At 38.7% G+C, this 45,360-nt stretch carries 38 protein-coding genes and 3 pseudogenes; 17 read left to right on the top strand and 24 right to left on the bottom strand.

Features of this window, described 5'->3' with window-relative positions:
• Positions 1-296 precede the first annotated feature (296 nt).
• The 5 genes and pseudogenes from AC1D7X_RS24870 to AC1D7X_RS24850 all read right to left on the bottom strand — a co-directional run bounded on the left by AC1D7X_RS24870 (position 297) and on the right by AC1D7X_RS24850 (position 5,180).
• Positions 297-719, bottom strand: a complete 423-nt coding sequence (locus AC1D7X_RS24870; protein WP_495458791.1) for a hypothetical protein — start codon at positions 717-719, stop codon at positions 297-299.
• Between the two features lie 183 nt (positions 720-902).
• The gene (locus AC1D7X_RS24865; protein WP_495458792.1) at positions 903-1,256 is read right to left on the bottom strand and encodes a DUF7674 family protein; all 354 of its coding nucleotides are present in this window, start codon (positions 1,254-1,256) and stop codon (positions 903-905) included.
• 139 nt (positions 1,257-1,395) lie between these two features.
• Positions 1,396-1,695, bottom strand: a complete 300-nt coding sequence (locus tag AC1D7X_RS24860; RefSeq protein ID WP_495476358.1) for a hypothetical protein — start codon at positions 1,693-1,695, stop codon at positions 1,396-1,398.
• A 639-nt stretch (positions 1,696-2,334) separates the two neighbouring features.
• Entirely contained in the window at positions 2,335-3,432 is a 1,098-nt protein-coding gene (locus AC1D7X_RS24855) for an FtsW/RodA/SpoVE family cell cycle protein (protein WP_495476359.1), read from the bottom strand.
• A 399-nt stretch (positions 3,433-3,831) separates the two neighbouring features.
• Positions 3,832-5,180 (bottom strand): annotated as a pseudogene (locus AC1D7X_RS24850) (IS3 family transposase).
• Between the two features lie 535 nt (positions 5,181-5,715).
• Here AC1D7X_RS24850 and AC1D7X_RS24845 point away from each other — a divergent pair.
• The 4 genes from AC1D7X_RS24845 (at position 5,716) to AC1D7X_RS24830 (ending at position 9,900) form a co-directional block, all read left to right on the top strand.
• Positions 5,716-6,228 (top strand): hypothetical protein, encoded by a 513-nt coding sequence (locus tag AC1D7X_RS24845; protein WP_495476357.1) that lies wholly within the window; start codon positions 5,716-5,718, stop codon positions 6,226-6,228.
• 192 nt (positions 6,229-6,420) lie between these two features.
• Positions 6,421-6,603, top strand: a complete 183-nt coding sequence (locus AC1D7X_RS24840; protein ID WP_495454682.1) for a hypothetical protein — start codon at positions 6,421-6,423, stop codon at positions 6,601-6,603.
• Between the two features lie 746 nt (positions 6,604-7,349).
• Positions 7,350-7,778, top strand: a complete 429-nt coding sequence (locus AC1D7X_RS24835) for a VOC family protein (RefSeq protein ID WP_495476356.1) — start codon at positions 7,350-7,352, stop codon at positions 7,776-7,778.
• Positions 7,779-8,034: 256 nt separating this feature from the next.
• The gene (locus AC1D7X_RS24830) at positions 8,035-9,900 is read left to right on the top strand and encodes an LTA synthase family protein (protein ID WP_495454680.1); all 1,866 of its coding nucleotides are present in this window, start codon (positions 8,035-8,037) and stop codon (positions 9,898-9,900) included.
• A 127-nt stretch (positions 9,901-10,027) separates the two neighbouring features.
• Here AC1D7X_RS24830 and fabF read toward each other — a convergent pair whose 3' ends face one another.
• From fabF to AC1D7X_RS24800, 6 genes and pseudogenes are all read right to left on the bottom strand, one after another.
• Positions 10,028-11,263, bottom strand: a complete 1,236-nt coding sequence (gene fabF / locus AC1D7X_RS24825; protein ID WP_495454679.1) for a beta-ketoacyl-ACP synthase II — start codon at positions 11,261-11,263, stop codon at positions 10,028-10,030.
• 26 nt (positions 11,264-11,289) lie between these two features.
• Complete coding sequence (locus AC1D7X_RS24820; protein ID WP_495476355.1) at positions 11,290-12,309, bottom strand: ketoacyl-ACP synthase III; 1,020 nt, start codon at positions 12,307-12,309, stop codon at positions 11,290-11,292.
• A 216-nt stretch (positions 12,310-12,525) separates the two neighbouring features.
• Positions 12,526-13,512, bottom strand: a complete 987-nt coding sequence (locus tag AC1D7X_RS24815; protein ID WP_495476354.1) for a phosphotransferase enzyme family protein — start codon at positions 13,510-13,512, stop codon at positions 12,526-12,528.
• Positions 13,513-13,723: 211 nt separating this feature from the next.
• Positions 13,724-14,276: pseudogene (locus AC1D7X_RS24810) on the bottom strand (formylglycine-generating enzyme family protein); the annotation flags it as partial.
• A gap of 110 nt (positions 14,277-14,386) precedes the next feature.
• The gene (locus AC1D7X_RS24805) at positions 14,387-15,277 is read right to left on the bottom strand and encodes a TauD/TfdA dioxygenase family protein (RefSeq protein WP_495476353.1); all 891 of its coding nucleotides are present in this window, start codon (positions 15,275-15,277) and stop codon (positions 14,387-14,389) included.
• 29 nt (positions 15,278-15,306) lie between these two features.
• On the bottom strand, positions 15,307-16,191 hold the full coding sequence (locus AC1D7X_RS24800) for a TauD/TfdA dioxygenase family protein (RefSeq protein WP_495476352.1): 885 nt from the start codon (positions 16,189-16,191) through the stop codon (positions 15,307-15,309).
• 424 nt (positions 16,192-16,615) lie between these two features.
• Between AC1D7X_RS24800 and AC1D7X_RS24795 the strand changes: the two are divergent.
• Positions 16,616-17,384 (top strand): annotated as a pseudogene (locus tag AC1D7X_RS24795) (ABC transporter ATP-binding protein).
• Positions 17,385-17,423: 39 nt separating this feature from the next.
• Positions 17,424-18,248 (top strand): ABC transporter permease, encoded by an 825-nt coding sequence (locus tag AC1D7X_RS24790; protein ID WP_495476351.1) that lies wholly within the window; start codon positions 17,424-17,426, stop codon positions 18,246-18,248.
• A 322-nt stretch (positions 18,249-18,570) separates the two neighbouring features.
• On the opposite strand, the gene AC1D7X_RS24785 is transcribed toward AC1D7X_RS24790, so the two are convergent.
• The 4 genes from AC1D7X_RS24785 to AC1D7X_RS24770 all read right to left on the bottom strand — a co-directional run bounded on the left by AC1D7X_RS24785 (position 18,571) and on the right by AC1D7X_RS24770 (position 24,180).
• On the bottom strand, positions 18,571-20,232 hold the full coding sequence (locus AC1D7X_RS24785) for a M56 family metallopeptidase (RefSeq protein WP_495476350.1): 1,662 nt from the start codon (positions 20,230-20,232) through the stop codon (positions 18,571-18,573).
• Positions 20,229-20,588, bottom strand: coding sequence for a BlaI/MecI/CopY family transcriptional regulator (locus AC1D7X_RS24780; protein ID WP_495454670.1), 360 nt, complete (start codon positions 20,586-20,588; stop codon positions 20,229-20,231). Before AC1D7X_RS24780 ends, AC1D7X_RS24785 begins: the two co-directional genes overlap by 4 nt.
• 1,865 nt (positions 20,589-22,453) lie before the next feature.
• The gene (locus AC1D7X_RS24775; RefSeq protein ID WP_495476349.1) at positions 22,454-23,188 is read right to left on the bottom strand and encodes an AAA family ATPase; all 735 of its coding nucleotides are present in this window, start codon (positions 23,186-23,188) and stop codon (positions 22,454-22,456) included.
• Positions 23,189-23,463: 275 nt separating this feature from the next.
• Positions 23,464-24,180, bottom strand: a complete 717-nt coding sequence (locus AC1D7X_RS24770; protein WP_495454668.1) for a stalk domain-containing protein — start codon at positions 24,178-24,180, stop codon at positions 23,464-23,466.
• Between the two features lie 152 nt (positions 24,181-24,332).
• On the opposite strand from AC1D7X_RS24770, the gene AC1D7X_RS24765 reads away from it, so the two are divergent.
• Positions 24,333-24,827 carry a hypothetical protein gene (locus tag AC1D7X_RS24765; RefSeq protein ID WP_495454667.1) on the top strand — a complete coding sequence of 165 codons (495 nt, stop codon included), beginning with the start codon at positions 24,333-24,335 and terminating at the stop codon, positions 24,825-24,827.
• A gap of 454 nt (positions 24,828-25,281) precedes the next feature.
• On the opposite strand, the gene AC1D7X_RS24760 is transcribed toward AC1D7X_RS24765, so the two are convergent.
• Complete coding sequence (locus tag AC1D7X_RS24760) at positions 25,282-26,772, bottom strand: transposase (RefSeq protein ID WP_495476348.1); 1,491 nt, start codon at positions 26,770-26,772, stop codon at positions 25,282-25,284.
• A 356-nt stretch (positions 26,773-27,128) separates the two neighbouring features.
• Here AC1D7X_RS24760 and AC1D7X_RS24755 point away from each other — a divergent pair, with 356 nt between their 5' ends.
• The 3 genes from AC1D7X_RS24755 to AC1D7X_RS24745 all read left to right on the top strand — a co-directional run bounded on the left by AC1D7X_RS24755 (position 27,129) and on the right by AC1D7X_RS24745 (position 29,467).
• The gene (locus AC1D7X_RS24755; RefSeq protein WP_495476347.1) at positions 27,129-27,479 is read left to right on the top strand and encodes a hypothetical protein; all 351 of its coding nucleotides are present in this window, start codon (positions 27,129-27,131) and stop codon (positions 27,477-27,479) included.
• A gap of 241 nt (positions 27,480-27,720) precedes the next feature.
• Complete coding sequence (locus AC1D7X_RS24750) at positions 27,721-28,368, top strand: hypothetical protein (RefSeq protein WP_495454663.1); 648 nt, start codon at positions 27,721-27,723, stop codon at positions 28,366-28,368.
• Between the two features lie 331 nt (positions 28,369-28,699).
• A complete protein-coding gene (locus AC1D7X_RS24745) occupies positions 28,700-29,467 on the top strand; it encodes a hypothetical protein (RefSeq protein WP_495476346.1) in 768 nt (255 codons plus the stop codon).
• A gap of 130 nt (positions 29,468-29,597) precedes the next feature.
• Here AC1D7X_RS24745 and AC1D7X_RS24740 read toward each other — a convergent pair whose 3' ends face one another.
• Positions 29,598-30,734 (bottom strand): SGNH/GDSL hydrolase family protein, encoded by a 1,137-nt coding sequence (locus AC1D7X_RS24740; RefSeq protein ID WP_495476345.1) that lies wholly within the window; start codon positions 30,732-30,734, stop codon positions 29,598-29,600.
• A 160-nt stretch (positions 30,735-30,894) separates the two neighbouring features.
• Positions 30,895-31,230: an MOSC domain-containing protein gene (locus AC1D7X_RS24735; RefSeq protein WP_495476344.1), complete on the bottom strand. Its 336-nt coding sequence runs from the start codon at positions 31,228-31,230 to the stop codon at positions 30,895-30,897.
• Between the two features lie 196 nt (positions 31,231-31,426).
• Between AC1D7X_RS24735 and AC1D7X_RS24730 the strand changes: the two genes are divergently transcribed.
• Both AC1D7X_RS24730 and AC1D7X_RS24725 read left to right on the top strand, forming a co-directional pair.
• Entirely contained in the window at positions 31,427-32,893 is a 1,467-nt protein-coding gene (locus tag AC1D7X_RS24730) for an ATP-binding protein (RefSeq protein WP_495476343.1), read from the top strand.
• A 581-nt stretch (positions 32,894-33,474) separates the two neighbouring features.
• Positions 33,475-33,834 carry a putative zinc-binding protein gene (locus AC1D7X_RS24725; protein ID WP_495454658.1) on the top strand — a complete coding sequence of 120 codons (360 nt, stop codon included), beginning with the start codon at positions 33,475-33,477 and terminating at the stop codon, positions 33,832-33,834.
• A 142-nt stretch (positions 33,835-33,976) separates the two neighbouring features.
• Here the strand turns inward: AC1D7X_RS24725 and AC1D7X_RS24720 are convergent, their stop codons facing one another.
• Positions 33,977-34,564 carry a TetR/AcrR family transcriptional regulator gene (locus AC1D7X_RS24720; protein WP_495454657.1) on the bottom strand — a complete coding sequence of 196 codons (588 nt, stop codon included), beginning with the start codon at positions 34,562-34,564 and terminating at the stop codon, positions 33,977-33,979.
• Positions 34,565-34,692: 128 nt separating this feature from the next.
• Between AC1D7X_RS24720 and AC1D7X_RS24715 the strand changes: the two genes are divergently transcribed.
• Together AC1D7X_RS24715 and AC1D7X_RS24710 are read left to right on the top strand one after the other, a co-directional pair.
• Entirely contained in the window at positions 34,693-35,079 is a 387-nt protein-coding gene (locus AC1D7X_RS24715; protein ID WP_495476342.1) for an MFS transporter permease, read from the top strand.
• A gap of 307 nt (positions 35,080-35,386) precedes the next feature.
• Complete coding sequence (locus tag AC1D7X_RS24710; RefSeq protein ID WP_495476341.1) at positions 35,387-35,674, top strand: DDE-type integrase/transposase/recombinase; 288 nt, start codon at positions 35,387-35,389, stop codon at positions 35,672-35,674.
• 128 nt (positions 35,675-35,802) lie between these two features.
• On the opposite strand, the gene AC1D7X_RS24705 is transcribed toward AC1D7X_RS24710, so the two are convergent.
• The 5 genes from AC1D7X_RS24705 to AC1D7X_RS24685 form a co-directional block, all read right to left on the bottom strand.
• Positions 35,803-36,855: a DUF871 domain-containing protein gene (locus AC1D7X_RS24705; protein WP_495476340.1), complete on the bottom strand. Its 1,053-nt coding sequence runs from the start codon at positions 36,853-36,855 to the stop codon at positions 35,803-35,805.
• Between the two features lie 27 nt (positions 36,856-36,882).
• Entirely contained in the window at positions 36,883-38,301 is a 1,419-nt protein-coding gene (locus tag AC1D7X_RS24700; RefSeq protein WP_495476339.1) for a PTS transporter subunit EIIC, read from the bottom strand.
• 26 nt (positions 38,302-38,327) lie between these two features.
• Positions 38,328-39,215, bottom strand: coding sequence for an N-acetylmuramic acid 6-phosphate etherase (gene murQ, locus AC1D7X_RS24695; protein ID WP_495476338.1), 888 nt, complete (start codon positions 39,213-39,215; stop codon positions 38,328-38,330).
• 702 nt (positions 39,216-39,917) lie between these two features.
• On the bottom strand, positions 39,918-40,457 hold the full coding sequence (locus tag AC1D7X_RS24690) for a YkvA family protein (protein WP_495454653.1): 540 nt from the start codon (positions 40,455-40,457) through the stop codon (positions 39,918-39,920).
• Between the two features lie 102 nt (positions 40,458-40,559).
• Positions 40,560-42,569 (bottom strand): methyl-accepting chemotaxis protein, encoded by a 2,010-nt coding sequence (locus AC1D7X_RS24685; protein ID WP_495454652.1) that lies wholly within the window; start codon positions 42,567-42,569, stop codon positions 40,560-40,562.
• A gap of 870 nt (positions 42,570-43,439) precedes the next feature.
• Between AC1D7X_RS24685 and AC1D7X_RS24680 the strand changes: the two genes are divergently transcribed.
• Genes AC1D7X_RS24680 through AC1D7X_RS24670 form a run of 3 tightly spaced genes read left to right on the top strand, consistent with a single transcriptional unit; the run spans position 43,440 to position 44,815 of the window.
• Positions 43,440-43,766: a PadR family transcriptional regulator gene (locus tag AC1D7X_RS24680; protein WP_044876632.1), complete on the top strand. Its 327-nt coding sequence runs from the start codon at positions 43,440-43,442 to the stop codon at positions 43,764-43,766.
• A complete protein-coding gene (locus AC1D7X_RS24675) occupies positions 43,766-44,170 on the top strand; it encodes a permease prefix domain 1-containing protein (RefSeq protein WP_495454651.1) in 405 nt (134 codons plus the stop codon). Before AC1D7X_RS24680 ends, AC1D7X_RS24675 begins: the two co-directional genes overlap by 1 nt.
• 15 nt (positions 44,171-44,185) lie before the next feature.
• The gene (locus AC1D7X_RS24670) at positions 44,186-44,815 is read left to right on the top strand and encodes a hypothetical protein (RefSeq protein WP_495476337.1); all 630 of its coding nucleotides are present in this window, start codon (positions 44,186-44,188) and stop codon (positions 44,813-44,815) included.
• Positions 44,816-45,360 lie beyond the last annotated feature (545 nt).

Below are 45,360 nucleotides of genomic sequence, written 5' to 3'. Positions count from 1 at the left end.
GGATGGTTTCAGGATACATGGTTCCGTCATTCCCATCCTCGGTTGTAAAGTTAGATTTCATTTCATGAAATCTCTGTTTTTTCGCGCTGTAAAGCGCTTATACAGAACTTGTCATACTGTCCCGTTAGTTCAATCAATTATCTTCCAAAATGCTATCTACTCAGCTTTAAAGGTGATTTCCTTACTCATTAACTTTTACAAACGCCAACATTTCATTAACGTACTCTCGTGCTTAAGCGAGTATAGAAAGTCCTAGATAGAGTAACAACAAACTTACAGCTGTCGATTTCAACTGGTTACCCTTCCAATTCTTCGCGTTTCTTTTCCACAAGTTCGTTCACATCAAACATCTCTATTGGACCAAGACCCCTTTCGTTCAACTGTTTCTGAATATCAATGTTTGAATCAAGTTTTTCAATGGTTCCCTTTTCTGTATCCAGAAGTCCATACTCCGTTTTACTATCATAATCGACTCTTTTGTAAAGCACATAGACAGCATTCCATCCGACTTTTTCTACACTAGGTTCAACCACTTGTGGGGAACCATCAGGTTTTTTTTGGATAAAATTAAGCCCAGGGTTGCCCCCATATAAACGATACTCGTTGGGCAAAATGAGAATTTCTGGCTGACCATCCCTATAATCATAGACTGCTGATTGAATACATCCTGATAAGGTTAAAATTATTATGGGCAACATAAACATAAAAAACTTTCGCATTTATTAGTCCTCCTACCAAAACGAAGAATTTAAAATAACTCATTGGAATTAGCGATTTGAATGAGCAACAACGGTTTATGCCACATACCATTAACTTGAGTTGTCTTTCAAAACTGCTTCATGTGTAGAGCAATTACCTTGAATTTAAGTTCGTGATGTTATTGAGCAATCCTGCCCGTTAGCTTAATCAAGGAATCCATAAGCATTCTCTGATTTTTCACAAAGTTTCTTCGTTATTTCTCCCATATTAGCTTTCAATTTCTCAATTAGTCCTCTTTCAATTATTAATGATTCAAGAACAGATACTACTAACACTTCCTGAACCCTTTCATTACTTAAAGCCATTTCTTCAAGAAAATTAAAAATACTTTTTCCAACAATTCCCTCATAATGAGTCTTTATTATGAACGGAGTAACCACAATACCAAATATCACGTGTGGTAAATCTTCCTGAAGCCATTCAATTTCCTCTTCATAGTACGGCTTTATTTGTGGTACTTCAGCTAATAATCGTTTAGTTAAGTCTTCATACTCCAAATTAATTCACCCCAAATAGTCCTTAAAAATGCTATTGTTTCAAGTATAGCTTAAGATGAGTTTCCGTACTAACCTGCCCGTTAGCGTAACGAAGGGCTGCTGTTTGGCTGCCCTCATAAAATTAAACTATCGTTACCTGTTAGCTTAATAAGGGGGTAATTAAAATCAACAAAAATGAAGCACCAGTCAGTATAAGAGTTGACGTCTTGGATAATTTCTTTATTCTCTTCCCAATATACCATCCTGAATACTGTAACTTATTGCTATAAAGAACAAAAAATAAGTTTATTACTGCAATCCATGTTAACCAGCCATACTCAATGTTCTTTAAGTTAAAACCAAGCGTTGAATAAGCATAGCCCAACAAAGCACCAAACAACCCACCAAAGATTGATAATAATATAATGATACGTAAAACTTCCAAAAAATGAAACTTCATTTAATTCCCCCTCACTGATAAGGTACTCATCACACATATGTCCTAATCTGAAATGGTCATTGATTTAGTAATCACCTTTAAATTGGAATAACTTGAGTTTTACTCTAAAATTCGTTATTGAGTTAGGAATACCTCTATCTGCTAAAGATAACTGCCCGTTAGCGTAATGGAGCGTTACCAGGTAAGGACGATAAAGTGATTCGAGTATACTCTGATGGTCGTAAAATGGAAGTCATTAGAGACGGAAATGGAAACCAGGAAGAGATCAAATTGGATGACCCCGAAAAATGAAGTAAATCGAAGAAAAACCGTGTTTGGCATGTTGGCCAAAACTCGGTTTTTTTCATTGTTCCACGGAACGCTAATCGGCTGTCACAGTCCAATTCGGCTGAATTTGGAGATCCGGAAGCCAGACATATTCACAAAACTAGTAATTTTGGACATATGTCTTATGAAGCTTGCGATAAGTGGATATCTATGTAAGACAATTATAAGACCACAAAATGAGGTTCAATGAGGTAATTTATGTGATATCGGTGGTTGAGGAATTTAAGGTAATAAGATGGGGCATTAAGGACTGTTTTGAACTGTGTCCCGATGGATTTGGTGTTTTCATGCCTTATGATAAGAGGGAAGATCTTAAGAACTTACCTTATAATTTCGCAATTGAATGTTAATCACGAAACCTAAACTAACCATATTAATTAGTAAAGAGCTTCCTCCAAAACTAATAAAGGGTAATGTAATTCCGGTTAAGGGCATTAAACCTATAAACATACCTATATTTTCAAAAATTTGATAAAGAAACATAGAGATCATTCCAATTATTATTATTGATCCTTCACGTCTTTTGCACTCTAATGCAATGATGATCAATCGATAAATGAGGAAAAAATAGAGTAACAGAATTACCGATACGCCGATAAACCCAAATTCTTCTGCTGCTACAATAATGATAGAATCTGAATAGGTATACGGCACAAATCCAGATTGAACGGAAGTACCCTTCATGTACCCTTCCCCGAACATTCCCCCAGATGCAATTGCTATCTTAGCATTTTGGGTATGATAATTTGCATCTTTGCTAGCTTGATCAGGTAAAAGCCATGGATCTAATCGATTTAAATAGTGTTGTTTATTCGTACTACTTAGATATGATGAAATCTGATCGTGAAACGCAATGTATGATTTAATTCCTATAAAGAGACAGGCTGATATAAGAATCAATATAATGATGGTATGTGTGTATTTTATATTGCCTATCCACAGAACTCCTAGCAGTATGATCAAATAACAAAGGGCATTTCCCATATCGTTTTGCTTTATAACTATCCCAAAAGGTATGAATGTTAGTAATGAGAGAGGTATAATATTCTTCCAAAAGGAAAGTTCCATATTATCTTTCTGAGTTAGTAATGCAGAAAGAGAGATGATAAGAACAAGTTTAAATAATTCAGCTGGCTGAATATTAAGGCCAATTACCGGGATTTTAATCCATCCTTGTGCCCCATTCATTGAATCTCCAATAAATAAGGTTAAGACAAGAATTAATATACCTCCAGTGAATAGAAACCAATGGTACTTAAGAATGATTTGATAATTTATAAAAGATACTCCAAAGAAACATATAAATCCCAAAATATAATAAAATATCATTCGTTTATCTGATCCTTCAAATTTAGGCCATGCTGAGATTCCACTACGAATTAGGACTATACTAACCATCATAAATAACAATAAAATTACAACAATATACCAATCAGCATTTTTCCATTTACTAAATATCCAAATCTCCTCCAAAGTTACTATAAGAGAATTCAACTTTAAGTATTAATTACCGTTACATTTACTAGAGTTCACATCCTTCAGTTCACAATATTTAACGGTATCAGTATTAATAACGCTAAATATATAAAAAGGTTATAAATATTCTAGTTTTTCTCAATTTATACTCTTAAAAGTTGCAATGAATGGTCAGGGTACCTATCGACGCGAGCTTCTTACAAAGCAAACCCGATTTCGGGCAAATTTCGTCCCCAGCTCCGACTTCCTCTTTCGGATCGGACGCAAAAAAACGTCCTCTGTTCGCATACTGAACTGTGACCGTATTTGTGGAAAGTTTGAAAAAGAAGACCTTTAAGAGGCAGTTAATAGGTGACTCCTAAATTCATCGGGAGTCATTTTTTTTAATGCCCATTGATATCGTTCGGAGTTATAGTAGGCGATATAATCACCAACCCTTGTTCGCAACTCAATGAGGGTCATACATGACTTGTACTCCAAATCATCCTTCATATGGCCAAAAAAACTCTCCATGGAGGCATTATCCCAGCAGTTTCCTTTCCGTGACATGGACTGGATAAACCCAGCTTTGTGTACGAGAAGTCGGAATTTAGGATGAGTATAGTGCATTCCTTGATCCGAGTGCAAAAGCGCCTCTGGATGAATATTACCGTCCAGTCGCTCGAGTAGTTTCTCCAGTGTTCGTTTTACAATTGGCATTGCCAATGATGAAGAGAGGTGGTGGGCTAGAATTTGTCTCGTAGCTCCGTCTTTCACCACGGATAAATAAGCACATTGTCCATTTCCATAATGTAAATAGGTAATATCCGTCAGTAGGACTTTCTCAGGCTCTCCTTGGTCGAATTGACGCTTCAATAGGTTAGGACAGGTTAAATGTTCTTGTGTGGCTTTCGCCATCTTACGGTAGGGATTCGCTTGTCTAATCGTGGCAACAAGCCTATATTTCTGCATTAATCTTCGGATCTTTTTGTGGTTCATGATGATCCCATTATTTCGTTCAAGCCACATCTTAACGACCAACGCCCCAGCCTTACCATCTAAAGCGTCAAATTGTTTCTTAATAAGCCAAACGTCACGCTCATCTGCCTCCTAACGTAGTTGCCTGGATTCTTCAGCCGAAAGCCAGCGGTAATATCCACTTAAACTCACACGGGCTAACCTGCACAGGTAACGTGTCATTCGTTGTAGGCCATGCTTACGAAGGGTATGGTTGATGATTTGAAAGCGCTCGGAGGACGTTAACGTTTCCTCTGCATTTTCTGCTTTTCGAGCGCCTCCAGCTTTTTTAAAAAGTCGTTCTCCATCTCTAGTGACTTGATTCGTGCTTCCGCACGTTTAAGCTTTTCCACCGTAGAAAGTTCTCCTGCCACTTTTCTGCCGGTAGATCCTTTTCCTCGTTGCTCCACAAGTAATCCGGCTTCTCCATGGGTATTGTATGAATTACGCCAACGACTTAGACAATGCTTGGGCTTATTACGGCCGATAACATCCAAGTCAAATCCCGCTTCAAGAGAAACTTCCATTGGGGTTTGACCTTCCTTGTAGGCTTTAAGCGCAGCTAGCTTAAATGTAGACGAATACGTAATACTCTTCTCCGTCACATTCTCCACATTTGGATTCATCTCTAGCTGTCTGATCTCATTTTCGTTGAATATCTTTGAAGTGCCTCGCGTTTTGTTCATAGCTTTTCCCCCGCTTTTTTATCCATTAGTTCGATTAAAACACAAATGACCCGCAAGAGGGTCACTTTTTTCAAAGTTTCTATCTTACGGGTCACAGTTCATACCTGAACAGAGGACGTTCTTCATTTATCGTAGAATTGCTTTAAATGACTATGGTGATTTGTGCTGAAGATGGTCAGACATGTTCACAAAACTAGTATTTTTTGTACATATGTCTATTCTTTTTGGAAAAAAACTTGTTCCTAATAGTATGGGGGGTGGTTATTGTATTATCCGTATAGAAAGGTGGGACATAGAAATAACTTTTTTATGTACTCATCTCAGGCATTGGAATACAACCTCATCTGTCCACTCTCCTAAACCGTGAAATATTGTTCTCATATATCATCAATGATACTATAATATAAATTAGAAATATTATATATTTTATATAATGTTTTCTAAATATGACTTTTTCGAATCTTTTAACTTTTTAGAATGCGAGGATTGAAAATAGGAAATAATTATTGGTATAGAAAAGAAAGGTGGAAAAAACATGTTTAAAAAGCTAGTTTTAGCAACTTCTGCAATAATGTTTATTTCAGGAGTAACCCTAACTGCGAATTTATTAGCGGATCCTAGTAATAATGGTATTTCCTCGAGTTCAAAATTAAGTGCTCCAGTAGAGTCATTAGCGAGCCCTAATGGTACTGATATTCGCTTAGGTCCAGAATTAAGTGCCTCAGAAGAGTCAGAAATAGATCCAGATCTGAATGTAGATCCCAAAACGGTTAGCATAGGATCGAAACCAAGTGTTACAGAAAAGGTAACAAATTCTACTGATAGTTTGGGTTCAGAACTAAGTACTGCTGAAGAGACTAGAGGTGTGCCTCTCTCAGATCTTAGAGACATAGATGAAATTGTTACGCACTATGGTAATTTTGTCCGAACAAACGAGCAAACTATCTTCGATGAATCTCAAATTGCACGAGAACATAAGAACATTGGTCCAGAGACAATGCAAATAATTCTTGATTACGGAATCTTTTTACGAAAAGAAGAATCTTAAATTTTATAAAGAAGGAGCAGTTGTCATCGACAACTGCTCCTTCTTTATTTTTTTAGTTACTCTACATATCCATTTCCAGATATAGGACCTGTACCGATATTGAACTTCGATGGCATAAGTACCCGCTGGGACCTGATTCCAAATTACTGTAGCATTAGCCCAATTTTATATTTCATTACTTCTTAAGTTCCTGTGGAATCAAAGGAACTCGATGCAGCAACGAAGGCTTCTAAAGAGGTTAAAGTAGCTGTTGAACAAGTGGCAACTGCTGCTTTGATGGAGGTTCCTAAAGACACGATCGATGTGCTTCCTCTAACAGCTATCATTATTCCTGAAGTGTTTTTAAATTCGGATCCAAACACTCTCAAAACATAAATCGTTATTGATTTGTAAAACAATACGGACAACTAGATGAGCCCATTTGGGTAAATAAAGAATCATTAGAGTTGATCGATGGATATAGAAGATATTTGGTTGCTAAGCAACTAGAAATGCCGAGTGTACCTTTTGCCTATCGCTAACTATGCTTCATTTTTAGTTTGGCTGAAAATAAAAGTTAGATTCTTTAAACCTACCGTCACTAACGTTCCGGTTCCGAGCAGCTCACAGACGAGAATGACCTCTTTCATCTCATCGATTTATTACTCTTCATGAAGGTTGTGGACAACTTAGGAGACGTGCCAAATGATCCACAAATTCGTTAAACTAAGGGTACCTTGCTACGCAAGCTTTTAGATCGAAAGCAGTCTCCCCACGCCCACCCCTACTTTAAGGTGAACTGGAATTTTGTGTTGACAACTACAACCCAGGATGGTAAAGCCTTGCGAGTTGGACACAGTTCACCTTATCCCGACCAGTGTATCAATTCTGGACTTTAGATGACACCGATTGATTGATTGATTGGCTGCCATCTAATTGGGAAAAGGTGCGTATGGATATGATCCTGCCGTCATGCATCGGGGAACGGCTCCCGGTATTGTATCCTACAATACGCCTACTAAAAGTTAATTTATGTATTCAGAATCTATGGATATATTGGTTTTTCTACTAGTAAATGATATAATCATAAATGTAAAAACAGGAAAGTATTAACAGCAAAAATCAACCAAGGAGTGAAGGAAATGGCCATTGATGTGTACATTAATTTTAATGGGAATTGTCGTGAAGCCGTTACATTTTACGCAGAAGTATTTGGAGCAGAACAACCACATATCATGTCCTTTGGAGATACACCACCAGATCCAGCATTCCCTCTACCAGAAGAAGCCAAGGATTTAGTTATGCATGCAAGATTAATTATTAATGGAAGCACTGTTATGTTCTCAGATGTATTCCCTGGTATGCCTTTTATTGTAGGAAACAACATTAGTCTCTCTATTGTCAGTAAAGACATCGATGAGGTTAAATCTTTATTTGATAAGTTAAAAGAAGGCGGCAAGGTCGGGATGGAATTACAACAAACATTCTGGAGCCAATGTTACGGTAGTGTCATCGATCAATTTGGGATTGAATGGCAATTCAACTACGACAGTGGAGAAACAGTTATGTAAATAATGAATAATAACTTTCCAACAATACACAAAGGATATGGAACTCCCCTATGGGATATAATTCCATGTCTTTTCGTTTAATAATTCCCGCATCTATTTAATTAATCCATCTGAGATATCGCTAACATTACCAATCTTTTCTATATCCCCATTACATAATTCCAGAATTCTATCATTTCACATGACAGTCTAGTTGATTTCCATTGCTTCTAGTAATAGAATGAAATAATCTTAATGAAAAGGATGCGCGAAAGCAATGTCGTTTACTGTCCCACGCAAGCTTAGTATAAGGTCATTACTCTTTTTCACTATAATCATGCTAGCAAAAACTTATTTTGCCTGGTATTTTCTATTTGAAGATGGCCCCTCTTGGAATACATGTCTTAAAGAAGTCCCCTTTATTCTGCTCGTATTTTGTTTAATCGAATGGTTTGCTACGAAACGAAAACTCGCTGTTTATATGACGGTTAATCTACTGATTACCATTTTGTTCTTTTCTTTAATTATATATCATAGTCATTTTGGTATTATTGCTACCTTCCAAGTGTTTGAACAAGTCAAACAAGTTGGAGCAGTTAAGAAGAGCATTTTTTCAGTTATTCATCCACAATATATACTTATCTTTTTGGATATTATTATTATTGGTTATGTCATGTTCAGACGTCAAAAAGCACTTGTATGGAAGAAAGCTATGTCACATCAAGCGAACCATAAAGTGCTTGTCTCGTTATTCTGTATTTCCATTGTATTATGTTCATGGAGTATTTTCCCTAACCGTGCAAGTATGAACGAAACGGTAAAAGCTGAACAAATGGGTCTTCTTAATTATGAAGCCTACTCTCTGCTGGCTCACCAAGAAGAAGAACCGATTGTTTCTTCTAACATTACACAACATGTAATTAATGAGACCAAAGGAATTACAGCCTCCGTTAAACCTGTCTTATTTGGAGCTGCCAAAGGAAAAAATCTTATTATTATTCAAATGGAGTCTTTTCAGAACTTCTTAATAAACCTATCCATTGATGGACAAGAAATAACACCTAACATGAATAAGCTCGCGGGAAGCAGTTACTATTTCCCACGTTTCTACCAGCAAGTTGGACAAGGGAACACTTCTGATGCCGAATTTATCGTGAACACTTCGTTTTATGTTCCACCAGATGGTCCTGCAACACAGCGATACGTAGATCGGGAGCTTCCAAGTTTACCGAAACTACTTCAAGAGCATGGTTATGACACTGCTACGTTCCATACAAATGATGTTGAATTTTGGAACCGTGGTGAGCTTTACAGTGCATTAGGATTTAATCGTTACTATGACAAGAGCTTCTTCGGTGAAGAGGATTCGGTATTCTATGGATCTTCTGATGAAACGCTATATGAGAAGACGGCTGCCCAGCTAGCCATCATGGATCAGAAAAACCAACCTTTCTATTCACACGTGATCTCTATGTCATCACATAATCCATTCTCGATTCCAGAAGAGAAATATAAAATGACTCTCCCAGAGCGATTCGAAGGTTCTTTTTTTGGTGATTATATCCGTGCTGAGAATTATGCTGATTATGCACTTGGTCTTTTCATTGATCAGCTCAAGGAAAACGGAGTTTGGGATAATAGTGTAATCGTCGTATACGGAGATCATCGTGGTCTTCCTATCTTCTCTCTAAAAGACGAAGATACAACGTTATTACAGGAAATCCTTGGTCATGAATATTCTGAACGTGAATTGATCAATATTCCATTGATTATTTCATCTACTGGCATTACAAAACCGAGTGTTATGGAACAGTTAGGCGGTCAAGTTGATATATTGCCAACGGTTTCGAATTTGTTAGGCATATCCCTTGATGATCATATACATTTCGGACAAGATATCCTGAATCAAACAAGTTATAACCTTCTACCTCAACGCTATTATTTACCTACTGGCTCATTTGTAAACAATGAAGAACTATTCTTGTCAGGTAGCGGATTTGAGGACGGACAGCATTATACATTAGCAGGTGATGGTGTTAAATCGCTTAAAGCAACTGAAAGTGAATTTGAACGTGCTCTTGATCTCCTTCACTTGTCAGATAGCTACGTGACACAATTGCCTGAAAGAGATGTAGAGAAATAACGTCTATTATCCACATATCAAACATCAAACAAATCCCCTATAAGGTCTCTCTTTACGACTTGAGAAACCTTATAGGGGATTTTTATATTGAAATTCTGCAAAATAGCGTACTGCAATATGTCCTCACTTATACTTTTCGAAATACAACAACCGCATTGTTCCCACCGAACCCGAATCCATTGGATAACACGGTCTGAATCTTACACTCTCTTACCTCATTCGGTACATAATCCAAGTCGCATTCTGGATCGGGCGTCTCATAATTAATGGTTGGTGGAAGAACTCCCTCCATTAAGGCTTTGACGGATATCACAGCTTCCAATCCTCCGGCTGCACCAAATAGATGACCCGTAGATGCTTTGGTTGCACTTACCTTCAACTTATACGCATGACTGCCAAATACTTTCTTGATCGCCTGTGTCTCTGCCTTATCTCCGAGTGGTGTTCCTGTTGCATGGGCATTTATATAGTCCACTTCTTCTGGTAATATTCCGGCATCCTGTAATGCAGCATTCATGGCTCGAACAGCTCCCATTCCGTTGGGGTCTGGAGCTGTTATATGATAAGCATCTGCCGACTGACCGTATCCAATCACCTCAGCTAATATAGTGGCACCTCTACGCTGTGCATGTTCCCATTCCTCCAGGACCAATACCCCTGCACCCTCCGACATGACAAATCCATCCCGATTCATCTCAAATGGACGACTGGCTTGTTGTGGATGATCGTTAAACGTAGACATCGCCTTCATGTTGCAGAATCCTCCGAAAGCTAGCTCATTAATCGGAGCTTCCGCTCCTCCAGTAATCATCACGTCAGCCATCCCATTCCTAATCAGATGGAAAGAGTCTCCGATCGCATTATTCCCCGAAGCACAAGCATTAACAGGTGTGTTGTTCGGTCCTTTTGCTCCTAAATGAATAGATAACTGAGCGGAGCCCATATTGGCAATCATCATTGGAATCAGAAATGGACTGATGCGTTTCGGACTTTTTTCGAGCATTGTTTGATGATTATCCAATGTCGTCTGAATGCCACCTATCCCTGTCCCAATACTAACGCCGACACGATGTGCATTGGATTCGGTTATCGTTAAATTTGCATAATCTACAGCCATTTTACCTGCAGCGACAGCAAATTGAACGAAACGATCCATATGCCGTAATTCCCTTTTATCAAAAAATGATTCAGGATTAAAATCAGCTGCCATCCCAGCGACCTGAGTAGTGAAACCTGATGGATCAAAGCTTTCTATGCGTGATATCCCCGACTCCCCTCGAATAAGTCGATCCCAAAAGGGGTCAATCTGTGATCCAAGTGGCGAAATGACACTGATTCCGGTAACTGCAACACGTTTTTGCATATATGAACACTCTCCTTTAATTTCAATTATAAATCGGTCTCTGGTTCATGAACCTGTGGGTGTAGATACCAGTTAAGCAATAAACCTGCTTGTGTAAGTCCTGCGCCAAATCCGTAGATTAGGATACGCTCCCCATCTTGGATCTTACCTTCACGAATACCCAAATCTATAGCCAGTGGAATGGTAGCCGCTGATGTATTACCGAAATTCACTAAACTGTAAATCGTTCGTTCAAGCGGAATCTCCGTCCGCTCGCAGATCGGTTCAATAATACGTAAATTGGCACTGTGAGGAATAAACCAATCCACATCATTTATGGTTAGAGCGCTTTTCTCTAGAAGAGCTTTGATCCCCTCAGGTACATTTCTAACAGCCCAACGAAATACTTCCTTCCCGTTCTGTACAAGTGCTCCAGTATTACTAAGATCCACTCCATTCAACTTCTCAGCTGTACCATTTAAATATACATGAGCACCACCGATCCCTTCGGTCTCATGATGGTACGCGACAAAACTTGTATGTTCTGGGTCAGCTTCCACAAGTACAACGCCAGCACCGTCACCGAATAAGATACAGGTTGAACGATCCGTATAATCGGTAATTTTGGACATGGCATCCGCACCAAACACGAGAACTTTACGATGTAATCCGGATGCCACCATGCCGTCAGCTACGTGAAGTGCATATGCAAATCCTGCGCAAGCGGCACTGAGATCAATAGCTCCAACGGAACGAGAAATTCCAAGTTTGTCTTGAAGCAAAGCTGCTACGCTGGGAAAAACAAAATCTGGTGTAGAAGTCGCTACAAGAATGAGATCTACATCTTTCAGAGATTTATCGTATCTTCGCATTAAGTCTTGCGTAGCAGATACGCACAAATCACTTGTATATTGATCTGGTTCACTGATGCGGCGCTCTCGAATGCCCGTACGTTGTACAATCCATTCATCATTTGTATCTACTAACTTTTCTAAATCGAAATTGGTCATTCTTTTGACGGGTACATAGGAACCAATGGCAGTGATACGTGCTTTCGATTGCTCCATTATCTCACGCTCCTAGTTGTTATCTGGTATTAGTACCTGATACTATTTTTTATAATAACACATAATCATCCATTTTAATACTGTTTCCAATCGGGATAGATACTACTATCGAAACTAATGGACATAAGCAAAAAACTCAGCATGTGAGGTGCTGAGTTTTCGACGAGATGATTATTTTTTACAAACATACCGTTCAATTTTCATGTATCTTCGGAATTACCAAGGCTCCCGAAAGCCCTGTCTCCTGTTCTCAATTACGCTATTGAATTTAATCTTTAGACCCTCATACCAAGATGGAGCATCCTCAATTACGGTATCGCTATTCTCTAAGGACCATAACAATCTCGAGAACCCATACAGATTAGCGAACCTTTTAAATTTAGGCAAAAGGCTTAACTCTTCGTCATCTACCGTCATGATTGAACGATATCCTTTTAAGAAATCCTGTATACATTGTGCCGAATGTGAATCATGATTGTCATACAGATCAGCGAGCGTTGTGATAATATCCATGGCATACCAGTGGTACATCATATCATCGAAATCTATGACTTCGAACCCTTGTTTACTCTCATCAAAGAATACGTTGTCCAATTGAAAATCATAGTGAATTAATCCAAAGCTTTCTTCCGATGTGGGTAACGATTGGAGCCATTGTGTCAATCTCTTCAGTTCTTCCATTGCATCATGCTCTTGTGGATGTTTACGCAACACATTCTCAATATCTTGTAATATATCCTGCCAACTCTTTCTTCTGACATGTGCCGGTTTATATAATTTAGATAGAGTATGAAGGGTTGCTAGAGATCTTCCCCAATTTTCACTTTGTATTCCCGTTAAGTTATCATCCAAGGGTATTCCTTTAGCTGCGCTAAAAACAACGGCATAATACGACCCTTCCGCAGTTGTTACTGACTCAATCATCTTATCCGCTTTGGATGCAATAGGAAATACACAGGGGAACTCATGACTTCGTAAGAATTCCATGAAGTCAAGCTCTGCTATGATATTCTCCAGGTTGTTCTCCTGTTCATACGAGAACCGCAAGAAATATGTATCATGGTTATGTTCAAAAATATACACAAAATTACTACTCGCCCGCCAAAATTGTAATGATCCTTCCTCATGTTCCCACAACTGAATCAAACGTTGGGCAACGGTGTCCGAAGATAGGCCTGTCACCATATTTCTCAGGTTCATCATTTTTCATATTTCCTCCCGCTACTTTCGAGAGGGACTAACTTATTCAACAATTAGCCCTCTCCCCAGTATGTAATGTTGATTATTTTCACTTTTCAACACACCTCACCCCTTCCAGAATGTTCGAATGATAACAAGCTACTTACAATACATATATTACCTTCGCTATTGTTCAATAGATGTATAAAGAATTGTTTTATTTAAAAAATCCGCGTTATCGTAAAACATCAGCCACACATCTAAATCCCATATGTCCCGTGGAGCTATCGATCGTATTGAATGTGCGTGCTGCTATCCGATATCGGTTACAGTACGAACGATGGCACAGATAGGAGCCCCCTTTGATTAACTTAATCGAAGGGTCTAGCAAGATGTTGGTCGCATCAGACGGTTGATTCGAAAAAGATTCCTCACTCCATTCCCACACATTCCCTAACATATTATACAGTCCAAATGCGTTGGCATCATAACTGTCTACTGGAGCAGTACCTACGAATCCATCCTCGCCACTATTCGTATGTGGGAATTCCCCTTGCCATATGTTACAGTGATGTTCGCCATCTTCATGGAGTTCATTTCCCCATGGGTATTTCCTGTCTATTACGCCACTAGAGGCAGCATATTCCCATTCAGCTTCCGTAGGTAGCCGTTTACCAGCCCAATTTCTCAGCATCTGTCTCATAGCCTGTCTCCTCAATGAAACGTGCAAATTGTTCGTTCGTTACAGCATATGTATCCATATAAAAGGAAGGAATGTACACTTCTCTTCGAATTTGGTTTCGAGACTTGCATCATGATCACACTCCATAATTAAAAATGAAAACTGCCGATTATTATTCGGCAGTCCGTTATAATATGTTGTATTAATTAATACTATTTACTTCTGTTTACTTACCAATTTACTTGCTTCATTATGTTGGTTTACAGGGATGTTCTTCCCTACCGTCACACGACGTACAACACGGCGTTCTTCATAATCTGCAATCGCATAATGTTGTGTAGCTAAGTTATCCCAGATGACGACATCCCCTTCTGTCCATTGCCAACGAACTGTATTTTCTAGACGCTCAACGTATGAGTTAAAGATACTACGTATTTTTTCAGATTCACTTGTACTGAATCCTTCTATTTTACTGACAAAACCACCTAACAGTAGATGCTTTTTCCCAGTTTCAGCATGGACATGCACTACAGGATGTCTCGTCTTAAACACAGTGGATTCAAAACTTGCCCGGTATTTCTGAATATTCTCGTCATCACCCAACTTACTTGGGCTAAAAGCAGCATAGTCGTACTCATTCGTGTGAATTGCCCATAAATCATCTGCTAAAATTCTTAGTTCTTCAGGCCGATCTTCATAAGCTGTGTTTGTGTTCGCCCAGACCGTATCTCCTCCTACGGATGGAATCGTTACACCTCTTAAAATAGAGTATTTTGGCACTTCCGGTACGAACGTTACATCCGTATGCCAATGGTTAGCTTTAGCACCATGAATAGAATCCAACTCGAATATCGCACTCGTATTATCTTTTACAGGTACTGTTGGATGAGCATATAATTCACCTAATCGTTTGGAAAATTCCTCTTGGCTTGCGTCATCTAAATGATTCTGTCCTTTGAAGAACACAACTTTGTGTTCCTGGATCGCTTGCTGAATTTCATTAAACACTTCTGGATCTAACTCCCCGCTTAATTGAACCCCTTGAATTTCGGCTCCAATACGCCCTGCTACAGGTACCACTTTTAATTGCTGTTGTTGTGTTGTCATTTCATGATTCCTCCTCATTTTTATTTGGATTATTTTTTCAAAAGAAGTGCACTTGACTCATTATGTTGATTCTTCGGTACGTTCTTACCTACGGTCACACGACGCACGATACGTCGTTCTTCATAATCAGCAATCGCATAATGTTGTGTAGCTAAGTTATCCCAGACCGCCACATCGCCTTCAGTCCATTGCCAACGTACTGTATTCTCTAGACGTGTCACGTAAGATTGATAAACGCTGATTAAGCTTTCAGATTCACTACTTGAATATCCCACAAGTTTCCGAGCAAAATTTCCTAGAAGTAAATGCTTCTTGCCGCTCTCCGCATGTACATGAACAACAGGATGTTTGGTATTGAACACCGTTGATGCGAAAGAATTCCGGTATTTCTCCTCCGCTTCCTCATCTGTTGCTTGGTTAATTGTCAATTTGGCATAACCAAATTCATTGAAATGAATTCCCCATAGCTCATCCGCTAGTTTTTTCAAACCTTCAGGTAGATCTTCATAAGCTGTATTCGTATTGGCCCAGACCGTATCACCACCCACGGAAGGAATGGTTACACCTCTTAGAACGGAGTACTTCGGCACTTCAGGTACAAATGTAACGTCTGTATGCCATTGATTGGCTCTTGCGCCAGAATGTGAAGCAATCTCTAAGATCGAACTTGTATTATCTCTAACGGGTACGGTCGGATGAGTGTATAGCTCGCCTAGTAATGTCGAGAACGCCTCTTGACTCGCATCATCTAAGTGATTCTGTCCTTTGAAGAAAACTACTTTGTGCTCCTTTATTGCCTCTTTGATCTCATTGAACACCGCGGGATTTAACTCTCCACTCAATTGAACCCCTTGGATTTCTACTCCGATACGACCCGCGACAGGAACTACTTTAATTTGTTGTTGGTTTGTCATTGTTTTTCCCTCCAGAATATTATTTTTTGCTTCATCTCACATATCACATCTAGATAGCTAATTTTGAAAGAAAAAAAAGAGATTCAGCAAAAGGGTATGAAGCCCTTTTACCGAATCTCTGACCGAACAGTCGATTCTTTTCTTTGGTTTAATAAACTACTTGAACATGATGTAGTGTGGGTGTGATGTTGAATTGAACGTATCAAAACAAGGTCAGAAATAGTCTGTCAACCATTAAATTTATTATTCCCATGAATTTAGTTGGTATTAGGTATTGATAATGATTTAAATTCATGCTAAATTATAGCCAGTTCCATAAATCACGTGAATCCACTAGCCAACTAGAGATTCAGTAGAATGATGTTTCTGTCATTTTGCTGGATCTCTTTTTAATTATATATCTCTGGAAGGGTGAGAAAGATCCATGGTATCCACATTAGAAATTGCACAAGTCAGCAAATCTTTTAAGAATGATAATGGGAGTGTTCATGTCCTCGATCAATTAGATCTTTCGGTGAAAGACGGGGGAATTCGTAACCATCATCGGTCCAAGTGGCTGTGGTAAGAGTACATTACTCAAGCTCATAGCAGGTCTAGATTTAGACTTTCAAGGTCACATTGAAGTAGGGTCTCAAGAAGTTCACGGTCCCTCCAAGGACAGAGGTTTTATTTTTCAAGAACATCGCTTATTTCCTTGGCTAACGACGGAGAAGAATATTGCGAGCAACCTATCTTTGAAGGATCCGAATGTTCGCCAAAGAGTGGACGATCTCATTGCTCTCGTGAATTTAAAAGGATTTGAAAAAGCATATCCACGCCAATTATCCGGTGGGATGTCCCAACGCGTAGCGATTGCTAGAGCACTACTTCGAAATCCAAAGATTCTCTTGTTAGATGAACCTTTTGGTGCATTGGATGCTTTCACACGTTCTCATTTGCAGGAAGCTTTACACGACATTTGGGAAAGTAATAAAACAACGATGGTACTTGTCACGCATGATATTGATGAGTCTGTCTTCTTATCATCTAGAGTCGTTGTTATGGATGCGAAACCAGGTCGCATTAAAGCTATTGTGCCGATCGATCTTCCGTATCCTAGAACAAGAGCCAGCAAGGTTTTCCAAGAATACAGAACCGTAATTCTAGAACATCTCGATCACAAGATCGATGAGAAGGAAGATTTCAGTATATAAAATCCAAAATATATTTATATAAAAGAAAGGAACATGTTCATGAGCACAGTAGTACTTACGCAAAACAAAGAAAAATCGGTTAAGAAAAGAAAGCTGACGACGACCCGAGGAATCATTGTATTCCGTGCGTTATTTCTACCCATCTTGGTGCTGATCGTCTGGGAAATATTAACCCGAATAGACGTGTTGCCGTCCCTATTATTCTCATCTCCCTTCTTGATCGTTACACGAGGCTTTGAATTAGCTGCTTCAGGGAAACTGTGGGATCATATGGAGATCAGTCTAATCCGTGCTTTACTAGGCTTCTTATTAGGAGGTTTACTCGGATTACTATTCGGAATTCTGGTAGGGATGAACAGCCGATCTGAACACTATTTAAACCCTACTCTGCAAATGGCTCGTACCGTTCCTTTACTAGCGATCACCCCCCTATTTATCCTGTGGTTCGGGTTTGGTGAGCTATCCAAAGTCCTATTAATATCCCTAGGCTCATTCTTCCCATTGTACATGCAAGCCTTTCTCGGCATAAGAAATATCGATAACAAACTGTTTGAAGTGGCCAAAGTCATGGAATATAATCGTTTCCAACAAATCACGAAACTGATGTTACCCTCCGCACTGCCCAATATTCTATTAGGTGTCCGATTGTCATTAAGCGTCGCATGGATGTGCTTAGTCGCAGCTGAACTATTAGGTGCAGACCGAGGGATCGGCTTCATGATCCAAGATGCCCGATCCTTCATGCAGACAGATACCGTCTTTGTCGGCATTATCATCTTCGCCCTTGCAGGTAAACTCTCGGATTCATTTGTTCGTTTCTTGGAGCAGCGATTATTGAAGTGGCAGGATAATTTCAAGGCTTGAGTTGTGGGGATGTTGGATGGGTTTATAGGAGGGGAGTAAAAGACAGCTCCTTTTCTATATTATTATACGAATATTCTTGTTCTATATGGATTTTCGTTGTTAATCGAACGTTTGTTTTGGTTTCTTTATGATGCTTGGTGATGGGTTTCGTCATGGGATTTTCCGTTGACGTGAGGAAGGCGGTCGTGCTGATTATCACGAATGTTTCACTGTCATACGCCGCCGACCTTAATCCAAGTTACGAACGCTTTACAAGCAATAGTCCATCGATCAAACCAGAAGCCTGTATCCGCGCCTTAAATTTAGAGATCAGTAATTCCCTTTATTTCGTTACCGTAAAGATCGTATCATTTTCTTTAAGATACTTTATTCTTTCCAAATAATCTTGTTCTGCTTGAGTTTCTGTTAGTATATCATTGGAAACTAACAAGTCATAAAATGATTTCAACATCTGTGCTGATATAGGCATGGGATGTCTCTCGGAAGTAATCATCATTCTTTGACCGTCAATCAGGACAGAAGCTATTCTTTCAGCCTGAACAAGCTCAATCTGTACGCCGTTCCTGTCCATTACAAAATACATTTCCTTTCCGTTTGCAAGCACTAACTGTTGTACTTCTGTCCCGTTTGCCAAGCGACTCTGCATTTCTTTTATTGAGTAGCCCGGATTCGGATCATTTATCAAAAGCCAGTTAGCAAAATCTGTTGCGTCGACACCTTTAATTTCATATTTTTCCCAAACCATCCCCTTGTCCTTGCTAATCATTATGGAGTTATCATTCGTTACATACAGATACATCTCGTCGTCAATATATACTGCCTTATAATTTGAAGCGATAAGGTTGTCGATCAACTTCGGCACATCCAATTTAGTAAATGTTAAATCAAGCGGCATTGAGGCAGTCTTGGATTCGCCTTGGCTTAAAGCAGGTGTACGTTCTACCATAGATTCGACTACTGGGTTGACGAAACCCGGGGCCGCTTCCGTTTTGTCCAGTGCAGAAGTAGCAAAGATCGTAACGATACCGGATATAATCACAATAGCGAGCAGCATCGTTGTGATCGAGGCTTTCTTGGTTTTCATAATCGATATAATCCTCTCTTCGGTTGGATTTTTGGAAAAATTACTAATCATTGGGGACAACCCACTTTTCTTTTCTTCCAAACGTACAAGTGCCATGGCATAAGCAGGCTTCATGCTTTCTCCAAATGTCCATATGACCGTTTCATCACAGGATAGCTCGATGTCACGGTTGGCAAAGATGTACATGACCCACACGAAAGGGTTGAACCAATGGACACACACGCCAACAGTAAGCAACCATTTTTTAAGTGTGTCAAATCGCTTGATGTGAGTAAATTCGTGGGTAAGAATAAGCGTAAGTTGTTTTTCATCATTATAATCTAAATTTTTCGGCAAGAGTACAATAGGCTGAAAAATACCATAGGTAAGCGGAGTCAAAATTTTATCTAATTTCCGAATTTTTATCTTTCGCCATAAAGAGTTTGAATTCTGCCAGTTACTGATAAAGTCACTTTTAATAGGTAACGACATTTTGTAATTATTGCGACACCTTAGATGTGGGATGATGAAATACAAAGCGCATAACGTAAAACCAATAAGCCAAGCCAATATAATAAGTGATATTTGTGAAGTTATCTGCAGTGGTACGGTTGGTATAGTCAAATTGTCTGTTATGAGTGGCATGACAACCGTACCACCTTCTAAAAAGGATGAACTTTCCGTTATGGGAGTTACCTCTTGTACTGTAAATGTCCTCCTTAAATAGTTAACCACCGTAAAAATGCTAAACTGCGAATGAACAGAAACAGGTACTATCAGTTGGAATAACGCAACACCCCAAAGGAATATAAAAGTTATTTTGGGCAACTTGTGAATGAGCACGGAACGACAGAACATAACCGCAAGAATAAAGATTGAAGTCGAAAAACTTAATTCAAGTAACGACATCCCCCACTTCATTTCAAGCTCTCAATAAGTTGTTTTAAGTGATTAATTTCCTCAGTTGACAGCCGTCTCTGTTCCAAAAGTGAAGCAATCAACCTGTCGGGGGCACCATTATACATCTTGTTTATAAGTTCTGTTGTTTCGTGTTCTTGCGCCTGCTCTCTTGTAACAAGCGCACGGCATACGAAATTTGGCTCTTGCCGCTCAATCACCCCTTTATCAATGCATCTTTTGATGATGGTATAGGTCGTTGTCTTGCTCCAACCGACTTTTTCCTTTGTAATTTCTGCAATTCTCTTTGCGACGGTATCGCCATCTCTCCATAAGATTTCCATAATATTAAGCTCGCTGTCGAAAAGCTTCATAACCATATGAAAGCACCTCATTCATTATTATTCTATTGTAGTAGAACCACGTATTCACATTCTACTACAGTAGAATATTTTTAACTAGAGCGTTCTACCATTACTACATCATCTCACCTTTAAGGGCAATCGAAATTCAGGATAAATTGCACTAATGTCCGTTTGTGCATACATTCCGATTAAATAGACATGTCGAAACTCTAATAACAGCGAGGGTTTACATATGTTTTGCGCAAAAAAAACGATAATTTCAAAAATGGGATAATTAAATCATAGAAAAACCGCCTTACATTGAAGACGGTCAATTCTGAACTACCGTTACCTGTTAGATGAAGAAGAAAATTGAAGCGTATTCCACAAGATACTTATAATTAGAGTATTATTGCCACTAAAGCAGAAAATACAACTACAAAGATCGGAATAATATATAAACATTGCCTTTTTCTTTTAGGAACAAGAAATAAAATAATAATTATCATTAAAGCATATAATATTTCAGTGCCAAGCATATAAACATAGTTCCCCTTACTTATAAGAACATTTTCGTATTGCATGAATTTTTCATAATAGTTTACTGTAGAAAGATAGACTTTATATCCTTCAAATGCTATCGCTGAAATTGGAAACGCTGTAATAATACTGGAAATTAAGTGATTAGCATGAGAATACCAAATTATATAGGCTGGGATCGTTGATAGTAATGCAAGGATGCACCAAAAAATTATATATTTTAATGGAAAAGGTTCAAGTACTAACATTGTATATATGTAGTACGAAAGTAACATTGAAATAAGGAATATAAAAACACGTGTTGCCGCTAATTTAGGCGTGTAAGAATATACAGCTATCAAAGTGGAAATAAATATCCATATTCCCCAATTGCCTTCCGATGTATCCTAAAATTGAAATTTCATTAGGCATTATGGGTGAATCGAGTATTTTAGCAACGAAACCCAATGTAATTCCTAAAATGGATGAAAATAAAACTGAATATGCTATTTTCTTTTTGCCTACTCTAATATTAGTACGACGTATTCTATTAAATATTAAAAACACACTCATAAACAACCATCCTTCGGAAGTTCGAAACATATTGTTACATCTGACAAAGATGGTATTTCCACTTGCTATTTTTCAACAACCCATAGCCCGTTTGAAATACTATAACATACTTAACATTACCGGTTTTACCAATGGTTAGATTCTATACAATGGCGACCAATTCGAGGTTAAAGGCGCTAGCGAATTTCAGCGTATCCCATACTAAGTGGGAACGGTGTAGATCCAATGTAACACAATAACCGCTATAATTACAGTTATTAACAATACGTATATAAACGTCCCTATTTTAGCGATGCATTGATAGACCGAAAAAGACGCCTTCAAACCCTTCCAATGTACGATTAAGGGCATTTTATCCAATCCCATATCTAGGTAATCTTGTGTATCGACGTGAGGAAACGACAGGAACTCTTACAGAGTCAGAACTATAAAAATTCGCAGAAAAGCACAAGCAGATAATCAAACTTGTTACCTTAAATGCTCATCCTGCATTAGTGTCTGACGAAGATTTCGAAGCGATTCAAATACTCATGCGTAAGAAGGGGACGCATAAAAGTAACGGTAAAGAAAGCCTACTTTTCCTATATCGTTGTTTGCCCCCACCACCCAACCTCTCGGCTAGGAAATTGACGATCTTTGGGCATCTGTCTATAGATTTGACATAAACAAAGAAACCTGTCATATCTCAACTATTGTGATTCAGAACCATCATTGTTCAGTACACTACATGACTTGTCTGCCTGTCCTTATACTTTCTTAAGCAAATGTGTAAATCCAAAAATAGAGACTCAGTCATTTGATGGTATTAGTTAATCATCTTCACCTTCAGGATCTAAATCCGTGAATATCTCATCTAGTACTTTCTCCCTATTCTCGAGAAAACGTCTTGTGATGATATAGTGCAACGTATCTTCGTATCGAATTTCTGCAACAGGATGATCATCGAAGTTTAATATCTGTGCATCAGGGTAACCGAGAAGAATCGGAGAGTGTGTCGCTATGATAAACTGGGCGTCATTCCCCAAATCCTTAATGATACGTAATAATGCCAATTGCCGTGCTGGTGAAAGAGCTGCCTCTGGCTCGTCGAGTAAATAGATTGCCTTTTTCCCGAAACGATTGTTAAAAAGGGACAGAAAAGCCTCCCCATGCGATTGCTGATGTAAGGATCGCCCCCCATAATTCCCCAAACTCTCTGGCATTGTATCCAGATGTGAAGCAAAGTGATAAAAGGTTTCAGCCCTAAGAAAAAATCCATTTGTAATCTTTGGCATCCATGACAAACGAATATGATCACCCAATCCAGATTGGGAAGCGTCTACCTCATAGGTATTATTCTTACTACCACCTGCCGTATTAAAGCCACATTGATAGGCTATTGCCTCCAAGATCGTTGATTTCCCCGAACCATTTTCTCCAACGAAAAACGTGACATTCGACTTGAATTCAAGCGTGTTCAGATTCTTTATAGCTAAAATAGAAAATGGATATTCGTTATAGTTAACCTCATTTTTTCTCATCATCTCAAGACTTCGTAAGAACAAAATACCCTCTCCTAACCATTCTTCTACAATTCAGAAAGTACAATAATTGTAACATATTGACCTTCTTTTGTTGTAGCAATTAGGAATAGTCGTCAAATCCAGCGTTTCAGACGGGATAATCGCTCTAAAGTTGCGTTGACCATACAAACTCAAAAAACAGACATTTGCCATTTGCTTTCTATGGCGCCTGTCTGTTTCTTATATATTGGATAAACTGATCCTTAATTTTGAATAAGATCATTCAGATTACGGAAAGATACTCTTCTATCACTTATCTAATCATTAATTGGTATATCTGAACTCGTTCCGTCATTCTTCACAAGATATAAGTAAACTTTATTATCTTTAGGATTAACATAGGATATCGAATACATATACAATTCATTATTTTTCCATTCAATATATAAAAAAGCTCCAAGTTTTTTATTAATCAGACCGTCGTGATCAATAGCCTGATCATCATTAACAGGAAAATAATCTTTACGATTATAATCAGGCGTTTTGAAATATTCATATTTCCAATAGGAGTCACTACCATTTTCTGAATCGCTATTATGTGCTATCTCAAATTTTTCACTAAATAATGCTTGTACCTCTTCTTTTGTTAATCCCAATTTTAGTTTCTTTTTGATTTCCTTCATTTTCTCAATTACTTTTTGATCTTTTTCTTGAACTTCTCCAGCAATAGGAACGGTTGCCTTAGTTTCAGTAACTGTTGTTATTGCAATGGTTTTTGTATCCTCATTCCACTGAACTTGTCCACCCATTTTCTCCACAATTGCTTTTGCAGGCAGATAAGAAGTGTCATTGAAAAAAATCGGATCCAGTGCAGTACCGTTATTGTCTTTAGGTATCCAAGTTTTACTGTTTATTGTAAACTTGATACCGTGATCTAAGTAAGCTTGGATATTTTCCACACTTCCGGCTGCAAATCCAGTAGCACCAAATACCAAGCTGCAAGCAGCTATGACCGTAATTTGTTTCCATTTCAATTTTATTCACCTTCCTCTTATAAAAATTTTCATCAAGTATTTCGTTGAGGTTTTAAGGATATAATCAATATTACCATATAATTACAAATAAAAAAACGAATAATGCTGATTAAAGTCCACATTCTTCCTCTATTTAATTCAAAAATATCGAAATGGAGATGATTAGAACGAAAAACATCATATTATACTTGATATTAATAGTGTTTGTTTCTTCTTGTTCTACTGAGGCTAGTCTGAATGGAATTGAAAATAAGGAAACCTCAGATTTAAGTCTTATTAATATTTCACTATATCGTGCTGATTCTCATAGAGTTCAACCCGAACTTATCATCGCTGAAAGTGATCCAACAAAAATAAATTCAGCATTAAAATGGGCACAAACTGGAAATTATATAAATATACCATCTGTAAAAGATATTAATAGGATTTATATCCTTCAATTTCAATATAGTACCGATACTAGCACTGAGAACATGTATTATATGTATGTTACAGATAAAAATAAAAATCAATTTCTCAAACAAATTAACAGTAACCAAATTACTGATCTTGATGTATACAATCCAACGGTAAATGATCTAATTTTAAAAAAGGTAGGATTGGATGAGTGGCTATACGTTTCCCCGTCTACTTTATTGTTAGGGTAAAATGTAACATATTCTTACCCTATGTCGATTAGCATTAGATATTATTGTCTTCCGACAGATTCCGTGTTGTGCAGTACAATTGATACGAACCTACTTGGGACGCTAATAAGCGGTGTTTAATGAGATATGATTGTTGTCATTCGAAATTTGTAAACGTCCCGGACTTGACTCCGCGGCTAACGGTACAAGTTCTTGTCCATTGTCGGCTATTAAAAAAACCGCGCCCAGCGCGGATTCCATTAGGTATATGTTCCTGTCCTCTCAGCTACCAAGCTTTTGAGATAGAGTAGATTTGCCCGATCCCCCTGATCCAATAACTAATATTCGGTTCATATTTCCTCCTTTTTATCTCGTCAAGCATAAACGGCTTCGCCGTCCTTTAGAGGCGATGAAACGTTTAGCGTTGAAATATAATTCTATTTATAAGTACTGGACAGTAAAAAGTTCTACAGCGCTAAGAAACCAGCAAATCGCGCTCCACATCAACATTTTCCTGCTTGGATTTAATTATTTTCGTTATGGATAAATGCGGGTTTTGAGCAAACAAGCGAAAAATAGACTTGCGTAAATAAGCGGCAACGCTGGCCTCTGAGACTACGGCATGGGAGGGCGTTCGCAGATAGCGGAAAAACACCCCTGACGCCCGGCCTGAAAAACGCAAGGCAACCAGTTGCAGGAGTCCCATCGCAATGCACTGGCACATCACGAATCCCTCAATCGCCTGAATCGTTTTTTGGATGCGTTGCCGGTCTTGTTCGTTCGTGACTGCTTCCAGCGGATGAGCTTCCTCTTTTTTCAAAAAACGGTTCAGCTTCGGCATGGACTTGCTCCAAAAGCGGTAGCCGAAGACGCCGATCACCTGCTTCATTTCCCGAATCGTGCACTCGATCTTGAAGCGATAACCGTACAAGCGGATGATATCTACGGCTGCTAAAGTCAGATCGGTACTGACCAAAATGGAGCAGCGGCCCTGATGAACCACCAGCACAAAGCGCAATTCCTGATACAAGCCCTGGGCCCAAAGCAGATCCTGGCACAGAAATTGAACCGTCTCTTCTTTGCCGTACAGCGGAACGGTCGCGGTTTGAAAATCGGCAGTACGAGTTGTGAACAACGCCTTGAGTTTGACCGATTTTCCTTTTTTCGGCGGTCGGCCACGTCCCGGCTTCTTCGCAGGGGGGCGTTCGTAGGCAACCACGTTCGATTTGGCTTTCGTCACCAGATGCATGCGGGTTTCCGAAGCAAGATGGCACGCGTTCAGTCGCTCCAAGGCCGGAACCGATAAGAAGTACCGATCCAAGAGCAGCAAGGCTTGACCGAAGCCTTTTGCAGCCTCGAAGCCTTGTTCAATCATCTGAACGACATGGGAAGGCGACTCTGGTTCGCTCTCTGTTTTCTTCCATTTCAGAATGGTTTTGACGCCGTCTTGCAGATTCATAAACAAGGGCAAGCAGAACCATTTCCGGGAATCGCCGACCAGAATGCCGATGGCTCCGAACAAATGACCAAAGATATAGTCACCCTTAGAGACATTTTCGGATTCCTGATGGAGTTTCTTGACCCCTGGCATCCGGCGGCCTTCCTTGGCCTGCTTCATGCCGTCGCCGACGAGCACCACGCGATTCTGAATCACCAGCAACGGCGCAGACTGACGAACGACCTGAAGCCAAATCCGCCGCAACGCTTGCGGCGACCAGGCAGACGAACGGAAGAAGTGGATCAGCGTCTCGTAGCAGCGGCCATTCAGCGAGAGATCTCGAATCACGGAAGTCACACCCAGATGGTCGGAGCGCAGCATAAAGCCGATGACTAGAACGACGAACCATTCGAACGTGGCTTGTCTGGAAAAGCAGGAACGGAAAGGTTGTAAAAGGGTATTCAAGTATTTGAGCATATAGGTATAGTCAATCGCTCGGAAATGGGGTAAACTGCTTTTGTAACCCATTTGGCAATTATTCCTTTCGTGTGAGAACTAAAGGATACCATAATTCGCTCGATTGGGTTATTTTTCTACGCGACGATTTTTCGACAAGAACTTTTGACTGTCCAGTAATTTATAAGGGATGCAAAAAAGACCTCCACAATGGGAGCGCTGTCGTCAACGAAAAAGCCGCTATATGATATCTTCAAGGACGGAAAATCTCAATTATTATGAGTGTTCGTAAAGGTATACCTTTACAAAGAAATAAAGTCACTAGAGAAAAATGAGAAATATGTATAAGATATGGAAACATTTTACTTGTTCGAACCGTCTATATAGTGAAAGTTGAATTATATTATCATCCCAAAAGAGGAAAATCATTGAAAAATTCTAAATGGGGGAAAAAATTAATTGTCACATCAATGACAGTTGTTTTCTCTTTAATGGCAGCAACGGCAAGCGCTGATACTGGAACCACGCACATTAAAACAGGTTCAATATCAGGTGGTGCAAGCAGTATTACCTATTGGTACGATACATCTGTTTCATCATACGGTCAAAATGGCGCTGTAGATAACGCGAGAAGTAAGTGGGATGAAGCATCATCCGGAATTGCCTTTAGTTCTGGAAGTTCCTCAACTGCAAAATTAAAAGTTTATGCCGGTGAATACTCACTTCCGGGAGGTACTTACGGAGAAACCTCTTACTGGCTTTTTAACGGAACGCTATAACAAATGGGTCAAACTATGAGGTAGCTGTCGTTGTTATAGATGCTAGTTGGACAAGCAGTTGGACACCGCAAGAAAGATTTATGAATGCTGGACATGAAATTGGTCATGTACTCGGCTTAAATCATTTTGAAAACGCACCGGCACACTCAGGAGATCATTGGATGAAATCGGGTAAGTATGCCCTGACTTCACCTACAGCTATTGATTTGGCTCATGTAAGAACAAAATGGGGGTGGTAAGCATGAAGAAAATTATAGTATTGACAACCGTTGCTTCTTTAGCAATTGGGCTAGGGATATTTTCATATTCAAATAGCTCTACTGTAGATAGCAAGAACGATATTGCTACAATAAGTAAGAATGCTCAAAATAAAGTTGATTCAATCGCGAAGAAATCTGCACCATCTGTATTACGTACAGATAAAATCGAAGCCAACCATGCAATTTTCACAAACGCAGATGATGCAGAATCTCAATCAGATGCTGTAGTTAAAGTCATTGCAACTGGTGAAAGCAAAAACATCATTGAAAATTTTGATTGGGGGCCTTCGGGCAGAACAGAAACTAAGGTGAAAGTAACCCAAGTATATAAGGATTCTACAAAACAGGAAATCGGTTCTGAGCTTGTAACATTCGAACCTTCCTATGTGATCGAAGACAACGAGGGTAGCGTTAGAATGAATTATGAAGATTACACACCAATACAAGAAGGTAAGGAATATATTTTATTTCTAGTGTGGAGCGAAAAGCTTGGCGGATATTGGGTTAATGCTCTGGAACAAGGTAAGCATGAGGTATCTGGAACTGATGTAGAAGAAAAAACCATGCAAGCTACGAATGACCAATATAATGAACTGAAGAAAAGTGTATTAGAAAAATATAAACAATGACTATACCAGGTTAACCAAAGTAGTGCCTAGATTCAGGGAGACCACTAAAAAAGTAGTGTTTTTGGAAAACTCATGAATTTTAGAGGGTCAAATATGACTCCCTATACGTAAAACGAGCCTTAGAAGCAATTCTAGAGGCTCGTTTTCTTTCACATATTTTTCCGTTCTGAAAAAGCGGACTTTATCAGTGACCTCAGATTCAGGCACTACTTTTTTTTGTTAGATGCACAGACTAGAAGCCCGAGTAATTGATACCTTTCCAAACCGACTTATCATCGGCTTAACAATGGTATTGAATAAAAATACCAAATAAAAGAAATAGATTAATAGGATGAATAAAACATTCAAAACTGGCATCATTTCTTGTGCATTGGTACTTAACTTAAGTCTAGTATCCGTTGCTATGGCTGCACCAGACGACTCCAATGCAGCCCAATCATTTACTGAGGTTCAGACTTCTGGAGTCTCCAAAGCAAAAGTTGGAATCTATCAAGGCGACGAAGCCATCATTATGGATGACAAGGGTAACCAAACAACCGTAGGTGAGCTTGAAAAATATACAAGCTTCGTTGCACCGACGGATGCTATTGGTAAAGATATCATCAAGTCTTCCCTACAATTTGAACAAATAACTCCCTTTTCTTCAGTTGCCTATGGAAGCGCTTGGGCTTATTATCAAGAAAATTCAACCAGCATTAACTGCTACGGTTACGCAGTTGGAATTCCTTGGGCAATGAACCCTGGTGATGGTGATGGTACTTCAAATGTATTTGATACTGGCTACTTTACTAACGTTAATTACGGTGCTGGACTTGCCGTTTCAGACGGAAATTACAACCAATTATACCTGAATAATTCATGGATAATTCTTTCCAGTAGAACAGCTGCGATAAATAGCGATGAGCATCGTATCGCTTTCCGAGTCGGCTGGATTGATTCTAATAACAACGGAAAAGTTGATGTTTATTCAGATGTGGTTGACTATCACTTCATGGTTCAGAATGACACTGGTAAATGGTCAGAAAAACATGGTGAGGAACCATCCATTAACACTGGTATTACTCACCCAAGCTCTTTTAGCTGGAATCTTTACACTTGAATCAATTTCATAAATTCAAAGCCTTACTGTGCTTAAGTTTTTAGAACACAAGCATAGACGGCTTCGCCGTCCTTTAGCGGCGATGAAACGTTTAGCGTTGAAATATAATTCTATTTATAAGCAGAAATACTTATAAATTCTTATATTTTAATAAATCCTTCAAATACGCAGCTAACTCTTTCGCTGTTTGCTCATGGGCTAATACTCCAGGATGGCTTCTTGCACCGACAGTTTCCTCTGTCATATTGGGAAGTTGAACAACAGAGACCTTCTTGTCACCTGTGTTCTTGCTATAGGCATCGACCGCACGATAGATCGCTGGCATCATGGGGATACCTAGCATTCCGTAAGCCCATACGATGTGTGCATTTTTATTATTTTTTCTAAGCTCCATCAGAAACTTCTCGGCAGCGTCCTCAAAAGCTTGTATATCATCCTTATGAAAAGTACCATCATCATTTAATCGTTGCTTATGGATCTCCCCTGTTATGCTATCTTCCCATTCTGGTGAATGAAAAGCTCCCCCATCGTTTGTTCCAAGATTAACGACAACAACATCTGGCTGCCACGTATCAAAATGATATTCTTGCATAGCACCCAAAGCTTCATTCTTAGCTCCAGTAAGAAGACCACACACCTGCTCATAGCACGCTGGAATGTTACCCTGTGGATTATTATCCCAACTTGTAAGAACTCCCCACCCACTCTGGGAAATCACTCTATAGTCTGCATTCAGAGCATCTGCTGTCATCGCAGTATAATTATGTATTGCACTAAACCACATCGGAATCCAATCTTCTTCAGCTTGAGCTCCAATCGCTCCTTCACCGGAAGTAATACTGTCACCAATAAATTCTATTTTAAAAGGTTTGTCCTCCACAGGTAGAAATTCTCCATCCGCCTTCACAGCATGAATCTGCAAAGAGCAATCAGGGTCCCCACTCATCGCTTGCACATCTTTTACAATACGAACATTATTCACAACACTGTTATTCATGCCTCTAAATATACAAACCCAATACCTTCCTGCTGTTAGCATTTGTCTACTTACTGGAACTGAGTTAATAACTACACTAATCCAAGGCTCATAAACATCATAATCCACTTCTACTTCAATCCACAACTCAGATCCCTTTACATTGAATTCAATCGCACTACCTGTCCAAAATAATGTTAAAGGAGAAAGACTTCCTGTTGTTCTACCATGAACTTTTAAATGTTCGATTTCAGATAAAGCATGTACCTGCAATTGATCATTCTGATTCATTATATTACCTCCTAATTTCCCCTACACGGCATTAATGCATGGTGTTTATTAATAAATCTTTTGGTTATTTCTCCTACAATAATCGGAAGCTGCATCCAGACATAAGCATGGTTACTTGCGTCCAATCTATATGATTTCTGTTTTTTTTGAAAAGTGTATGTCATGTAAACCCCTCGTTTTCCGTTAAGAACGCTGCCTTCTCTGCCGCCACCTTCTGTGTGTTCGCATAACTTTGCCCTTTACCTCTATGAGATCTGTTCAATTCCCCCAACAGTTTTGGTTCCTTTTCAAGGGTATCAAGGTTCATCGTTATGACCATACATCTCTCACAAAAACTATCCACCTGTAGCTGCACATCTCCTATGGAGAGCCGCCGCCCAATCCAATCCCCTTCGAATAGCGATTCATCGTTCAGAGCGATAACAAAATTCCCACGAAACTGCCGTTGATCCAGTGATTGCCCCCCCCCCCGAATTTCACCAACGATTGATTGCAATTAAAATGCCTCCACTTACTATAAAATACAACTACACTATTCTCTCATTCTACAAGAATTCCTAATTACTTGAAATTATATATATTTAATTAGGATATATGTTTTATACTATGACTGTGACTGTGACATATATTGCAGATTGAAATAATGCTCTGAACCCTATTCCTGGAATTATAAAAAGAGGTGACTTGCAGTGATGCCAAATGAAATCCCAAGTTATGACTTTGTCTTTACACAAGCTGCAATGGGTATGGCTTTTATTTCGTTTAAGGGAACCTTTCTGAAACTGAATTCTGCATTATATGATCTTTTGGGATATGATCCGAATGAGTTTGATTCATCCTCTCCTTCCGTCCGTACCCTTCTAGAACAAATCTATGAAAACGCTCAGTTGCGAAAGTCAGTTCCATCCATGAACATCAAACCGTATCGATATGAACAGAATTACCCCCATCCATCTGGACACCGGTTATTACTAGATATCAGTATTTCTATCATTCGGGATGCCAATGACGCACCTCTGTTTTATTTTGTTCAATTTGAGAATAAGACCAGCGCCAGACAAATGGAGATTCACCTAGAGGTTGCGAAGACAAATCTACTTGAGAAAGAGAAATCTTTCCTGAAACTGTTGGAAGAACTGCCTCAAGCCATCCTTATAACTAAGCAAGGGATTATTCAGTATGCGAATCCAGCAGGATTACAATTAATTCATGCAGAGAGCCTGGATCAAGTACTTGGTCTGTCCACTATGGATATTATAGATCATTCCAATTATGAAATCCTCACAGAACGAAGAAGAAAGTTTTACAGTGATAAAACATTAGACTCTGTCTGCTACCTAATCAATTGTTTAAATGGTCAGCAGAAATATGTGGATGGAGTTACATTACCGATTACATATAAGGGAAACGGAGCCTTCATCGGAATATTTAAAGATATATCATATCAAATGCTGGAAGATGAACGGATAATCCAATCCGAGAAGTTATCTACTGCGGGGCAATTAGCAGCCGGAATTGCTCATGAAATACGGAATCCCCTTACAGCCATTAACGGATTTATGAAGCTACTTCGCTCTTCTGAGCGGATGAATAATAAATATTTTTCTATTATTGAGTCAGAACTAAAACGCATCGAATTCATCGTCAATGAGCTACTTGTCTTATCCAAACCTCAAACGACGCATATCAGTAAACCTGTGGATTTGTTGTCGTTACTAGAGCAAGTAATCACATTAATGAACGGACAAGCAGCGTTGAAGAACATCAATATTCTCCCTGTATGTACGGATAAATATATATGGATTCATGGTGAGAATTATCAGCTTAAACAGGTATTTATTAATTTATTTAAAAATGCGATGGAGGCGATGAATAACGGAGGAAACATAGTTATTCATATTCTAACAAATGAAAGTGAAGCTCGAATCAGTGTGAAAGATGAAGGTTCCGGGATGACAGAAGATCAGATCAATTCACTTGGTAAGCCGTTTTATACGACCAAAGAAACAGGAACGGGTCTTGGTTTTATGATCACTCAGAATATTATACATAACCATGGCGGAGCAATCACTGTAGAAAGTCTCCCCCATCAAGGCACCACTTTCACTGTGATCATTCCAACAATTATAGTGCCAGCTGATGTTCAACCATTTCCATGACTATTACGTTAGACGATCTCAAGAGTCACATCTTAAATCTAAAATCAAATGCTAGTACTTAGAGTCATATTATAGCTACCTGGAGTCCATTACATACAGCAATTACATATAGCAAAGCAGTGATTCTCCTGATATTGGACAAACGCTGCTTTGTGTTATTGGTCGCCCTTCTATCTGCTTCAATAGGCTTACGACCTTTGGTATCCCGTTAGCATTCAAAATGTGTAATAATGCTGTGTTTAGAGTCAACTGTGTCCGTTAGCGACTTCATCCCTGCCTGCAAATGTTATCGAACGAATCAAACTAGCGGAATCTTCAACAGCAAGCCTTGATATTTGTCCTTTTTCCGCTTCTAGTAGCAAGATATCAGATTTTAGACGGTGTTTGGACAGCTTCCTTAGCTCTTTAGATCCAATGGATACCAAAAATTTCGTATCTCGATTGGAGAATAAAATACCATTTTATTCACAACTAAAAGTGACCCCCCTCACAGGTCAGTCATTAAATTCAGGTTATGATACTAAAGATTTATTCAATGCAGACATACACGGATCAAAATTAAATGTGAGGAGAGGTCCCCAATGATTAAAAATGATTTTCCTCTTGTTTATTCATGTTCTGGATGTTCCTCGGCAGCGCAGACCGCCAACATGATTGCAATTAAAATGGATCGAGAAAACCTAGCTGAAATGTCCTGCATCGCTGGTGTCGGTGGTGATGTCAAATCGCTTGTCAAAACAGCAAAGTCAGGACGTGACATCATTGCAATTGACGGTTGTCCCTTGGCTTGTTGTAAGAGTTGTTTAGCTAAACATGATGTTCAACCTACGTATCATTTCGATTTATCTAAGTATGACGTTCCCAAACTTAAAGGAAAAGATCCAAACCCCGATCAATTCTTGAATGCTTACAATCAGATTCTTGAACTAGTAGCTAAATAACAACGGTTTGACCCCTCAGTGAGCCGCGGAACCCTTTTACAGCATAGAAGGATTCTGCCCCATTGAGGTTTCCCTCATGATATGTCCTATTCTACAAAATAGATAATAATAACAATATGAAATGGAATACTATCTATACTTATCACATTTTCCTTATAAAAAAGATAATCTTAATATACATATCAGCCATTTCTTCAGGTGATTCTGCTAGGGCTTTATCAAGCCATTGTTCAATCAATCCTAAAAAAGCTGAAGTAGCAAATGACGAGATATAATCACTTGGAATCGTCAAATTTCGAAAAAACATCTCATTTTTTATCATTTTCTCACTAAAGTGTTTAACGAAAAATTGTTTAAGCCGCTTATGAAAACCGTAGTGATTATTTTCCCCTAAGAACACTTTGAAGCAATCTGCATTTATTTGTATATAGCGAAAAACTTCAACAGCCAGCCTTGAGATTTGCCCTTTTTCTGCTTCTAGTAGCAAGATATCTGGTTTTAGACGCTGCAAATGCAATTCGAGCCCACTTAATAAGCTTTCCTCCATTTGGCTAAGAAGATCATATTTGTCCTGAAAATGTAAATAAAAAGTTCCCCTGTTAATAGCTGCAATGGCTGTGATATCCCGAACAGATACTTTCATGAAGTGCTTTTCCGTTAGCAGCTTCAAAAAGCTATTCTGGATTTTCTCTTTCGTCTTTTCGATCATTTCATCGTAGATTGATTTCATGCCATTTCCTCCGTCAATGAACAGTTACATCCTTATTGTTTATTGCTTTGATTGTATCAACAACTTAAACTAATACTATACCACACGACAGTGTGTTGAATACATCTTAATCGCGGAAGGTGACCCCATTGAAAAAGACAAATATGATCATAATGGTTGTAACATTTCTAATTGCTGCAGGAATGCTCACGAGTGCGATAATAACGAATAATGATGTCAAAATGTATATACTCATCTTTTTTGCAGTTGGTTCAGGTTTAGGATTGTTGCGCGTGTTCGTTAACAGTTCCATCAAAAGAATGAAAGGTAAAGGGTGGCTAACCAAAGTATTGTTCTTCGCTGTTTTGCTTGGCATAGGGCTACCGTTCCAAGCTTGGTTTAGAAATAACGTTCTATTCAGCATGGATTCGGCCTATTTAGCGAGAAGTATCATTTCTATGGTTTTAGGCGTCTTTTTTATGACAACATTCTTCAGTTATATGACCAAGAAAAGAAAGATAAAGAGCGTGCAATAAGGTCTTCGACCCTTTTATCCTTCTGCCAACTTCGCCATCATAGCTTAATTTAAAAACACCTCGGTGTCGATCTCAATCTCAATTGATTAATCACACCCAATAACCAAGACCCCTATACATCCTTAAGTGCACCCCTTAGAATTGACATTGGATAAAACCCCTGGTTTGTCCGATGTAATTCTAGAGGATTCATTTTTTATGCCAACGACAAAAGGAAAAAGGAAAGCCATTTAACAAGTACACGTTTGAAATCAAGATTGAGGCGATACGCCTTCATATTGAAGAAGGTTGGACGTATCGAAGGCTTATGGAGAGGTTTGAAATCACAGACCGGCATCGTTTAAAAGTATGGATGAGAAAGTATAGAGAATTCGTTGAGTTCGGACTTTCTGCCATTAAAGACTTGTTTAACAATGAAATTATTGCATATGAGATGAGTAACCGAAACGAAAATGAACGGGTATTGCAGACGTTTAAGCAGGCGTGGACTCAGCAAAAAGACGTAACTGGACTGATCATTCACAGCGATCAGGGATTCCAGTACACGTCTCATGCGTACCATGACATGCTGCCAAGGTTGGCGCCCTATATTTGATTTTACAGCCAACATCGACCACAACGAAGGCTAAATAAGCTGCCTCCGGTAGAGTTCCGGAAGCAGCTTACAGCCTAGGGTCTTTTTTCAGTGTCTATAAAATGGGGTCTTGACCATGGGAGTAATCATTAAGTAGCAGTTGTAAAGGAAAAACGGCTTCCACCTTTTCTAATGTAGTCCAATAGTGGAATGTCTTCTTCTATAACATGACCAATCACATTAACGCCTTCATGTGCCGGCAGATCCGTTAACGTGATCTGTAACTCATGTTCATAGCGACCATACAAATAATTATCGACAGTAATCGTTCCTTTAGGTCGCTTGGTCGTATGGATAGGCGAAATATTTTTATCCATTACAAAACGATGTTCATCAGTTCTTGCAGTTTCTGAGCGAACCACATCACGAGCAGCGTCAAGACGATTTTGATGAACAATATCCCATAATGCATAAGGCAGTTCCTTGGTTACTCGCAAAGGAATAACTCCTTCCTCATACCTTTGAAATTGATGCTGAGACCATTCTGAAAGTGTTAAATCTCCAACAAAAATTTTATCCACGCCACAATCTTTCTCCAATTCCAAGTAAGCTAGAAAAGAAGATTGATTCCGATGCTTCTCTAATGTAGGTAAACTTTCAAATAATGGTTTTCTCTTCAGCCCGTCTCCAGGAATAAAGGCCATTGTCGTAATGCTTTCAGATTGCAGCCATCTGTTCTTCTCTATAAACGTTTCTTTATCAAGACCTGTTTCGGGACGGGGATAATAATTATGCCAAGCTTCAATGTTCTCAAGACAAATATGATGATCCTTTAATGTCGCTAAGAACTCTGCTGTTAAGGTGCTTGCGTTTAAGGCAATTTTCATTTTTTGCGAGTAGGCAGCAATTTCATGGGCGCCAAATCCAAAATCCATCCGCAAACCTGTCACACCTGATTGCAATAAAAAGGGGAAAGAGAATTTCTCCAACGCTTTCCCAGAAATATCTGCCATCAAGTCCATGTCTAATTGTTTTGCAGCGTTTGCAATTTCCAGGAATTTCTTCTTCAATGTTTCTATATCATCTTCTGGCATATGAAGGGATGTAAATATTTCTGTACAACCTGCTTCCTTCATTTCTTTCATATAATTCATGTTTTCTTCTAACGTCCGGTCCGCTACAAAAATTGAAATTCCTAACAATCGAATCACCTCAGTATTTCTAGTTGTTTAATCCTGTTCTGCCATAGCCTCTTTTGGTACACCGAAGAAATAAGTGGTTATAAACCCACCAGCATAAGCTGCAATTAACCCTATTACATATTTCAACCATAATCCATTCGCGATCAATGGAATTAACGCCAATCCAGATGGCCCAATAGCAATCGCTCCAACGTTGCCAAATAAACCAATGACCGCACCACCAATACCTCCACCAATACAAGCTGTAATAAATGGCCGACCTAATGGTAAGGTTACCCCATAAATTAATGGCTCACCGATTCCTAGAATACCAACTGGAAGAGCACCTTTTATCATGTTCGTTAATGATTTATTCTTCTTGCAACGAATCCATAATGCAATGGATGCCCCTACTTGACCCGCACCAGCCATAGCAAGCATCGGAAGTAATACCGTCATCCCTGAACTACTAATCATCTCAATGTGAATCGGCGTCAATACCTGATGCAGTCCCAACATTACAAGTGGTAAAAACGCTGCTCCTAATACAAAACCTGAGAATGCACCACCCACGTCTATCGTCCAGTTAATCGCTCCGATTAAGTTATTAGAAATAAATCCAGCGAATGGCATAATGAAAAATATCGTAAACAGCCCCACGCCTAGTAAGGCTATTGTAGGTGTAACGATAATATCAATTGCATCCGGAATAACTTTACGCAAATATTTTTCAACGATAGATAAAATCCATACTGCGATTAGTACACCAATAATTCCTCCTTGTCCTGACGTTAAAGGCGCACCGTTAAATATATTATGAATGGGCAGTTCAGCTGTAGCACCTGTTAAAAGCGTTATCCCACCGATTACTCCACCAAGTGAAGGAGTAGCACCAAATTCTTTAGCTGCATTGATACCGACATATATGACTAGGTAAGTAAAAATTGCATTTTTGATAACATTTGATATTGTTACATATTGCTGCCAAGTTGTTGCGTCTAAGTTGCCTGCTGTAATATTGTTAGCTAGAATCGAGCCAATACCCGCAATTAAACCCGCTCCAACGAATGCAGGAATTAGGGGTATGAAAATATTTCCTATTTTACGCAAAAAGTTTTTGAACGATGTATCATTTTTCTTTTTTAATTGCGCTTTCATTTGTGCACCTTTTGCTTGTAAATGTTCAGCCGAAGATGAACTTCTACCCTCCGAGACACTTGCTTCTAACACTTTACCAAATTCTTCTGCTACTTTGGTCACTACCCCTGGTCCGAGAATGATTTGATACGTTTCATCTTCCACTACACCTAGAACCCCATCAATCTTCTTCAATTGCGCTTCAGCGATTCGACTGCGATCAACAACTGTTACTCGAAGACGAGTCATGCAGTTGGTATATGAGGATACATTTGAACTACCACCGACAGCCTCTAATATTTTGACAGCTAAATCATGATATTTACTCATGTTTATGCCCCCTTCTTACTTTCAAATTATTTTATTGCTTGACGTACAAAACCTTGTGATTCTTCCAAACGTCGTACAGCTTCTTCTTTAGTAAGCGAAGCAAGAATCATTACAATTGCAATTTTCGGTTTATGATCTGCCTTTTTCAAATAATCTTCTGCTGTTTCAGCATCACAATCTGTCGCATCCATAACAATACGTTTAGCACGTTCTACCAGTTTTTCATTAGTTAACTGTACATCTACCATTAAATTTCCATATACTTTCCCCGTACCAATCATCGAAGCTGTTGATAGCATATTGCAAATTAATTTTTGAGAGGTCCCAGCTTTTAAACGAGTTGACCCTGTTAACACTTCCGGTCCGTTTACGACTTCAATCGCAATCTTGGCAACTTTACCAATTGCTGAATCTTTGTTGCAACTCACGGCTACGGTAGGCGTTCCAATAGAATTGGCATATTCTAATCCACCGATTACATAAGGCGTGCGTCCGCTAGCGGCAATTCCTACGACAACATCTTTGGCTGTTAGCTTAATATCTTGTAAATCTTGCACCCCTAATTGTTCATTGTCCTCTGCACCTTCGACCGCTTTAATAAACGCATTCTCTCCACCAGCAATTAGCCCAACTACCTCTTCAGGTACTGTCCCAAATGTTGGTGGACATTCAACAGCATCTAGCAAGCCAATACGTCCACTCGTTCCAGCCCCCATATAAATTAAGCGTCCACCTTGTTTGATCGCCATTGTAATTACTTCTACGGCTTTGGCAATTTGCGGAATTTCTTGTTTAACAGCCTGTGGGACCTTTTGGTCTTCTTCATTCATCACTTCCAGAAGTTCAAGAGGTGTTAATTCATCCAAGTTCATTGTCTTCTTATTGCGAGTCTCTGTTGTCAAATGCTCTAACATGATTTTTATCATCATCCTTTTCCGTTAATGAAATCGCTTTCTAAATGAAGGATAACATCTTTGAAATACTATTTCAATAATATTTGATTACCATTAAAATAAAGTGCCAAAACGCAGGAACTATCTCTATACTCAAGAAACGTCTTCAGGAGAGATTGAATGCCACCATTCCAATAGTGTCTAATTTTATGGGGTATAGATATAGTTATGTGGCACGCCTTCTAGGTATTCTTCCATTGAATTGGCGGTGTAATAGAATTCATTGGACATGTTCTCTTCTCAGCTCCCATCTTTGCATCATTAGACAGACAAAAAAGAGATCCATTAAGAAAGTAACATCCTTTCTATATATTGAATCTCTAGTTAACCAGTCGATTGATTGCACGGTATTCGAATATACATTTTACATTTAAAAGCAAGGCTCTGTTTTCAAAAAAGGATTGGAAACAGATTATAGTGGTATTATCTCCTTACGGCAGACACTGAAAAAAGTGTTCATAATATTATGGAGTTAACAGTATTGATCGGAGTGGAGGCCTTTTTTTGGAATACTATTATCCCATAATAGTATCTCCTAGAGAATCTCCAAAGTTACTTATTGTTAGAATGAGTACAATGACGATAACTACTAACACGAGTGCAATAGCAACCCTTTTATGGGTAATCCTCATGTAACCATCCGTTATTTCTCCGTAAAAATGATTATTTCACAAACCATTCTTTCGCTTTCTGTCTATGCACATCTGTTACATGGACACTAATAATCTTATAAGCGGCCCAGAACGCAGCAGCATCATCCGTATAGCCCAGAGCCAAAATAACATCAGGAATGGCATCAAAAGGTAGTAATATATAGGCAAGTGCACCCATCGCTATTACTCTTGCTGATAATGGTGTATTGCTGTCTATGGCACAGAAGTACATCGTTACCGCATCTTTCGCAAAAGGGATTTTAGAAGCATGTTTTTTGATTTTTTTTAAAAATCCTTCCTTCACATACTCCTCTTTTTTTGCATCGTTTCCGATTTTTGACGTCCAAGAACTTACATCAACTTTGTCGTCCGGGGCAAATTCGGTATCAATCTCAAGAGCTTTGGCTAATTCATTATTTGACTTATACCCACCTAATACAACTAGACTACTAAATGTACCTTTACAAGATCCACATAAAGCTTCATCAATCTTTTGTGTATTAACATCATTAACTTGACCACAGTGTGGACATTCCAACGATTTAATCATAAGTTAGTCATCCCTTCCTATTTCAACAAGTTATTTATTTCGATTATAAATTACCTATTGTGCTCCTGGCAAATGGACCTATGGATGACGATTTCATTCAAGCTATTCATCTTTTATATTAAAATGTTCCACAAGGATCTCAAGTTCGTTGGCCGTGGCACTCACTTCCTCCGCGGAGCTCGCAAAGTTAATTATCGTCGCTGACTGTTCTTCAATTGCAGCAGAAACGTTATTACTATTCATTGCTGTTAATTCCGAAATGTTGCCCATCGAATCAATGAGACTGATGATCTGATCAGAGGTTGCTACTTCATCCTTAGTGATATCCAAGATTTCCTGTACATTTTCACTTATCCGTTCTACTGATTCAATAATATGAACAAAGGCATGATCCGTTTCCTGAACAATTAGCACACCTTCTGTTACAGCTTCAGATGCCCCTCTCATGGCAATCACAGCCTTCTCAATTTTATAAACCATACTATGAACCAATTCTGATATTTCTTCTGAACGAATATGAGATTCTTTCGATAGTTTCTTGACCTCACTAGCTACTACGCTAAATCCTGCACCGTTTTCATCCGCTCTTGCCGCCTCAATTGCAGCATTTAAAGCAAGCAAATTCGTTTGTTGAGATATCGAATTAATTGTTCCAATAATTGTAGAGACCTTATCCGACATTTCATTAATTGAAATCAGTATATCTTCGGTCTCCTTTGTACTGTTGCTAATGGCATCCATAGCCTTTACAGCATTCAAAACACCCGTTCTTCCTAACAAGGCTACCTTGTTTGTTGAAACCGCACTAATAGATGTAGCTTCCGCTTTAACTTGGGCCATCTGAACTAGACTCGACAACTGTACGAGAACCTGGGAAGCATGAATGACGGATTGATTATTATTTTCTGCACCAGAAGCAATTTCCTCAGTACTAGAACTAATGTCCTGAATGGATGCACTTATCTGCTCTGAAGATGCTGCCATTTCTTCAGACATGGAGCACAATACGTTAGAGCCTACTCTTATCTTTTCTATAATATCTGCCTGCGTATCTATCATCGTATTAAAAGATTGACTCAATTCTTGAAGCTCATCACCCGTTCTTAAGGAGGTATGTATGGTTAAGTCACCCTCACCAGCTATAGCCATCGCCTTCTTCAGTTTACCAATTGGTTTGATAATATTTAGTGTTGTAAATAAATAGCCTAGTATCATGGCAACAAAGATACAGATTACTATGATCAAGATCGTTTCGTTACGGATTCTGATGGCCGGTTCCATGTAATCCTCATAATTTGCGGTAGTGGCTACAATCCAATTACCCGCAGGTTGAAAGGTTACATACTTATACACGCCTTCATATGTGTAGAATCCTTGACTCGTTTCCCCAGCCTTCATCTTTTGTAAGAGTGCATTTAATTCGTTATTATCTGTTCCACCAAGATTCTCTACAAGTTCTTTTTCCTTTACTGGATGGGAGACGAATAGTCCTGTTTGGTCAATCATATAAGCATAACCGGTATCTCCTATCTTGATCTCAGATGCAGACTGCGAGATTGTATCAAAAAGTATTGTTGCAACCAATACACCCGTTGTGTGACTGTCATTCTGTAAAGGTAATGCGATGGCTACAATAGGATTATTAGTATCTTTTGAAATAATTACATTACTAATAGCTTCTGATCCTTGAAGCGCATTCTGAAAATATTCTCTATCACTCAGGTTCATGTCCGGTGATTCTGAACTATTAGTAATAAGTGCCGTTCCTTTTACATCAGTAATGATCAGCGATTCTATTAAATCCATATTCTCTTCTTGAATACTCGATATATATTGATAGACATTGTCCATTAAATCACGATTCATAGGGTCTATCGTAAGTTTGTCTAACGCATTATTCTTGGTTAATATTTGCAGATAATTCCTTGCAACTTCTAATTTATTATCAATCGTTTTGGCAGCTGAAGATGTAGTATTTATGAGTTCCTCTTCTATTATTGTTTGTGTGGATTGAGATGCCAAATTATAAGACATTATTCCAGAAATAGATAAAGGAATACTAATGATCAAAAACAAGAGTATGCTTATTTTTACTTTTAGACTAACCTTCATTGCTATCCTCCCCATTATCTTATGCATAGTAGATCTGTGTCATCTTTATCCTTAGGAACGGTTATAACAAATTTCGTACTATCGTATCGTTTAACGTTTTATCAATATGAATCCGTATTATGAATCATTTCTACATGCTCCGATAAACAACAAATTAGAAATAAACCTCTCCCTCCCTCATCAAACAAGTCATCATTGTCAATCTCCTCTGGAATGGAGAACTTCTCTGTTTCATCACCCCTGTCCTTCACTTGTATATTCTAGTGCATAACTTTTAGCTTACATCTGATATAAATAAATTGGCTTTGTACAATCTTTTTGGTTCCCATGATAATGGGCATTCATTATGGCCTCTGCCAATATAAATTTAACATCAAATGCGGATACTTCTATTCTTCAACAGCATCAACAAGTAATGTTGCAAGATGATTATTCTCAATATATACATCCATAATGCTCCATACACTGAGAATAACTCGGATTTTGAAGCAGGTTTTTTACAATGCTTATCCTTTGACATGAACATATTCCTCTCTATCATATGTAAGCTCTAGATGTGATTTAAGGACTATTTACCTAGTTATAAAGTAGCATATCATATTTAATAATATCCAGTTTCAGGACAATAAGATGTGATATTAGATATAGTACCTCTGATATCTCATAAATAAACAAATTTAAGGTAAATCTTATTCATCTAAATGAATATGTATTTTTTGAATTCACGATTTCTTCAACATCGTAACAAATGTATTATCCACAAGAAGTTCCCTCAGATATATTCGCCTATAATTACTTTGACAGATAGAGCAATGTATGATAATTTTACTCTATCAGGTAGAACACTTTTTTCCAAGAAGGAGGATACTAATGGTTCGTAGTGACATCATTCGTGGACATTTAGATGCTATTATTTTGAGGCTCATTTATGAGAAGGATCAATACGGTTATGAAATCTCCAAAGAAATCAGTCTACGGACAAATGACCGCTTTCAGATTAAGGAAGCCACCTTATATGCCGTATTCCAAAGGTTAGAGCGAAGAGAATTAATTGAATCCTATTTCGGAGACATTTCGCATGGGGGCAAACGTAGATACTATAAAATTACGAAGCTTGGCAAGGCCTATTTCAAAGAAACGGTTGAAGAGTGGCAAGAAATTAAGGAAATAATAAATATTTTTATGGAGGGTATGTAATGCGCCAAATTAAAAATCATGTTAAGGAATTGTTTAGAGATGTCCCTGCAAGCGATCACAAAGAATTGATGATGCAAGACATTATTCAGAACTTGGAAGAGAAAGTTAGCGACCTGATCTTTAGTGGTAAAGATGAGGAAGATGCTATTAACAAGGCCATTGTTGAATTTGGTGATATTGAAGATATTAAAAAAGAGTTGGGTACGAACCGATTGCCCGCTAAAAACCCCAAACGTTATTCTTTGCATTTAGGATTCTCACTTTGGGGAAGCGGACTTATTACGGCATTGTTCGTGTTTATCAATCTTTATTATTCACCAGATGTGATCTGGTTCGTGTATCCCGTGTTCGCTGTCGCTTGGTGGCCACTCTCGATGTTCTATAAATGGTTAGGAATGAAATAAGGAGGCGTTCAAATAATGAATAAGCAACAAGCAAGTTTTGCTACCGTTGCAAGTGTGCTAAGCATCCTGTTTTTTGCCTTTATTAATTACAGTACCACACCTCATGAGATATGGTTCATCTATCCATCCTTTGCTATTCTACAATGGCCGATCTCAGGCTACTTTTTGAATAAAGGAAAACTTCATCACTATTCAGCTATCACCTCATTCATCCTCATTGCGTTTCTAATCATCGAGAATATGCTAAAAAGTCCGGATCATATATGGTTTGTATTTGCAATCTACCCCATTCTCTTGTGGCCTGTCCTTATGTATTTAGGGAAATATCGTTCAACATTAACAACCGCCATCATTGGAAGTATAGGTACAATCCTGTACTACGCAGTGCTCAACACATTCTACGCACCTCAGTATCCTTGGGTCATATATCCCACCTTTCTCGTATTATGGTGGCCTTTAGCTATATACTTCGGGAGAATCAAGAAACATTACGCATTCTCTATTGCAGCAAGTATCCTCACAAGCTTATTTTTCATCACAACAAATGTTATTTCTACCGCGAACACCATCTGGGCAGTCTATCCAATCTTCGCCATTCTTTGGTGGCCCCTTAGCACGTACTATTATGGCAAGCGGAGAACATAATATAATTGGAGATCAAGGCAATCTAATCATGACATACAAAATACACCTCTTAGCTGTTGCCACAGAAAAAGATACACATATCGCATATAGTTCTGCTAACAAAGTAAATTCACATATTTATATCCAAATATATATGACAGATTGTCTCTACGATTTGCTCTTGCCTCTGATCTCAAGACTAAATACCGCTTGAAGCGGTTGAAATCAGAGGGCAAGCTTATACTTCTGATGTAGCAAACTTGTAGGCGAATGCTTGCGCATCTCCATGATGATAACCTATCTCTGCATGATTTCATTTACCTGGAAATTATCCAGCTAAATGATGGGTAGAACCCGTTAAATCCCTCTATAACAGGAAATTTTCCAGTTAATATTGTATATTATTCAATAATTTCGGTATATCGTTCGAATTAAATGGAGAAATGGACCACCGTCAAGAAAGTAGACACTCCGTTAAGAAATTTATTATGCATTCTTCTTCTTTTGAAAGAGCGCAGCAAAGCGAACCGGCGATAAATAACCAAGTTTACTGTGGATACGTTTAC

It is taken from the genome of Paenibacillus sp. Y568 (genome assembly GCF_059445545.1).
Note: the sequence above shows the minus strand (reverse complement) of the source record. Positions and strands in the feature narration are given on the sequence as shown.

Excerpts from the sequence above, each read along its gene's own strand:
- fabF (WP_495454679.1), bottom strand. The coding sequence starts at position 11,263 with ATGCAAAAACGTGTTGCAGTTACCGGAATCAGTGTCATTTCGCCACTT.
- AC1D7X_RS24785 (WP_495476350.1), bottom strand. The coding sequence starts at position 20,232 with ATGAAGTGGGGGATGTCGTTACTTGAATTAAGTTTTTCGACTTCAATC.
- AC1D7X_RS24760 (WP_495476348.1), bottom strand. The coding sequence starts at position 26,772 with ATGGGTTACAAAAGCAGTTTACCCCATTTCCGAGCGATTGACTATACC.
- AC1D7X_RS24750 (WP_495454663.1), top strand. The coding sequence starts at position 27,721 with ATGAAGAAAATTATAGTATTGACAACCGTTGCTTCTTTAGCAATTGGG.
- murQ (WP_495476338.1), bottom strand. The coding sequence starts at position 39,215 with ATGTTAGAGCATTTGACAACAGAGACTCGCAATAAGAAGACAATGAAC.
- AC1D7X_RS24710 (WP_495476341.1), top strand. The coding sequence starts at position 35,387 with ATGGAGAGGTTTGAAATCACAGACCGGCATCGTTTAAAAGTATGGATG.
- AC1D7X_RS24870 (WP_495458791.1), bottom strand. The coding sequence starts at position 719 with ATGCGAAAGTTTTTTATGTTTATGTTGCCCATAATAATTTTAACCTTA.
- AC1D7X_RS24675 (WP_495454651.1), top strand. The coding sequence starts at position 43,766 with ATGCGCCAAATTAAAAATCATGTTAAGGAATTGTTTAGAGATGTCCCT.
- AC1D7X_RS24685 (WP_495454652.1), bottom strand. The coding sequence starts at position 42,569 with ATGAAGGTTAGTCTAAAAGTAAAAATAAGCATACTCTTGTTTTTGATC.
- AC1D7X_RS24815 (WP_495476354.1), bottom strand. The coding sequence starts at position 13,512 with ATGATGAACCTGAGAAATATGGTGACAGGCCTATCTTCGGACACCGTT.
- AC1D7X_RS24845 (WP_495476357.1), top strand. The coding sequence starts at position 5,716 with ATGTTTAAAAAGCTAGTTTTAGCAACTTCTGCAATAATGTTTATTTCA.
- AC1D7X_RS24820 (WP_495476355.1), bottom strand. The coding sequence starts at position 12,309 with ATGGAGCAATCGAAAGCACGTATCACTGCCATTGGTTCCTATGTACCC.
- AC1D7X_RS24690 (WP_495454653.1), bottom strand. The coding sequence starts at position 40,457 with ATGATTAAATCGTTGGAATGTCCACACTGTGGTCAAGTTAATGATGTT.
- AC1D7X_RS24830 (WP_495454680.1), top strand. The coding sequence starts at position 8,035 with ATGTCGTTTACTGTCCCACGCAAGCTTAGTATAAGGTCATTACTCTTT.
- AC1D7X_RS24730 (WP_495476343.1), top strand. The coding sequence starts at position 31,427 with ATGCCAAATGAAATCCCAAGTTATGACTTTGTCTTTACACAAGCTGCA.
- AC1D7X_RS24835 (WP_495476356.1), top strand. The coding sequence starts at position 7,350 with ATGGCCATTGATGTGTACATTAATTTTAATGGGAATTGTCGTGAAGCC.
- AC1D7X_RS24725 (WP_495454658.1), top strand. The coding sequence starts at position 33,475 with ATGATTAAAAATGATTTTCCTCTTGTTTATTCATGTTCTGGATGTTCC.
- AC1D7X_RS24700 (WP_495476339.1), bottom strand. The coding sequence starts at position 38,301 with ATGAGTAAATATCATGATTTAGCTGTCAAAATATTAGAGGCTGTCGGT.
- AC1D7X_RS24670 (WP_495476337.1), top strand. The coding sequence starts at position 44,186 with ATGAATAAGCAACAAGCAAGTTTTGCTACCGTTGCAAGTGTGCTAAGC.
- AC1D7X_RS24740 (WP_495476345.1), bottom strand. The coding sequence starts at position 30,734 with ATGAATCAGAATGATCAATTGCAGGTACATGCTTTATCTGAAATCGAA.
- AC1D7X_RS24745 (WP_495476346.1), top strand. The coding sequence starts at position 28,700 with ATGAATAAAACATTCAAAACTGGCATCATTTCTTGTGCATTGGTACTT.
- AC1D7X_RS24860 (WP_495476358.1), bottom strand. The coding sequence starts at position 1,695 with ATGAAGTTTCATTTTTTGGAAGTTTTACGTATCATTATATTATTATCA.
- AC1D7X_RS24720 (WP_495454657.1), bottom strand. The coding sequence starts at position 34,564 with ATGAAATCAATCTACGATGAAATGATCGAAAAGACGAAAGAGAAAATC.
- AC1D7X_RS24780 (WP_495454670.1), bottom strand. The coding sequence starts at position 20,588 with ATGGTTATGAAGCTTTTCGACAGCGAGCTTAATATTATGGAAATCTTA.
- AC1D7X_RS24765 (WP_495454667.1), top strand. The coding sequence starts at position 24,333 with ATGGAGATGATTAGAACGAAAAACATCATATTATACTTGATATTAATA.
- AC1D7X_RS24800 (WP_495476352.1), bottom strand. The coding sequence starts at position 16,191 with ATGACAAACCAACAACAAATTAAAGTAGTTCCTGTCGCGGGTCGTATC.
- AC1D7X_RS24805 (WP_495476353.1), bottom strand. The coding sequence starts at position 15,277 with ATGACAACACAACAACAGCAATTAAAAGTGGTACCTGTAGCAGGGCGT.
- AC1D7X_RS24790 (WP_495476351.1), top strand. The coding sequence starts at position 17,424 with ATGAGCACAGTAGTACTTACGCAAAACAAAGAAAAATCGGTTAAGAAA.
- AC1D7X_RS24680 (WP_044876632.1), top strand. The coding sequence starts at position 43,440 with ATGGTTCGTAGTGACATCATTCGTGGACATTTAGATGCTATTATTTTG.